This is a genomic window from Neorhizobium tomejilense, from assembly GCF_964254135.1.
Lineage (GTDB): Bacteria > Pseudomonadota > Alphaproteobacteria > Rhizobiales > Rhizobiaceae > Neorhizobium > Neorhizobium tomejilense.
Window position 1 is genome coordinate 845366 of sequence record NZ_CAXUSO020000002.1, and the last position, 55472, is coordinate 900837.

The window sequence follows — 55472 nt, forward strand, 5'->3', positions numbered from 1 at the left end:
TCGGGAAGAGCACCATGTAATCGACGCCGAGCGCGCTCATCGCCCGGCGAGACAGCGTCACGTCGCGATGTACGCCGTCATCGACCTGTTCGCGAATGCCGGCCTGGTGCGGAATACGACCGCCGACATCCTGGTATTTCAGGCCCATGTCGCCGTTCAAACCGTAGGAGGCGGTGCCCATCTTCTCGTCGTGGAAGAGCATCGCCTGGTGGCGGATGACCGGGTCCTCGATATATTGCACCAGTTCATGCCAGGAAATCGTCTCGGTGTGGTGGGCGTCCACGTCGCAGATCAGCCAGTCCTCGAAACCGCGCTTCCTGGCCGCCTTATTGGCATGCGCGAGGATGTCGCGCGTATCGGTGAAGACATCGATCTGCTGCACCGGCAATTCGCGGGCGCGATCCTTGTTGGAAATATCCATGTTCGCTCTCCTCAGGCGAAAGAGTGGATTTATGCCTCAAAGTTCATCCGGCCTGCGCCGGTACCAGAGTGCCAGTTCCATCGGCCCGAGATGCAGGGCGCGCAGGACTTCCGAGACCGCGGAGAGCGCCTCGGTGGCGGTCACCGTCTCGTCGCGGGTGCCGGTCAGCGGTCGGAACGTGCGTTCCTCGCCATCGCTCTTGGCGACGTAGAGCCGGATCGCCGCCGTCATCATCCGCGCCACCGCCTCGTCGGAGACGCGCGATGCTTCGCCGTTTTCCAGCAGTTCGGCCGTCGCCTTCTCGATCTCGGCAGTTGCGTCCTCGATCCAGCCATAGGGGTCGTTGCGTAATGTGGGTTCAGAGGACGACATAGACCTGCCCCTCCCGGATCGCCAGTTCGGCACGGTGAAGGCGGTATTTGGCCGGCCCGGCGTTGCGGCCTGTCTCCAGGTTGAATTCCCAGCCATGCCACGGACAGGCGACGTGCATGTTCTCTTCATTGTATTGAAGCGTCCGCACCTCCTGCCTTTCATCGACGGGTTCGATGACTTGAGGATAGATGCGTCCCTGACAGATCGGGCCCTGACGATGCGGGCACATGTTGTGCCAGGCATGCAGAGCGCCTTTTACCCGAAAAATGCCGATTTCCCGCTCCCCGCAGGCGACGACCTTGCGGCCGCCATCGGCGATCTCATCCTCCGAACAAACCAGATATTCCGCCAAGGTCTCCTCCCTATCCTTCGCGTCGATTTCAATATTCTTGAAATCATTCAGTTATATTGTATAAAGATGAATGAGGACGTCAAGCGGAGAGGTCATGGACGCGTCGGTAAAACAGAAAACGGCAGGCAAGGGCCCGGAAACCAAGGGCGCTGGCATCCAGTCGCTTGAAAAGGGACTGAAGGTGCTGACGGCAATCCAGCATGCCGGCCGCGCGTTGCGGCTGAACGATATCGCCGCTGCTGCCGGGATGACGCCCAGCATGGCGCATGGTTATCTGGTCAGCCTAGTGCGCACTGGTTTTGCCGCACAGGACCGGCTGTCCGGCCTTTACGATCTCGGCGATTCGGCGCTGCAGCTCGGGCTTGCCTCGCTTTCGCGCACCGATTTTCTTAGCCTTGCGCGTGCGTCAATCTCGCAGCTTGCCGCCGAACTCGGCGAGACGGTGACCCTGGCGGTGTGGAACGGCGATGCGCCTGTCGTGGTCGACAAGATCGAGGGCCGCTCCGACAGCGTCTACGAGATCAAGGTCGGATCGCTTGTACGCCTCTGGCCGACCGCGACCGGCCGGGTCTTCATGGCCAACCTGCCGAACGTCGAATGGGAACACCACCTGCGCGCCATGATGCAACAGGATGGCGAAGCGGAGGCCTCGGCCGCGCGTTTCATAACCGAACTCACGGATGTCCGCCGCGAAGGTTATGCCGCAACGCTACCGTCCACGGTTCCGAATTTTTCTGCCGTTGCCGCTCCCGTCTTCGATCACCGGGCGCACCTGAAAGCGGTCATCACCGTACTCGGCCGCCAGGATGGCTTCGATATTACGCCTTCGGGCCTGCCGCTGACCGCCACGCTGCACGCTGCCAGATCCCTGTCGATGCGGCTTGGCGCCTCAGTAAGTTGAGGGTTTCGTGCAACCCGGCTTGTGCGGCTGCATTTTCTCCGCTACCCCGCTCATATAACCGTTTTGTAGAAGGTCGCCGCATCGTGATGGCTGAAGACATGAAGCCCGAAGAAGCAAGCACCAGCGACTGGGTGATGCAGCAGCCCCGGGCAATCTACTTCCTGAACCAGGCAAATCATGCCGTGCGCAGCCGGCTGGAGGCCGCACTGTCGGCGCTGCAGATGACTGGAATCCAGTATACGGTGCTGAGCGTGATCGGCAGCCGCGAAGGCCTCTCCTCGGCCGAACTGTCGCGCCGTTTCTTCGTGACGCCGCAGACGATGAACGAGCTGATCGGCGGGCTGCAGCGCCGCAATCTCATCACCCGCAAGGAGGATCCGGCCAACCGCCGTATCCTGCGCATGAGCCTGACGACCGAAGGCAAGCGGATGATCAAGGCCTGCGATGCAGCCGCCGACGCCATCGAGCGCGAAGTGTTTTCGTTCCTGCCGCAGGAAAGCTACCAGCAGCTCCGCGACCTCTGTCGCCTCGTCGCCCGCAATCTTCGCGAACGCGACGAACCCTCCAAGGGTGAGTGACAAAAGCCTCGCCCCCGGCGAAGCCTCGTCCGGAAAATCGCGCAAGCTCAAAACACGGCGAGACCCGCAGCGGTGCATCGATAGGCTCGACGCCCGCTGCAGGCTGGTCAACGCCGCCTTGCCGTGAAATCAGAGCGCGCGGCCGACGGCTCGGTCGTTTTCGAGGCGGGCGATGCAGCCGGCGAGCTTTGCCAGCAGAAGATCGAAATCGATCGGCTTGGTCAGATAGTCCGCCGCCCCTGCCCGCAGGCCCGTCAACACATTGTCCTTGTCGGTCAAGGCCGACAGCAGGATGAAGGGGATGTTGAAGAGCTCGGCGTGGTTCATCTGGATTTCCGCCAGGAGCTGATGACCGTCCATGACGGGCATCGAAATGTCGCAGATGACGATGTCCGGCCAATACGCCAGGATGGCTTCGAGACCCTCCTGCCCGTTGGCCGCCTCCAGAGTTGCAAATCCGGCGTCCGCCAGTTCCTCGACGATGAGCTGGCGGATATCCGCTTCGTCGTCGATGCATAGTACGGTAATCATCCTGCTATTCCCTAAGCTGCACGTTTGATGAGATTTGCGAGCGGTCCCTTGTTCGGGAGCGCCACCGTGAATGTTGTTCCCCGGCCGAGCACGCTTTCGACGGAGATCGAACCGCCATGCAGATCGACGATCTGCTTGACGAGATTGAGGCCGATGCCCGTGCCGGCGATGCCGGTCGCGCTGCGGGCCCGGTAATAGGGCTGGAAAAGCTTCGGCAGGTCTTCGGCATCCATGCCGATGCCGGCATCCTGGATCGACACATAGGACATGCCGTTCTTCGTCGAGGTCCGGATATGGATGTCCGGCGCGTGGGGGGCATATTTGACGGCATTCGAAAGCAGGTTGGTGAAGACCTGTTCGATCGTGGTGCGGTCGGCAAGGATCGCCTGCGGCAGATGCGAAAGGTCCCGGTGAATCGTGTGGGATTTGCGAACATCCATCTGTCGGGCACAGCAGGCTTCGATGATTTCCGCCAGCGAGAGGCGCTCCGGCTTCAGCGTCGTCTTGCCGGTCTCCAGCCGGCCCGCCGACAGGATGCTCTCCATCAGGTCCACCATGCGCAGCACGGCGGAGCGGATCTGGGCCGACTTTTCTTCCACATATTCGGGCTTCTGGTTGGTTTTGGTGCGCGACAGGCGCTGCGCTGCGGCATCGATGATGGCAAGCGGCGTGCGGAACTCATGGGAAGCCATGGTGACGAACTGACGTTGCAGGGCGTTCACATGCCGCTCCTGCGCCAGGAGCCTGTCGAGTTCCTCCCGCTGGCGCTCGATCTCCGCCGTCCGGAGCCTGACGCTCTCTTCGAGCTGGTCGCGGTGGCGCATCAGCGCCAGACGGCTCTCGGACAGGTCGAGGGTTGTCTTGCGCAGGCCGAGGCCCAGGAAGATCACCACGCCCATCGCCACGATGATGCCGGCAATGCCGACCGGAGCGATCTGCTCGATGAGCATCAGGCCCGGCCGGATGGGCTTCCATGCCATATATCCGAGCGTCTGGCCGGCAGTGGCCATGACCGGAATGGCCGCAGTCGATTCGGCCGCGTCGGTGGTAAAATGCAGCGTTTCGAGCCGCGCGTAACGAGCGATTTTTTCGACCGCGCTGGCGTCCAGGAATCTGACGGCAACCGCGATGAACTCCTTGCCGGCCTCAAGTGAAATCTCGTCGCTGCTCGGGACGATCGGTCTTGCGCTGACGACCGCGGGCCGGCCGGCGATCGAGAGGATCTTCTCCGCGAAAATCTCGGCAAGCACCGGAGGAGTGGAACCGCCGGGTGCGATCCGTTTGTGGAGCACCGCACGGACATTTTCCCGCACGGCAGCCGCAGCCTTTTCATCGTCGAGAAAGGTCAGGGCCGCAATATCCTCGCCGTTCCGCATGGCGAAGACCAGTTCGTCCCGCTCGTTGAACACGTAGGTGCGGTCATGGCTGAAATATTTGTGCATCCATGTACCGATATTCTCGGCAATCCAGGGGTGATCGTCCTTGGCAACAAGCAGGACCGCGTCGTTCCACACCGTAACGCTTTCCAGTTCATGCTGTACGGCTTTCACCTGCTCGTCGAGGCCCTGCTCGACGTAACCCTTCTGGCGGATCAAGGCGAGATCGTCCACCTTGGCCGAGGCAAGCCACATGAAGCCGGCGAGAAGCAGCGCTGTCAGGGCTGTCAGCAATGTCAGCACGATCGTGACGTGCGATGTGATACGGATGTTTTGCTGCATTGTGCACCGCTTTCTCTCGGCCCATCATGCATCCAAAACATTACATTCCGCTAAATTTTAAATGCCAAGGTTGAACGGAGCATTTTCCATACAGCTGTGGGTGTGACATTGAGCGGTTGTGGATTTCCTGCGGCGTCGGATCGATTCCATTCGCGGAAAGAAACTACGTCGTCGACTATAGCCAGGAAGCCGGGCTTTTCGGCAGCCGACCGTCGGGGTCCGTGATCGTGAGCTTCGGTTGGTCCTTGCCGTTCCAGTGCCAGAGGGCGACACAGGTTCCGCCCGGCGACATGAAGGATGGATAGACGACACCGTCGTGGCCCTCCTGCCGCAGCCTCTCTCTGAGGAGATGCGTTGGCGGCACCCGCCCGGCGTCGAGATCATCGCGCCATTCGCAGCGGTGGATCGCCTCGCCGATGCCAAGACCGGCCAGAACTTCGGGGTTGGTCAGATCCGCGAGCCGCGCGCCGTCGAGCCGAAGCTGGGCGATCAGGGCCGGATGCTGGACGAAGCCCTGATTGTACTCCGCCCAGGCGGTGGAAAGCTCGCGCGCGGCATAGACGGTCGCTGCGCCGACCGGGTTCCAGCGTCCGCCGAAACGGGCAGCGCCGTCGCCGGAAAGCGGCGCATGCGCCCAGCGCGGCACATAGGCACGCCAGAGGATTATCGGTTCAGGCATAAACGCCGGAGCGCACCGCCTCCAGATAGGCGAGCACCTTGTCTGCCTTGCCCTCGCCGACGAGGTCGTAAGCCGTCTTGCCGGCCCAGCCGGGGATCGGCTGGTGCTTGAACCAGATCGCCGCCCGGTTTTCGTCGCCGGCCATCTCGCTCGCCATCGCCAGAATGCGCACGACCGGGGAGAGCGCCATATCGACCTTGCGGGCGCCGCTTTTGGCCGTCAGCGTATTGCGGGCGACGCCGATCAGTTTCGCCAGTTCCGCATGCGTCAGGCCGAGAAGGTCGGACACCCGCCGCGCCGACAGAAGCGCGGACTGGGGTTCACGGAAAGCGGCTGCGCCGATTTCAAAAACATGAGCCATGAGAAAGTCCTGATCCGGTTTTGATCATCAAATGCTCAACATGAGCTCAATATCCACACATTTCAAGCGCCGTTGTCAGTCGTCGTCGTCTTCGAGCTCCGGCTCGACGAAATCATCGACCGGCAGCGTGCGGCTCAGCAGTCCGGCGTCCTCCAGCATTTCCGTATCCGGCAGGTCGCGCAGCGTGTCGAAACCGAAGGCGGTGAGGAAGGCCGGCGTGGTGATGTAGGTATAGGGCGCGCCGGGCGTCGGACTGCGCGGGCCGGAGGCGAGGAAGCCGAGCTGCCGGAGCGTCGCGATCGTATCGCGGCTCACTTCGCGCCCGAAAATCTTCGAAATTTCGGCGCGCGTCACCGGCTGGAAGTAACCGATCGTCATCAGCACCAAGGCCTGGTGATCGGTCAGATCTGCCGGAGGCGCGTTTGCGGCGCCGGAAGCATGGATGACATCGGCAAATTCCGGCCGGGTGCGATGCTGCCAGCCGCCGGCGACCGCGACGAGTTCATAAGGCCGGCCGCCGAGTGACTCGCGGATCTCCTCGATGATCGCTTCGATATCGCATTCCTCGCCGACGACGCGCTCCAGCGCTTTCCGCGTGACGGGCTCGGAAGAGGCAAAGATCACCGCCTCCACCCGCGCCGCCCATTGGCGATGCCGCTCCTCCTGCGTCAGCTGGAGAAGTTCCTTGTCGATGACGATCTGCCGTGCACGCTTCGCCATGCTCAGAGCCCGTAGATGCGGAAGGTGGGGCGGCCGGAAAGCTCGCGCACCGCTTCCAGCTGCTGCAGCCGCTCGAACAGCCGGCGCGACGCGAAACGGGAAAGGTTCGGCGTTTGCAGCGAGCCCGACACGGCGTCATCGGAGAGCAGCAGGCGTAGCCCGTCCTCCGCTCCTTTCGCACGCAGCTTTGGCGTGACGAGGGCAAGCCGCTCGGCGCGCCGGGCAATCTCCGCCGCCAGCCGGCCGGCTTCGGTCGCGGCATACACCAGGGCAAGGCAGATCGCCCGGTCGAACCCTTCTTCGCCAGGCCGGACGCGGCCGCGCCCACCCTCGGCGCGGAACACCGAAGAAAAGCGCTGGCTCATCAACAGCGGCACGGGCACGGGCCAGCGCAGCTTCTGCGCCAGAAGGAGATCGGCCAGCCACCAGCCGAGCGCTTCGGCGTCGGGACGGATGGCGTGCGTCTCGCGGATGATCGCCGCAGCCGCGAACGGTGCGGCTGATCCGCTGAGGCCGAGGTCGTCAAAAACCTGCGCGAGCGATGCCAGCGGCTCGTCCCATTTGATGCCAAGCATGCCGGCTGTCGCCTGCAGCACCTCTGCATCGAGCGCGGCCGAACGCGAGCCAAGCCGCTTCCAGGCGGAAAGAATCTGTCCGGCCGGACCGGGATCATCTCCCGGCTTGCGCAACAGCCAGGCATCGCGCAGCCCCGCCTCGTCTTCCGAACGCCCCGCAAGCCGAACGGCCGCTGCCGCGCATTTCAGCGCCAGCCGCTGCCGCCAGGCGCCGGCCCAGTCCGGTTCGGCCCGGACGATCTGGTCGAGCGGATAAAGTGCCCCACCCGCCATGAATGCCGCATCCGCGGTGTCTGCGGCAAAGGTCTGGGGACCTGCCCAGCGAGCTGCCGGCATGGGCTGAAACGACGTCTTCGGTGATACGGCCTTGGGAATCATGGGCGCGAGCGTAAATTTTATGTGCGCTTGTCGCCATCGTTCGCGTAGAAATCCGCACCGCCGGCCGCGGATTTGCACCGTTATTTGCAGGGCACCGCTGCGAAAACATTGAAAATTGGCGAGCCGAGGGCCCCTGCCCCCGTCGATCAATAGGAGTTGAGTTTTGCGGATCGGCGCGCCGCCCTACATAGGGTGCGGCTGGCCAAGGAGGATTTCAGTTTTGACGTTTCATCGATTGATTGCATCTCTCGCCGTAGTCCTTGCCCTCTCAGCGCCAGTTCTAGCGCAGCAGCCGCGCGGCGGTGACGAGAACCGCGAGCGCGGCCGTCAGACGGAGCAAGGCGCCGGCGGCGGCATATTCAGTCTGATCCCGGCCGATTCCACCACCGAACACGTCTTCAAGGCGCCTTCCGGCGACCTTCCCTATACCGCGACGGCCGGCACGCTCGATCTGTTCGGTCAGGACGGCAACCGCTCGGCGAAGATTTTCTACACCGCCTATATCGCCAAAAACCGCGAACCCGGCCGGCCGCTCACCTTCGCCTTCAACGGCGGTCCGGGCGCTGCCTCCGCCTATCTGCATCTTGGCCTCGTCGGCCCGAAGATCCTGGAATTCGGCGCGACCGGCGACAACGGCACAACGCCCCGGCTGAAGGACAATCCCGAAAGCTGGCTCGCTTTCACCGATCTCGTGCTGATCGATCCCATCGGTACCGGCTGGAGCCGCGCCGCCAGCAATGACGCGGCCGGTGCCTATTACGGCGTGCGGCAGGATGCCGACAGCCTGTCCAAGGCGATCGCGCTCTATGTCCAGAAGAACAACCGGCTCGATGCGCCGAAATACCTGCTCGGTGAGAGTTACGGCGGTTTTCGCGCCGCCAAGGTCGCCGTGTCTCTGAAGAACAGTCAGGGGATGCTGGCTTCGGGCATCGTCATGCTGTCGCCGCTGGTCGAAGGCCGGTTCCTCGCCAATTCCGACGATCCCTTGAGTGCGGCGCTACAGCTTCCCTCGCTCGCCGCAGCCGAGCTGGAGCGCCGCAACCAGTTCACGCCGGAAAAGCTTGCCGATGCCGAGCGTTTCGCGAGCGGCGACTATCTCGTTCGACTAGCCGGTGCCTTCCCCACCGGCCAGGAGGCCGAGGTGTTCTACGGTCGGGTGTCCGAACTCACCGGCATTCCAAGGGACGTCGTCGCCCGAACCCGCGGTTTCGTCGGCGATGTCTATGCCAAGCAGATGGGAGGACCGGGAAAAATCGTCAGCCCCTACGACGCCTCCTATGGGGTGCCGGATGCCTATCCGGAAGAATCCTCGACCCGCAACGACGATCCGATCCTCGAAGGTTACACGCGCGCTTATGGCGCCACCTTTGCCGCCTATGCCCGCAACGAACTCGGCTTTGCGACCGAAATGACCTATTCGCTGCTGAACGAGGAAGTGAACCGCCGCTGGGAGTGGAACGGCAGCCATGGCGGAGATTCGCGCTCGCTCGCCAGCGCCAGCACCGATATCCGCGACCTGCTTTCGGTCATCCCGTCCTTCAAGCTGATGATCGCCCACGGCTACAGCGACGCGCTGACGCCTTACGGCGCCAGCCGCTACGTCATCGACCACCTGCCGCCCGAACTCGCCGCCGGCCGCGCCGACCTCAAGGTCTATCGCGGCGGGCACATGTTCTACACCAAGCCGGATTCGCGCAGGAGTTTTGCTGGTGACGTCAGGGCGTTTTACGAGGCCAGGGCAACGGATTGAATTTGCCAGCCTTCGATGACGGCAAGGTTACCGTGATGTGATGCGTGGCGCCTTGCTGGTCTGGGCTGGAAACCGCTACTAGCTCACATACGTTGATTTTCAGAAAGATCTTTCGGTCCATGACCAGCGAATACCAGATGTCGCGGCGCGCCTTCGTTATAGGCTCCGTCTCGATGACCGCGACGCTTGCCGGCTGCGCCACCACCGCTGAACGGGCTCCGGTCCCGGAAATGGCCCGCCGTCCGATCGAGCCCCCGAGCGAAGCGGAGCTGCAGGCCCGATACGCCGCCGTCGAGGACAGCGGCCACTTGTTGCCGGCAATCCCCTACAAGCAGATCGACCCGAAATATTATCGCCAGCGCGTGGTCGATCCGACCGGCGAACTGCCGGGCACGGTGGTCGTCGATACGCCTGGCCGTTTCCTCTACGTGGTGGAGCCCGGCGGCACGGCGATGCGTTACGGCGTCGGCATCGGCAAGGACGGTTTTGCCTGGCAGGGCGAAGGCGTCATCCACTGGCGCCAGCCCTGGCCGCGCTGGAAACCGCCGAACGAGATGGTCGCGCGCCAGCCGAGCCTCAAGAAGTTCTCCATCGAGAACGGCGGCATGGATCCGGGTATCAAGAACCCGCTTGGTGCACGCGCCCTCTACATCTTTCAGAATGGCCAGGATACGCTCTACCGCCTGCATGGCTCGCCGGAATGGGCCTCGATCGGCAAGGCGACGTCGTCGGGCTGCGTGCGCTTGGTCAACCAGGACGTCATGGACCTCTATACGCGCGTCCCCTATCACGCCCGGATCGTCGTGCATCAGGATGTGCTGAAGGCCGTTCCTGCCGTATGACGCAGCAGCCGCTGATGATGTTGTTTCGCCGCGGCGACATGATGTAAGAAGTCCAGCGCCGCATCGCAGGAAGCGGCGGTAAAAGCGGTCGGAGGCTTAAACTGAATCTGGACGACGAGACGCCGCAATCCGACGCGCCGACGCCGCGCATGCTCTCCTGGGCGCGCAATTCGACGATCTATCGCATAAACCGGCGCATGCACACGGAAAAGCAGCTCTTCGACGCCATAGCGCGCAAGGCACGTGAGAAATTCGAGGATATCGGCGAGACCCAGGTCAGGGCGCTTGCCGAATTCGCCGTGAAATTCGCCTATGACAACAAGGCGCTGGATGATGCCGCCTTTGCCGAAATGAGCACTCGCTCGGGCATGCGCGGCGGCAGGTCCAGACGGGCCATTGCCCAGAAACTGTCGCAGAAGGGCGTGGCGAGCAGCACCGTCGCGGCCGCGATTGCCGAGGCGGATGATTTCCACGCGGCCCTCATCCTGGCCCGCAAACGCGCCTTCGGGCCGTTCCGCAAGAACGAGCTCGACGAAAAACGCAAGGCCAAGGAGTTTTCCGCCTTCGCCAGGGCAGGTTTCAGCTTCGATATCGGCAAGAGGATCTTCGAGATGTCGATCGATGAGGCCGAGGAAGCACTGGATGCGGGCCGCGACCTCTAGACATCAGGTCGCCGCCAGCCGTCAGGCCTGCTTGAGCGCCGGGTCGTCGAGCGCCGGATTGTAGAAGAGCGATAGCGTCAGGCTTTTTGCGATGCGCTCAGCCGTTGTCATGAACCAGGCTTTCGCCTCCGGGCTCGGAGCAATGTCGTCCAGCGTCGCGGCAAACAGCTCCAGCCATTTCGGGAAAAGCTCGGGGCTCATGTTGGCGACGCCTGCATGCGCCTGGACCGGCTTTCCGCCATAGGCACCGTTGCGGAAGGCGACGGAGGACCAGAAGCTTTTCATTTTCGCCATATGCTCCGGCCAGCGTCCGGAAAGCCGTGCGTCGAACACAGGCCCCAGTTCCGGATGCTCCAGTATGCGGCCGTAAAACGTATCGACCAACGTGCCGATGAAGGCGTCGTCGATGCCGATCGCCTTCATTTCCGCTTCCGCGCGTTCCCGGATCGCCGCGATATGTGCCGCGCGTCCCTGCAATTCGTCGCTCATCTCAAAACCTTGGGTTCCGCCGCATTTGCGGCCGGCCTTATATAGGCCCTGCGGATGCGGGACCCAAGGCCTGACGCCCGGTTGCGACGATGTGTCAGGTGAAAATGGGCGGCAATGTCAAATTTACGCGAGCCGTGCCACTACGACCGTGCCGCGGTTGCGATTGTTTCGGCAAGCCATTCGTTGAGGCTTTGATCGTTGGCGGTAGCGGCGATGACGGCCGCTTCATGGGTGCGCGGATCGAGCCGGACGTTGAATCTTCCCGAAAACGAGCGAAAAGGCTCAATCCCCTTTTCCTTGCAGATTTCAAGGAAGGTCTGGAGCGACTTTTGACCCTCCGCCATCAGGCCATCGAGACTGTCGGAGTAGAAGTCGGCGCCGCCATTCAGGCCGAGGAACTCCCCGCGAAACATGCCGATCTCCGGATCAAGCGAGACAACCGCTTTGTGGCCTTCGATTGAGATGACGTTCTTCATGGTTTCACTCCATGGCTTTCAAGCCATTTTCGAATGCTGGCGACGGCGCCCTTGTCCGTATCGGGCGATGGATGTGGGCGATGAAATACCCTGACCTCGCCGAACAGTACGACGCCGACCCTGGATCCCTCCCGCTCGGTCACGTCCGCACCAAGCGCTACGAACATGGCCTCGATATCCACCCATCGGATCGAACCGCTGGCGGGCCTTGCATAGATCAGCTCAAGCGTGGCGCGATGGCGTTTCTTCATGCTGATTGGTACCACTACATAGTACCACAATAAAGAGGCCGGCAACAGTGCCGGTCTCGATCCATAATAGCGAGTGGGAAACGGGTGTTAAACGCGTTCCAGCGCCACCGCGATCCCCTGCCCGACGCCGATGCACATCGTGGCGAGTGCGTATCTGCCCTTGCGGAGCGACAGTTCGAGTGCTGCCGTGCCGGAGATGCGGGCGCCGGACATGCCGAGCGGGTGGCCGAGCGCGATCGCGCCGCCGTTCGGGTTGATGTATTCGGCGTCCTCCTGGAGGCCGAGTTCACGCAGGACGGCGATGCCCTGGCTTGCAAAGGCTTCGTTGAGCTCGATCACGTCGAAATCCTTCGGCGAGATGCCGAGACGGGCGCAAAGCTTCTGCGTGGCAGGGGCCGGGCCGATGCCCATGATGCGCGGCGGAACGCCAGCGGTGGCACCGCCCATGATGCGGGCGATCGGGGTCAATCCATACTTCTTCGCCGCCGCCTCCGAAGCGATGATCAGGGCTGCGGCGCCGTCGTTGACGCCCGACGCGTTGCCGGCGGTCACCGTCGCGCCCTCGATCTTGTTCAGTACCCTGAGCTTGGCGAGCGCCTCCATGTTGGTCGCGCGCGGATGTTCGTCCTTCGAAACGACCACCGGATCGCCCTTCCGCTGCGGGATGGTCACCGAGGTGATTTCCTTGGAGAGACGGCCGTTCTCTTGAACCGCCGAGGCTTTTGCCTGGCTGCGGACTGCAAACGCATCCTGGTCCTCGCGGGAAACCTTGTAGTCGATCGCCACGTTGTCGCCGGTTTCCGGCATGGAATCGACGCCATACTGCTTCTTCATCAGCGGGTTGACGAAACGCCAGCCGATCGTGGTGTCGTAGATCTCGGCATTGCGCGAGAACGCGATGTCGGCCTTCGGCATCACGAAGGGCGCTCTGGACATGCTTTCGACGCCGCCGGCGATCATCAGTTCGGCTTCGCCGGCCTTGATGGCGCGGGCGGCGGTGATGACCGCATCCATGCCCGAACCGCAGAGGCGGTTCATGGTGGTGCCGCCGACACTGACCGGCAGGCCGGCAAGCAGCGCCGACATGCGCGCGACGTTGCGGTTGTCTTCGCCCGCCTGGTTGGCGCAGCCGTAGATGACGTCGGCAACCGCTTCCCAATCAACGGACGCATTCCGTTCCATCAACGCTTTCAAGGGAATGGCGCCAAGATCGTCGGCACGGACGGCGGAGAGCGAACCGCCGAAACGGCCGATCGGAGTGCGGATATAATCGCAGATATAGGCTTCGGTCATGATCTTCTCTCTCACAGTTTCGGCACGACGAGATCGGCGACCGGTCCATCGATATGGAGGCGGGCGCCGGTCATGGCCTGCAGTTCCTCGACTGTCATGCCGGCCAGCTTTTCGCGCAGGACGAAATGCTTCTCGACGATGTCGATGACGGCATGGCTCGTATAGACCCGAGTGATACAGGCAACGCCGGTCAGCGGAAAGGTACAAGCTTCAACTAATTTCGGGTCGCCATTCTTGGTGACGTGTTCGGTGATGACGCAGACCTGCTTGGCGCCGTGCACGAGGTCCATGGCGCCACCGACGGCAGGCACGCCCTTGGAGCCGACACGCCAGTTGGCGAGGTCGCCGTTCTGGGCCACCTGCAGCGCGCCCAATATGGCGACGTCGAGATGGCCGCCGCGCACCATGGCAAAGCTGTCGGCATGGTGGAAGAAGGCAGCGCCCGGCTTCAGCGTCACGGCCTTCTTGCCGGCGTTGATCAGGTCCCAGTCCTCCTCGCCTTCGGCCGGCGCTTCGCCGAAGTTGAGGATGCCATTTTCGGTGTGGAAGATCGCCTCGCGGCCGGGCGGCTGGTAGCGGGCGACCATTTCCGGAAAACCGATGCCGAGGTTCACATAGGCGCCGTCCTTTATGTCCTGGGCGGCGCGCCAGGCGATCTGGGCGTTGGAAAGCTTGATGTCTTCGCGCGTATCGATGGTCATGCCTGGGCTCCTGGGACGTAGGCCACTCCGGCGCGGATGAGCTCTTCTTCCTGCTGCGGGTTGGCGACCTCGACGACGCGGTCGATGAAGATGCCGGGTGTTACGACATGTTCGGGATCGATGCCGCCAGGCGGCACGATCTTCGAGACCTGCACGATCGTCTTGGCCGCGGCCATGCACATCAGCGGGTTAAAGTTGCGGCCGGCCTTGTTGTAGGTGAGGTTGCCCAACGGATCGCCGAGCTGCGCCTTGACGATGGCGAAATCCGCCTTCAGCCAGCGCTCCTGCACGTAGTGGCGGCCGTCGAACTCGGCGATCACCTTGCCGTTGGCAAGTTCGGTGCCGTAGGCGGTCGGTGTGTAGAAGGCCGGAATGCCGGCGCCGCCGGCGCGGATGCGCTCGGCAAGCGTGCCCTGCGGCACGAGTTCAAGCTCGATCAGGCCTGCGAGATAACGGTCGGTAAAGGCGCGCGGATCCGACGACTTCGGAAACGAGCAGATCATCTTCCTGACCATGCCCGCGTCGATCATCGCGGCAATGCCGATGCGGCCGTTGCCGGCATTGTTGTTGATGACGGTTAAGTCCTTGATCCCCTTGTCGATCAGGGCATGGATCAGCTCGATCGGGGCGCCTGATCCGCCAAAACCGCCGATCATGATGGTCGCGCCATCACTGATCTCGGAGACGGCTTCCGCCGTGCTCCCGATTGTCTTGTCCATACGGGATATCTCCTTCGCTATACCCGGCGAACGTGCCCGCCGTGCCTCCTGGAAAACAGATAGATCAGCACGGCAGGGACAGCAAGAAATATGTGCGGTAATTGACCTTTGTTCATATATCGCACATATTATGCAAACTGGCGATGCGGAGCGTGCACATCCTCATGGCCTTACATTGCATCGACACCGGGCACAGGGAAGACCATGCAGGAAACGGATTTCGTCAGCGGCTTCGCGAGAGGCCTGAAGGTGATCGAGGCTTTTGGCGAAACCACGCCGCGGCTGGCGATCGCGGACGTGGCAAAGGCGACCGGGCTCGACCGGGCAACAGCCCGCCGCTGCCTGCTGACCTTGGCCGAACTCGGTTATGCCGATTATGATGGAAAATTCTTCGTGCTGACGCCGAAGATTCTGCGGCTCGGCCATGCCTATCTCTCCGCCACCCCCCTGCCCCACATCGTCCAGCCTTTTCTCGACAAGCTCGCCGAGGAGGTTCACCAGAGCGCATCCGCAAGCGTGCTCGACGGTACCGAGGTCGTTTATATCGCCCGCGCTTCGCAAAAGCGGGTGATGTCGATCAACCTGATGCCCGGCAGCCGCCTCCCCGCCTATTGCGCCTCGATGGGCCGCGTCCTGCTGGCGGCCATGCCCGATAGCGAGAGCCTGGCGCTCCTGAAACAGAGCAACCTGAAACCCTTCACGCCCCGAACGCTGACCGACCCCATCCGGCTGATGGAGGAGCTCGCCCGCGTTCGCGAACAGGGTTTCGCGGTCATCGACCAGGAACTGGAGCTCGGTCTCTGCTCGATCGCGGTGCCGCTGGAAAACGACCGTGGCCGGGTGGTCGCCGCGATCAACATCGGCGCACCGGCGGCAAGCGTCCCTGCGGTTGAAATGGCGGAGCGTTATCTGGAACCGCTGAGGGGCGTCGCAAGGCTCCTGAAATCCCTGCTACGCTGAACCCATCAGCGCCGTGAATCGTTGAGGCCGGATCGATTCAATCATGTCGTTGGACGGCGGAATCCGGACTTGCGATTCTGCCGGCATGACCAACGAACCACTTCTCCTCACCCGCCGCGACCCCGCCCGAAACATGGCCCGCTTCTACGTGCTCACCGTCGAGCCCGATCTTTTCGAGGGCGCGGCGCTCACCCGCAACTGGGGTCGCATCGGCACCAAGGGGCGTTTCCGCATCGATCTGTTCGGCTCGCGGCAGGAAGCGGAGCGCCGGTGTTTGGCACTTGTCCTCAGCAAGGTGAAGCGGGGTTATCAGCAGAAAGCGGAGACCGGCTGACAGCTCTCAATTTCGGGCAGCCGCGTAGCATTGCCGATCTACGCCCGATCGATACCGCGTCAGAGGGGCAAGCCCACATAGTTTTCCGCAAGCGCCGTCGAAGCTGCCCGCGAATGAGTCAGATAGTCCAGCTCAGCTTCCTGGATTCTCTGGTCGAATTCGCCCGTGTCGGGAAAACGATGCATCATCGTCGTCATCCACCAGGAGAAGCGCACCGCTTTCCATACGCGCGCTAGCGCCTTCTCGGAATAGGCGTTGATACCGGCGTCGGAGCCGTCCCGATAGTGCTCCCGCAGCCCATTAAAAAGGTAGTGCACGTCGCTTGCAGCCAGGTTCAACCCCTTGGCTCCCGTCGGTGGCACGATATGGGCTGCATCCCCGACGAGGAACATGCTGCCGAACCGCATCGGCTCGGCAACGAACGAGCGCAACGGTGCGATCGACTTCTCGAACGACGGTGCGGTGATCAGCGCTTCCGCATGATGCGCAGGCAGGCGGCGGCGAAGTTCGTCCCAGAACCGGTCGTCGCTCCAGTCCTCGATCTTCTCGTCGAGGGCGCATTGGATATAGTAGCGGCTGCGGGTCGCCGATCGCATCGAACAAAGCGCGAAACCCCGAGGATGGTTTGCATAGATCAACTCATGATTGACGGGCGCGACCTCCGCCAGGATACCGAGCCAACCGAACGGATAGATCTTTTCGAAAACACGGATTGCGCTTTTCGGCACGGCGTTGCGGCTCGGGCCGTGAAAACCATCGCAACCGGCTATGAAATCGCAGTCGATGCGATGGGTGCTGCCGTCCATTTCGTAGGTGACGAAGGGGGAGCCGGTGTCAAAATCATGGGGCATGACATTGGCGGCTTCGTAGATCGTCCGGGCTCCGCTTGCCTCGCGACGTTCCATCAGGTCGCGGGTCACTTCCGTCTGGCCATAGACCATGACGCGCTTGCCGCCGGTCAACCCGTGGAGATCGATCCGGTGATCGCGGCCGTCGAAGGCGAGCGAGAAGCCCTCGTGCGGCAGGCCTTCGGCGTGCAGCCGCGCGCCGGCTCCGGCCTGCTCGATCAGCCCGACCGTGCCTTCCTCCAGCACGCCGGCACGGACCCGCCCGAGGATGTAATCCTTGCCGACACGATCAAGGATGATGTTGTCGATACCGGCTTCCGTCAGAAGCTGGCCAAGCAAGAGGCCCGACGGCCCGGAGCCGATAATGGCGACCTGCGTTCTCATGGATCTCCTCCCGAGTGTTTTTTCGTTTTGGCGAATTGTGCTCGGCTTCCCCATTGCCGGCAATGGACATTCGAGCCAAAAAATTGGACAAACCGAACATCGCGGCCGGAGATACCCGATGAACAGGCACATACCGATCTACCAGCTATACGGAGAGGATCCGGGCAAACGGCATGATTTCTGGCTGCATTGCGAAACCATCAGGTCGAGAAGCAGCCGCCACCAGTGGGAAATCCGCCTTCATCGGCATGAGGCATTCTTTCAGATCCTGTACATCGAAGCGGGGTCAGGCGACGCGACCTTCGGCAGCGAAACGCATCCCATCCGGCCACCGGCGATAGTCGCCGTCCCTCCCGGCCTCACTCACGGCTTCCGGTTCTCCCGCGATATCGAGGGCCTGGTCATCACCATCCTGAGCTCCCATCTCGGCCACCAGCCGGGGGAGCGCAGCCGCTTCGGCGAATGGCTCGCGACACCGCACCTCACCCCGCTCGATCCGCTGAATGCGGATGCTGCCTACGTGGTGCAAACGCTGAAACGAATTGGCGAGGAGTTTGATCACCGCAACAACGGACGCAACGACCTTCTGGCTTCCTATGTAAAGCTCGCCCTGAGGCTGACCGCGCGCATCTCCCACGCCGACAACCTCAACCAGCTCCCCGCGAACGAAGGCGAACGGCGGATGGACATGCTGAACGGCCTCATTCAGCAGCATTTCCGCTCGCACAGGCCGATATCCTTCTATGCGGGCGAACTTGGCATCTCGCTGACGCATCTCAACCGCATTGTCCGGTCGATGGCGGGCTGCACGGCGCACGACCTGCTCACCGCCAAGCTGATCGAAGAATCCAAGCGCGAGCTCGTTTTCTCGCTCGCCTCCGTGCAGGAGGTCGGCCATCGCCTCGGCTTTGCCGATCCTGCCTATTTCTCGCGTTTCTTCGTGAAGCAGACGGGGGAAACACCGCGCGCCTGGCGCCTGCGAGAAATCCAGTCGCTGGACAAGGCATCTTTCTAAGAGCGGCGAGCCGGTCTCTTCAATGCCAACGACGAGCTGCAGTTATCCGTCCTCGCAAATGCCGCCGGAACGCCGCCCAACGTCAGGTCACCAGAAGAAGCAGGACGTATGCGATTACGGTAAACAGCATTCCGCGGAAGGCATAGGAGACGCAGCGGTATTTCTGCCGGGCGATCAGGGACAGCACGTCGGCATTGTCCAGGTATTCCTTGAAGAGATAGCCAACATCGCTGCGCTGGGCGGCGTGCTCGAATATTGCTCTGTGCTGCGGCCATGTGCCCCAAAACAGCGAGGTGGATTTCTCCACCCGCCGCGGCAGCACGACAAGGATGGCCGAAAGAATTGACGAGACCGAAGCGACGGCGAGCAAAGCCGAAACAACCACTGCGGCCCACGTGCCTTCGGTATAACGCGTCAAGGTGAACACGCCTCGCCCCTCGCTCGACGAGATCAGAAAAGCAAGCATGAAGGTAAAGATATAGGCGGCCTTCTGATCCGATATTTTGATCTGATCGTAGAATACGTCGTTTATCTTTCGAACATGGTTGAAGTATTCCTCGGTGATCTCGCCGGACGCCATCGGCATTTCGAGCATCTCGGTCGGCGCGCTTTCGAAGTCGCTCAACTTGCGTTTCCCCTGTTCCGAACTGTTTCCCTGTTAATACAGTCCACCCGAAAAGCAATGCCATTGCTAAAGGTCGTCTTGACACTTGCCATGTTTCTAAGCAGTTGTGAGGTATGTCGGGGGCGTTCAATCGGTTTTATGTTGCAGCAATCGCGCTGCCTATACTTGCTGGCGGGCTGATGTCCCCTGCAGCGGCAGAGCCCGTCCAACGGTCAGGGCGGGCCGCCGGCGCAGTCATTGCCCGCAAGGTGGGCGAGGAAGTCCGCTTTATCGACGTGTCCAACTGGCAGTTCGTCGACCTGAAGCAGGACCTTCTTAGCGGTGACGTGCTGCGCACCAATGCGACCGGCCAGCTTGCAATCCTGTTTTCAGACCGGACGCAGGTCCGGCTCGGCCGCAATTCCTCGCTCGTCGTCAAGCAGATCACCGCCAGCACCAGTGCCGACACTGTGCTGGAGCTCCAGTCCGGTACTATCTGGGCGCGCGCGGAACGCGGCGGGCCTGGCGTACGGGTTGAAACGCCGGCGGCGGCAGCGGCGATCCGCGGCACCGATTGGACGATGACGGTCAAGGGCGACCAAACCTCGCTCAACGTTCTCGAGGGCGTCGTCCAGCTGAGCAATCCGCAGGGCAGCGTCGAAGTGCGACAGGGCGAAGGTGCGGTCGCCTCGATCGGCCAGGCGCCGCGCAAGATCGTCATTGTCGACTCCGACGACCGCGAACAGATGCTGTTCTTCCTGCCGCCACGCGAGGCATTCGAACGGATGCCGCCGTCTGCACAGCCAGTCGCCGAGATGCGCCGCAATGCTGATCGTATCGCAGCCATTCCCATCGGGCGCCGTAGCGCAGAGGATTGGGTCGCACTTGCCGAAGCCCAGCTTTCGCTCGAAGGCCGGCAGCGGGCGCGGCAGACGCTGGCAAATCTCAAGGGCCGGCCGCTTTCCGCCTCGCAGCAGGCCCGCGTGACGCTGATCGAGGCGGTCCTTGCCGCAAGCGAGACCCGCTATGCCGAGGCCGCCAAACTATTCGAGAAGGCGCAGCGCGGGCTCGACCCGAAACGACGGGGCATCGCACTCTATGGCGGCTATTACGCCCGCGCGCTTGCCGACCCCAACCGGGCCGAGGCACTTCCGCCACAGGTGGGGGGATCGGACGGCGCATTTCTGCGCGCCTATGCGCTTGGCTTCCTGCAGGATCTGGGGGCGGCCATAAAGGTTCTCCAGGAGGCGGAGCGCCAGTATCGGGACGATCCGGAACTGCCGGCATATCGCGGCTGGCTTGCCATTCTGCTGAACGACCGCGCCCAGGCGGAAGAGGCGCTCAACCGGTCCCTCTCGATTGATCCCGCCGAGCCGACGGCGCTCGAGGCTCGCTCGCATTTCCGCGCCGGCTTCAAGGGTGATTACCAGGGCGCGCTCGCCGATCTCGAAGCGGCCATCAAGGTCGCGCCCGGGGGCTCGACGACCTGGAACGCGATCGGCAACATCCAGGCGGCGCGGAGCGCCAATCGCGAGGCCGAAGCGGCCTTCAAGAAGTCGATAGAGCTCGATCCGCAGGATCCTCTCAGCCATTCGAACCTGGCGCTCTTTTATCTCGATATCGGCCGCATCGAGGATGCGAAGCGGGAAATCGACATGGCGTTCGCCATCGATCCTGGCTTCGACACTGCGCTTGTCGCGCGCGGTCGGTACTATCTGCAGACCGGCGAGCTGGACAAGGCGGTCGACGATCTGCTCGCAGCAAGCGTTGCCAATCCCGGATATTCGCAGGCGCAGCTGCTGCTGGCGGCTGCGAACTACGAGAAGGGCGACCGGATACCGGCCGAGCAGGCAACGGAAAATGCCGAGCGGCTTGATGACAATGATCCGGTGATTTCCGCCCTGCGCACCGCGGTCGCGATCGACAATTACGATTCGGAAGGCGCCATTCGCAACGCGCAGGAATATCTGCGGCGCTCCAAGGCCCGCGGCGGCGATTTCACCTCGCTCGGCGCCAACCAGCAGGCGGGGTCGACGCTGAACGATGCATTCCGACTACAGGGCATGAATGCCTGGGGCGAATATTACAGCGACGCCGCCTTCGATCCGTTCGCCGGCACCGCCTATATCGACCAGAGCATCCGCGGCAGCGCAAATCCGTTCGTCAACAACTACTTCTACGGCGACAACGTCATCACCAACGCGCCGAACGGGCAAGCGTTCTCGTCCTTCCTGCAGGGCCTGATGCTCGAACCGCATATCATCTCCGGCCGCTCGCGCTCCGCCAACATCATGAGACGGCCGTTCTTCGAAGGTTCGATCGGCGGGGGGATCAATACCGCAGGCGGCGAACTGGACTATATTGGGGAGGGAGAGGTCCAGGGGTATAGCAACCTACCGTTCCCGATCAGCTTCTATGGGAATTTGCAGTGGCAGCAGGTGCCGGACAGCCGTGATATTGGCGCGCTGACTGATCTCGATACGGAGAACAAGATCATCGGAGGCAACGGTTATCTGACCGCCAGTCCAACTCCATATGACCGATTTGTCCTCTACTATAACGACGCCAAGAGCGAACTGAACCGCGATGTTGTAGTTGACGCGGATCCGTCAACGCTTTTTGGGTTCCCACCACTGACTTTTACCCTTCCCCAGATCAATCAGCAGAATGTTTCGGCGAGAGCCACCAGCGGGGGGCTAGGCTGGAGCCACACATTTGGCTATCAACATGTGCTCAATGCCGCTTTGCTCTATAGCGGTATCGAGGCAAAAGACCGGCGGTATGCTGAGTTTGATCTTCTTCGCGTTCCTATCCCTTTGGGAATTCAAACTGACACATATGGCCAAGATACTTATGTCGCGGCATTAAATCATGCCATCGGATCCGGCAAGTTGACGTGGCGGTACGGGATCGAAGGGGGTTGGATTGATTCCCGTCAATCTCAAACCTACGAAAACCTGGTTCCGTTTCCTTTGATCCCGCCGGCGCTCGATTCATCCTTCAGCACTTCGGATCGCGGCGCCGTTGGCAGGATCTATGTCGATCTGCTGCATGAAATCACGCCCGACCTCAAGGCGGAATATGCACTTTTCGGCACCTATGTAGATAGTGCTGCGACGAGTACGAAGATCGAACCACGCTTCGGAATAGCCTGGTCACCAGCTGAGAAGCAGTGGCTCCGTGCCGGCTTCATGCGAAGCAGCCTGGACGTCTCGACGCCCACCCTTTCTCCTATCGGTATTGTTGGTCTTCAGCCTAATCCTGTTTCCGTGGGAACCGATGGCTATATCGACACCTATGCTTTCCGTTGGGATGCGGAATGGACGCCAGACTTTTTCACGGCGGTCGAGTTCCAGCATCAGGATCTGGACGATCTGCGTATTGCGGTTCCCTTGTCGTCCATCCCTTTCACCACCTCAGAAGGTCGTATCGATCGCGGCAGCGTCAGTGCCAATCTTTTGCTCGGCCATGGCTTCGGCCTGTCGTCCATAGTCGCCTATACGGACTCGAAGGACGAGGATCCCGCATCCGCGACCTTTGGTGGCCCCTTGCCTTTCGTACCGGAATGGGGAGGACAGGTGGCGCTCACCTGGGTCAACGAAGCGAATGTGAAGGCGACACTTGCCGCCAATTATGTGGGCGATCGTGTCGATGAAGGCGGTATCGAACTTGACGACTACTGGACACTGGACGCCAGCCTGACCTGGGAACCCTTCGACAAGCGTTTCGAACTGGATCTCACCGCCTACAATCTCCTGGACGAAGACATCGAAGTGAGTGCCGGTACGCCCGGCTGGGGCCGGTCCTTCCGAGGCACGCTCAAAGTTCGGTTCTGATGGACGGCGGGCGCGGCTTCTCCTTTTCGGCCCGGCGCTTTTTCTCGTCGCGCGGCATTCAGGTAGCCGTTCTCGCCGCATTCTTCTTCGGGGCGGCGGCACTCATCGCTCGTCTGCCCGGCTGGCCGCTGATTGACTATCGAGCTTTCGATTATCTCTCGACCGTCTGGGCGGAGCCGCTTGCCGAGGACGGGCCGATCATCGTGGCGATCGATGAGCCGTCGCTGGCGGAGATCAACATGCAGTGGCCGTGGCCGCGCAGCCTGCATGCGAGATTGATCACCCAGCTTCGCGCAGCGGGCGCCAAAGTGATCGCCCTCGACATCATCTTTTCCGAACCGTCGGCACCGTCCGAGGACGAGGCGCTTGCCTCCACGCTGGGACCGGATGTCGTGCTGGCGGGCGACGAGACGCTTGTGACCTCGGATCAGGCCGACCAGTTCATCCGGGTCATGCCGCTGCAGATGTTTTCCGACCGGCAGGCGCCGACGGGAATTGCCTCGGTCGCCCTGCATCGCGATGGCGTGCTGCGCGAGATGCCCGACTATGACGACGGCTTTGCCGCAATGGTCGCAACGGCTGCGGGCATCGAGGCGGGTTTGCCTGAGCCGGGAAGCCTCATCCAGATGTTCGGCGGCCCCCGCACCTATCCGACGGTGTCCTACTACCAGGCCCTCGATCCCGAAAACTTCCTGCCGCCGGGGATATTCAAGGGTCGGATCGCCATAGTCGGGTTAAGCCTGCAAAATGCGCCGTCGATCGACAACGGCGGGGCCGACGCGTTTCCGACCTCCTATACGGTTCACAACGGCAAGCTGACGGCCGGCGCCGAGATCCAGGCGACCGTTCTCGACAACCTGCGGCTCAAGAGGTCCATCGCCGAAGCCAGTGGCCCGATGAAACAACTGCTGCTGCTGGCGGCAGTCGTTGCGGCCTCCGTGCTTGTCTGGAAAGGTACTGGCTGGCGCACGGTGGCACTTGGCGCGGTGGCGATTGTCGTGCTGTTCTTCGGCAGCTATGTCAGCTTGCGCTTCGGTCGCGTCTTCCTGTCCCCTATGGCGTCGTCGCTCGCCTTTGCCGGCATGGCCGCGGCGCAGGCGACGCTCGATTATGCCCAGGAGCGGAAGAACCGCCGGCAGATCACGCGGGCTTTCTCGCAATATCTGGCACCCGCACTGGTCGATCAACTCGCCCGCGATCCATCCAAACTGAAGCTCGGCGGCGAGACCCGCGAGCTCTCGATCCTGTTCTGCGATGTGCGGGGCTTCACCACCATCGCCGAACAGCTCAAGGATGATCCCCAACAATTGACGATGTTGATCAACCGGCTGCTGACACCGCTGTCGGACATCGTGCTTTCACATGGGGGCACGATCGACAAGTATATCGGCGACTGCCTGATGGCCTTCTGGAATGCACCGCTCGACGACCCGTCGCACGCGGTCCATGCGGTATCAGCAGCGCTTGATATGCTCGACTCGATGCAGGCGCTGAACGACGATCTGAGGGCCGAAGCGGAGGCGACGGGACGGACTTTTTATCCGCTGGCGATCGGGATCGGCATCAATACCGGCGAATGCGTGGTCGGCAACATGGGCTCGACGAGCCGTTTCGACTATTCTGCACTCGGGGACGCTGTCAATCTGGCAGCGAGACTTGAAGGCGCTTCGAAGGCTTACGGGGTGCCGCTACTGCTGGGCGAACGGACCGCGCAGGCCGTGGGCGATACGTTCGCGGTCTTCGAGCTCGACCGCATTAGGGTCAAGGGCAAGATGGAAGAGGTTCCCGTCGCCACGGCGCTTCGGGAAAGTCCCAACGCAGCGCGTGAGGTCCATGGGCAATTTCTTCAGGCACGCTACCGCGGAGACATCGCTCTCCAGCGGGCTCTGGCCCAGAGGCTGATGTGCGATGTGCCGGCGCTTTCGGCGTACCATCGGCAGGCGCTGTAGCTCTAGAGCAAGAAATCGGGTTGCCGCATCAAGGTCGTCAGTTCTCATGTCGACGATCGACATGTTGGGACGATATTTCACTATCCGGCGCATTCTTAAATTAAATAGTCTATTTCTTTTATAGAAAATATCTCACCCTTCCGTGCATCGACTTTCGCGTCCTGCAACGACAAGGGGAAAATCAACGATGACATTGGTGAAAACAGTGAGAACCGTGCTGTTCGGCCTGCTGGCCTTCGGCACCATGGGCGGGGTGGTCGCGGCCCAGACGAACGCGCCCCTTCTTCCGAAAGTGCCGCCGGGGACGGTCCTGACGGTCGGGGATCCGGTGACGCAGAAGGCGCTGGAAGTCTCAGGTTTGATCAAGGAACTGTCGTTCGAAGTCAAATGGGCCAATATCAGTGGCGGCCCGCAGACCTCGGAAGCGTTCCGCGCCAAGGCGCTCGACGTCGGGTCGGTGGCCGAAATCCCTTCGATCTTCGCCAACTGGAACAACCTGCCGGTTCGCAACATCGCCTATCGCGAACGCCGCGACCCGATTGCCAATCCCATCTACCGTTTCGGCGTGGCGCCAGGCGCCGGCATCAAGACGCTGGCCGATTTCCGCGGCAAACGCATCGCATTCAGCCCCGGCCAGGCCCAGGGAGCCCTCGTACTTCGCGCACTCCACGCCGCAGGCCTCAAGAAAAGCGACGTCACGCTGGTCGAACTGCCAAGCACCGGCGACGTCTATCCGAAGGCGCTGGCCAGCAAACAGGTCGATGTCGCACCGCTCGGGGGCGTCTATATAAGGCGCTACATCGCCCAGTACGGCTCCGATGGCGCCACGCTCGTGCAACACGGGCTGCGCGATGATCCAGGCCATCTCTATGCACCGCAATGGGTGCTGGACGATCCGGCAAAGGCGGCGGCTCTCGCCGAATATGTCGGGCTTTGGGCACGTGCGACCGAGTGGGTGAACAAGAACCCGGAAACCTGGATCAAGACATATTACGTCGGCCAGCAGGGCCTGAGCCAGGATGACGGCGAATATCTCGTCAAGCTGACCGGAGAGCAGGTTGTTTCCGGAGGCTGGAGCGAGGTCAAAAAGCGCCACCAGGAGACGATTAACCTGCTGGCGGCGGAGCTCGGCTACAAGCCCTTCGACGTCGAAAAGATCTTCGACAACCGGTTCGAAAAGACCGCCTCCGCCGCCTTGGCGAAGAGCCAGTAATCCCCCGCATCATCCAAGAGGAGATCTAAAGCATGGCAACCATTTGGGATGCTGATGAGGCGAAATCATCCCGGGCGTCCAGCCGTGAAAGTGCATATACCGTTCCAGCCGTGGCGAGACCCGCCACGTCCCGGAGCCGCCGGAGACTGGGACCGGGACCGGCGATACCCTTCGGGCTGCAGATCGGGCCTGCATTGCTGGTGCTGCTCTGGGTGGCAGGCTCGGCGCTCGGGTGGATCGACCCGCGCATACTCTCTGCGCCGTGGACGGTCATCGAGGCCTTTGGAAGGCTCATCGAACAGGGGCGGCTGCAGGACAATTTTGTGACGTCGGCGACACGCGCCCTGCTTGGGCTCAGCATCGGCCTCGTCATCGGCACGATCCTCGCCGTCACCGCCGGCCTTTCGCGGATCGGCGAGGCGCTGATCGACGGCCCTGTCCAGATCAAGCGCGCCATCCCGACGCTGGCTCTGATCCCCCTGCTGATCCTGTGGTTCGGCATCGGCGAAGGCATGAAGGTCACGACGATCGCCCTGGCCGTGATCATACCCATCTACATCCACACCCATAATGCCCTGCGCAGCATCGACAGCCGCTATGTCGAGCTGGCCGAAACCCTGCGCATGAGCCAGAAGGACTTCATCTTCCAGGTAGTGCTGCCCGGCGCGTTGCCCGGCTTTCTCCTGGGCCTGCGGTTTGCCGTCACTCTCTGCTGGGTTTCCCTTGTCGTGGTCGAGCAGATCAACGCCACCAGCGGGCTCGGCTACATGATCGAACTCGCCCGCAACTATGGGCAAACCGATGTCATTCTCGTCGGCCTGGTCGTCTACGTGATGCTCGGCCTCGTCTCGGACGGTCTCGTCCGCCTGCTCGAACGGAGGGTCCTCTCATGGCGCCGCACTCTAGCCAACTGAAGTCCGCATCCAGAACCGTGCATGTCCGCAACCTCATGCGCCGGTTCGCCACCAAGACGATCCTGGATCGCGTCGATCTCGATATCGCCGAAGGGGAATTCGTTGCCCTGCTCGGCAGGAGCGGTTCCGGGAAAAGCACTTTCCTCAAGGCGCTCGCCGGCCTCGATCACGATGTCGAGGGAACCGGGACGCTGGAAACACCGGACAATCTCTCGGTGGTTTTCCAGGATGCCCGTCTTCTGCCCTGGCGCACGGTGATCCAGAACGTCACGCTCGGTCTGCCGGGGGCTGCCGGGCAGGAGGCCGGCAGAAAGGCATTGGCCGAGGTAGGGCTCGAGGGGCGCGAGGCGGCCTGGCCAAACCAGCTCTCGGGCGGCGAGCAGCAGAGGGTCGCCCTTGCACGCTCGCTGGTCCGCCAGCCGTCCCTGCTTCTGGCCGACGAGCCGTTCGGCGCCCTCGACGCACTGACGCGGCTGAAGATGCACGACCTGCTGCGGGAATTGTGCGCAAGGCATCGGCCTGCCGTGCTGCTCGTCACCCACGATGTCGACGAGGCAATCTCGCTCGCCGACCGGATACTGGTTCTCGACGAGGGTCATCTGATCGAGGACCTGCGGATCGATCTGCCGACGCCTCGTGATCATGGCGATCCGCGCTTTGCAAAAATCCGCACCCAGCTTTTGAGCCGGCTCGGGGTGGAAACTCCCGGACGGCGCGCCGCCTGAAATCCAACGGAACTTGTCATCGTGACCAGCAAGATTCAGTTCAATCTCAACGCCTCGAACGGGGGACACGTCAATGAGTAATGAGAAGAGACAAATGCGGCTTGGGGCCTTCATCATGGCGACCGGCCATCATGTGGCGGCCTGGCGCCATCCGGCTTCGCAGGCCGACGCTGGCCTGAATATCGATCACTACCGCGAGCTGGCGCAGACGGCGGAACGGGGCAAGTTCGATCTGGTCTTCGTGGCCGACAGCCCGGCCGGCTGGGAGCGCGCCAAGGATCCGGAGGCGCTTCGCCGTTCCTCGCAGGGCGCCCATTTCGAACCCGTGACCCTGTGGGCCGCCCTGTCGCAGGCCACCAGCCATATCGGCTTCGTCGCCACCGCATCCACCACCTATGAAGACCCCTATCTTCTGGCGCGCAAATTCGCCTCGCTCGACTATATCTCCAAGGGTCGGGCGGCCTGGAATGTGGTGACGACGGGCGCGGACGTTTCCAAGAACTTCTCCATCCCGGGCCATCCCGCCCATGCCGACCGCTACGCGCGCGCCGAGGAATTCGTCGATCTGGTGAAAGGGCTGTGGGATAGCTACGAGGACGATGCCTTCATCCGCGACAAGGAAAGCGGCGTCTATCTCGACCCGGACAAGGTGCATCTGGTCGACCACAAGGGCCAGTTCTTCTCGGTCACCGGTCCGCTCAATGTCGGCCGTCCCGTGCAGGGCTATCCCGTCATCGTCCAGGCCGGCGCATCGGAACCCGGCCGAGAACTGGCCGCCCGAACCGCCGAGATGATCTTCACCGCCAACCAGACGCTCGAGGATGCCCAGGAATTTTATTCCGACGTCAAGGGACGGCTTGCCCGCTATGGACGCAGCCAGGACGACCTGTTGATCAGTCCCGGCATATTCCCCGTTCTCGGGGGCACCGAAAGGCAAGCACAGGAGAACTACGACTATATCCAGTCGCTCGTTCATCCCTCCATCGCGTGGAACATCCTTGCCCGCCACTACAAGGGCGTCGATCTTTCCGGTTATTCGCTGGACGATCCCGCTCCGCCTCTGCCGCAGGATACGGAACTCAACAAGAGCCGCCTTAAGCTGGTCACCGATCTGGTATCGCGAAACAATCTGACGCTGCGCCAGTTCTATCTGGCCGTTGCGACCGCCCGCGGCCATCGCACGGTGATCGGCACGCCGGAGCAGATTGCCGACGCGATGCAGCAATGGTTCGAGAATGGCGCTGCCGACGCCTTCAATATCATGCCGCCGATCCTGCCCGCCGGATTGACGGATTTCGTCGATCAGGTCGTGCCGATCCTGCGCAAGCGTGGCCTTTTCCGGCATGAATATGAAGGAACGACCCTGCGGGAGAACCTCGGTCTCAAGCGCCCGCAGAACGGATTCGTGCTTCGGTCGCAGCTTGAGCCGGAGGCACGGGCAGCCGTATAGTTCCCGCGCCACATTAAATCCCTGGGCCCTGAAGATGGCGACACCGCCAATGCTTCTCGGCCAGGGCCTTTCGTTGGTCTCTTCTAGACAGGCTTCGCTCAGGCGCTCAGTGCCCGCTTGCGGTCGTTGACGAAGCCGATTACCTCCGATTGCGGCATTGCCTTGCCGAAGATATAGCCCTGGCCGATATCGCAGCCCTGGCCAAGGAAATAGGCGAGCTGGGCATTCTCCTCGATCCCTTCGACGGTGGTCTTGAGGTTGAGACTGCGGCTTAGGCCAAGCACGGCGTCGATGATTTTGGCGTTCTTGTCGTTATGGGTGAAGCTCGACACAAAACTCTTGTCGATCTTGATCTTGTCGAACTTGAAGCGCGCCAACTGCGCCAGGCTTGAATATCCGGTTCCGAAATCGTCGAGCGCCACCTGGATGCCGGCGGCGTGGAACTGCTCGATCGTCGCGGCGGCAAGGTCCGGGTCGTCGATCAGAGCGTTTTCGGTAATCTCGATTTCCAGCCTGGACGACTGCAGGCCGGTCTGCTGCAGGATGTGGAGAACACGGCTTGCGAGCAGCCTGTCTTCCATCTGGACAGGCGAGACGTTGAACGAGAGCGACAATGTTCCCGGCCAAAGCTGCGCGTCGCGGCAGGCTTTCGACAGAAGCTGCTCGAAGAGCGTGGTAATCAGGCCGGTCTCTTCGGCCACGGCAATGAAGTGTTGCGGTGAGACGAACACGCCGTCCTTGTTCCACCGGGCAAGCGCTTCGAAACCGCAGATTTCACCTGTCCTGAGATTGATCAGCGGCTGGTAGAACGGGTCGATCCTGCCCTCGTCGATGGCGCGGCGAAGGTCGCCTTCGAGCTTGGCCCGCTCAGAGACTTTCTCCTGCATCTCGGGCTGGAACAGAGAATATTGATTGTGACCCCGGCTCTTCGCCTCGTACAGCGCGACGTCCGACCGGTGGCAGACTTCCTCAAGCGAGCCACCATGGTCCGGCAGGCGCGCATAACCGACACTCGCGCCGACCTCCGTCAGCAGGGTACCGATGCGGACCGGCCGGGAAACCGAATGGATGAGCAGCTGCGCGAAGAGCTCCTCCTTTTCCGGCGAGAGATTGCGAGCCACGGCGACGAACTCGTCGCCGCCGAAACGGAAGACGCATTCGTATTCAGCCAATGCGCAGATGCGCCGCGACACCTCCTTCAACAGGATATCGCCTCCCTGATGGCCAAGAAGGTCATTGACCTTCTTGAAGCCGTCAAGATCTATCGAAAACACCGTTGCGGTCTGCGGCCCAATATCCTCACCCGTATCCTGAAGCTTTTCATCCGGGTGCGAAAGGACGAACCTGTCGAAGGCATAGCGGTTGGGAAGTTTCGTCAGATGATCGTGCGTGGCGATATGGTCAGCCGCATCGAAGGCCTTTCGGCGGCTCATCATTTCATTGCGCATATCGAGAATGCGCAGCACCGAATAGGCAAAGCTCGCAAGACCGGCAACGATCAGTACGATGATGATGAGGTGGGCTTTTCCCGCACTGATCGACTGAACCAGCCTCAGCAGCAGATCGTCATAGGCTATACAACCAACGAGCAACAGCATCGCGACTGCTGCCACCTCCGCCAGCTGTCTGCCAGCCTTGCTTTCCAGAAAATCCTTCATTTACCCCTCCAACCCGGCGATCCTAGGATAAAATAATTAAAGGATTTGTTATTCAGAGTTGTGTGAGAGCGCTTTACAGCCGAAACGACGGCCGAAAAAATACGGGTCCGGCGGCATCAATTGAGGTCGTGCCGAGCAATTGCACCTCTGAGCGCCTCTGACAGTTCGGCCAGTTGATAGGGCTTGCGCAGGATCTTGATGCCTTGCGACTCTGCCGCCTGCTTGGCGGCTTCGGAGTATCCGCTTGTCAACAGGATCGGCAGGTCCATGCGGCGCGATCGGATTTCCTTTGCCAGTTCCACGCCGTTCATTCCTCCGGGCATCATGATGTCCGAGAAGACCAAGTCGATCCGCCGCCCGTTTGCCAGAGCGCCTAGAGCGGCGGCGGCTGTTGCAGCCCGCAAGACCTGAAAACCGAGATCTTCCAGCATCTCGCTGACAAGAGCCGCGACTTCGTCGTCGTCTTCAACCAGCAGAACGCTGCCTGCCGACGCCGGACGGCGGCGCGCGACGTGCAGATCGACCAAGTGGTGCTGGTCCGGGCCTGGTTCCTTCGAGGAACGGGGCAACATGAGGGTTATTTTCGTCCCTCGCCCGACCTCGCTATCGATCTCTATCCTGCCGCCGGATTGCTGGACGAAACCATGTACCTGCGCAAGGCCAAGGCCAGACCCCTTGCCGATATCCTTCGTGGTAAAGAACGGCTCGAACACACGCGCCTGCACCTCGCGGGTCATTCCGGAGCCGTTGTCGCTGACGGAAATGCGGACGAAGTCTTTCGTGGAGCCGCTTTGATCCAGGAGCGGAACATTTTCCGCGCGGATTTCGATCGTGCCCCCTCTCGGCATCGCGTCGCGGGCGTTGACCGCAAGATTGAGAACAACAAGTTCCAGCTCGCTTGCGTCAACCTCGATCGGCCACAGGTCGGGCGAGAACTCGAGCGTGACATGGACATCGCCCCTCAGGCTGCGGTCGAGCAGTTCGCGCATCCCACCGATCTGGCGAGCCAGATCGATCGTCTGCGGTTGCAGTTCCTGACGCCGGGAAAAGGCCAGAAGCTGGCGTGTCAGGCCCGATCCGCGTTCGGCGGCCTGACGCATCCCGTCCATCAACCGTTTGCGCCGGGCGGGGTCCGTCTGGCGGTCGAGCATTTCCAGTCCTCCCGAAATGACCATCAGCAGATTGTTGAAATCGTGAGCGACGCCCCCGGTCAACTGACCGATCGCTTCGATCTTTTGAGCCTGTCGGAGCTTCTCCTCAACATGCGCACGCACCGTCATCTGGTCGCGCAGGGCCTCGTTGGCGGCCTTGAGCTCCTGGGTACGCAAAACGACCTGCTTCTCCAGTTCCTGCGCGGCCTGCTCGCGCTCCGCCAGGAGCCCACGCAACTCCAACTGCCGGGCTCTCGCGCGAAGCGCCGATTGTATCGTGCTGACGAGGGTCTGGGCATGGACCGGCCGTTCCAGGAGAGCCACGTTGCGCAAAGAGTTGATCAGTCTTTGCCGCCACGCCTCGATGCCGGTCTGCTCCTGACGGCTGGTCAGCAGGATGAAGGGAAGATCCGACCACGGCGGCTGGTCCGCAACCCATTTGAACAGGACGCCTGCGTCTTTTCCAAACAGGGCTTCTTCAGCAATAAACGCGGCTGCGGAACCGGCCTGCAGCGCTGCCACAAGGCTGTGAAGATCGCCGCAGGTCTTTGCCGCGATGCCGCTCCGGCTGAGCAAGCCGACTGAGGCGGCCGCATCTCTGCCGACCGGAGCAAAGACAATAACCGGTTCCAGTTGGTCTTCACCTTGCGCCATTATTTCCGTCTGCTGAACTCGTTACAGGAGCGGCTGAAAAGTACGGCGAGCCGGCTAGCACGCCGGTGAACTCGAGCGTCGGCGGCCCGAGTTTGATGCCATTGTCGGACAGCCTGAACTCGCGCACGCTGTGCTCGTGCCTGCCGCTTCGCTTTTTCACGACGGATATCGCTCGGCGCACGGTGCCCTGCACTTCGAAATACCGCAGCATGATGACGGAATCGCTGAGATAGCTCAGGTCGAGCGGAGCCTCGAGCGGGCCTACGAGCCCATGCTGGGCAAGCACCAGGATGGTCAGCACGCCACGCTGGCCAAGGTAGGTCAGCAATTCGTGCATCTGCAGGACCAGAAAACGCTCGTCCGGCATCGCATTCATATAGCCGTTCAAACTGTCGATGACGACGACACGCGCGCCGTCGACCTCCACGCTTTTCTGGACGTTGGCGGTGAACTCCCCCGGGGAAAGTTCCGCAGGATCGATCTGCTGCAACCGGATCAACCCGCTGTCCAGGTGGGTTTGGAGATCGAAACCCAAATTCTTGGCTCTGGCCTGCAGCGTTCCACGCCCCTCGTCGAAGGCATAAATGACGGCGTGTTCGCCGCGGTTCGCCGCCGCCAAGGCATAGGTCAGGGCAAGTGACGATTTTCCCACCCCGGCGGCACCCAGGAACAGCACGTTCGTACCCCGCTCGAGCCCGCCGCCCAGCATGTCGTCGATTTCCTTGTTCCCACTGGAGGTGAACTCGTCGTCGAAGGCCTGATGATGATCCGCTGCGATGAGGCGGGGGAAAATGTGGAGACCACCCTTCTCGATCGTAAAATCATGGTAGCCGCCGCGAAACTTGATGCCGCGCATCTTGACGACCCGCATGCGGCGCCGTTCTGCGCCGAAGTCGATGGCAAGCTGCTCCAGCAGCACGACCCCATGGGAAATAGAATGGAGTTGCAGGTCATTCTGTTGAGACGACAGATCATCAAGAAGAATGACGGTGCACTGCCGGCTGGCGAAGAAGTGCTTCAGCGCCAGGACCTGGCGCCGGTAACGCAGCGGGCTGTGAGCGAGGAGGCGCAATTCAGAAAGGCTGTCGACGACCACGCGCCTTGGGTTGAGTTCAGAGACGCGATCGAGAATGAGCTTCGTGGTCTCGTTGAGCTCCATTTCCGCCGGATGGAAGACCGTCAGTTCACGGTCGGGATCGAGCGTGGTTTCCGGAGGGACGAGTTCGAATACCTCGATGCCTTTGAGCGACCAACCGTGACGGGAGGCGACGAGCTGCAGCTCGCGTTCCGTCTCGGAAAGGGTGATGTAAAGCACCTGCTCTCCCTGGCGGACACCTTCGAGCAGAAATTGCAGGGCGATCGTGGTCTTGCCCGTGCCAGGCCGGCCCTCGTAGAGATAAAGCCGGTTTTCATCGAGGCCCCCGTCGAGGATCGTATCGAGACCGGGCACGCCGCTCGAGATACGTGGAGGGTCGATAAACTCCGCCTCTTCGAACCGTTCTGCCATGTTCAACCTTTGCAGTGGAAACCCTTGAAGAAGATCATATAGATTGCGGCGGACAAGCCTCAAGAGGCCACCGACGGTATGCCGGACGGCTTGCGAAAGGCTCGCCCGCCCAACAAAGCATCAGGCGGAATGTTGTTCCCAGTACCAGGCCACATACATCATCTTTTTGTCGTGCCTGCGGCTTTTCAGGAAGGCGCGGATGGCGCGCACGTCCTCCTTTTCGCAGGCGACCCAGACGAAGGTATCGTCCTTGATGGAGGCGACCGCTTTCTTGGCTTCCTCGGCGAGGATGCCTTTCGCTCCGGCCGGATAGCTCCGCCGATGCAGCCAGCGGACATCCAATGAACCGGCCGACGGAAGCGGCTGTTCCTCCGCCTGGTCCAGCACTTCGATGATAGCCTGCATCCGGGTGCCCGGCGCCACTTCGGCCGCGATCCGGGCGATCGCGGGAAGTGCACTTTCGTCGCCGACCAGAAGAATGGACTGTGCTGCCGGCAGACTGCCGCCGCCAGGGCCGAGAAGCGCTACCTTTTCTCCAGGCTGCACGTCACGGGCGAAGTCGGCTCCCGGCGTGGCGAGAGGGGACGATGGATGTTGCAGGAAGTCGATCGACAATTCGCGGCGTTCGATATCGACGGCGCGGATCGTGTATATGCGAACCAGAATCTCGTCTTCTCCCTCGGGCCAGGCGACGCGGCCGTCTTGGCGGATCCCCGGCCATACCGGCGGCCTGCCCTTCGGGGGAACCAGAAGGCGAACGTGCATGTCGCCGCCGACGAACGGCGCGACATCGGCGCAGGCAAACTTCACTCGCCGCATGTGAGGGGTCACATCCTCCGCCGAAACGACCGTCACCTCGTGGATATTCGGCAGCACCGCGAGGGACGAATGCTCCGACCACGTCAATTCAAACGGATCCTCTCCTGCAAAGTAGAACAGGTGCTCCGCAATCATCGTCTGATTCAGCTGCAACGCCGCTTGCGACTCGCATGCCAGTTCGATCAGGAGCTTGCTGCCTGCCAGCCGGATGCTCGTCGTGCTGTTCTTGCTCTTCAGCAGGGCGTGGCCCTTGCTCCGCTGCACGTCGGCATGCTCGATGAAATGCTCGCAGATTTCGTCGAGCATGCGTTCGGCATCCCTTGGCAGTGCGACGCCGGACAATTTGAGCGGATGAACTGCATTCATGACCGATTCTCCTTTAAATCCTGCCCCTCCGCCATCCGATGACGACCGATCGGCAACATGATCGGCCGGCCCGATGTCGGGTCGGTAATGACGCGGCTGTCGAGCCCGAAGACTTGCCGCACGTTCTCTTCCGTCAGCACGTCCTCGGGACTGCCTGCGACATGCACACGTCCCTCGGCTATCGCGACGAGGTAGTCCGCGTAGCGCGCCGCCAGATTGAGGTCGTGCAACACCATCACGACGGTGGTTCCCCGCGCGTGGTTGAGATCGGTCAGCAGATCGAGAACTTCGACCTGGTGATTGATGTCGAGAAATGTCGTCGGCTCGTCCAGGAGCAGAACATCCGTCTGTTGCGCCAGAGCCATGGCGATCCAGACGCGCTGGCGCTGCCCGCCCGAAAGCTCGTCCACCGGGCGTTCGGCAAGCTCGACGGTCTTGGTCGCCGCGAGCGCGCTCTCGACGGCTTCGTCGTCCTTGCGGGTCCAGCGCGAAAACAGGCTTTGATGCGGATGCCGTCCGCGGCTGACGAGGTCTGCAACGGTGATTCCCTCCGGCGCGATCGGCGATTGAGGAAGCAGACCCAATGTTCGAGCCAACTCCCGGGACGGGATGCGGTGGATCGATTTGCCGTCCAGCAGAACATGCCCCTGGCTGGGCGAGATGAGCCGTGACATGGTGCGCAACAGCGTGGACTTGCCGCAGGCATTGGCGCCGACGACTGCGGTAATCCTGCCGGGCGGGATGGCAAGATCGAGCCCATGCAGAATTTCGGCATGGTCATATCCGGCCGAAAGCCCGCTGGCGGTAAGAGAGTGAGTGGAGCGAACGGTCATAGCGAGCCCCCTATCCGGTTGGCGCGCACAATCTGGTAGATCAGATAGGGCGCGCCCAGTGCTCCGGTCACCACGCCCACCGGATAACGGCCCGGCAGAAGGAATTGACCGACATAATCGCCGCCCAGCACAAGTATCGCTCCGATCAACGCCGCCGGTATCAGCAACGATCCGTTGCGTCCGACAACCTTGGAGGCGATCGGCCCTGACAGGAAAGCCACAAAGGCAATCGGCCCCGTCACCGCCGTTGCGGACGCAATCATGCCGACGGCCGCAACGATCACCAGCATGCGGGTGCTTGCCACCTTGACCCCCAGGGCCGCAGCCATGTCGTCACCCAGGCGAGGCGCCTCCAGGTCGCGTGCCCGGCCGAGCAGCAGCCCGCCGAACGTCGCCAGCGCCAGAAGAAGCGGAAGCGCCTGGCCGAGCTGCGCGCCGTTGACGCTGCCGGTCAGCCAGCGCATGGCCTCCTGCAGGTTCCAGGCAGGAGCGCTGGAGAGGATATAGGCGACCACGCTTTCCAGCATGGCCGAGATACCGATGCCGACAAGGATGAGCCGCGTTCCCGCCACTCCGCTGCGGAATGACAGGGCGTAGACCAGCAGCGCCACGCCGAGGCCTGCGCCAACCGCGAGGACCGAAACGATCGGACCGTTCAAGGACAGGACGACGATGGCGAACACGGCCGCAGCACTTGCGCCCGACGTGATCCCGATGATATCCGGGCTGGCAAGGGGGTTGCGCAGCATGAGCTGGAACGTGACGCCGCCGAGCCCAAAGGCCAGTCCGGCGAGAACGGAAAGGACCGAGCGCGGCAGCCGCAGCTTGCCGACCGTAAAGGTGGCGCCTGCGACATCTTCCCCGAGCAAGACGCGCATGACGTCACCGGGCGGCGTGAAGGACTGGCCGAACGACAAGGTCACCGCAAAGAGGGCGACCATGATAGCCAGCAGAATGGCGGTCACGAGACCGTGCCGGCGCGCCCGGCGGCGGCGATTTTCAGCGATGAGATCAATGGTTGGGGAAAGCACTGTCACAGTTCTCGAACCCGCTGCCGCCTGACGATCCAGATGAAGAACGGCGCCCCGACGAGGGCCGTGATGATTCCGACCTCGATCTCGGCCGGCCTGGTGACGATACGGCCGACGACATCCGCCGCCAGCAGCAAGCAAGCGCCGCCAAGCGCGGAAAACGGCAGCAACCACCGGTGATCGATCCCGACCAGCAGACGGCAGGCATGCGGCACGACCAATCCAAGAAAGCCGATTGGCCCGCAAACCGCCGTTGTCGCCCCGCACAGCAAGATGGCGCCGAATGCGGCGACGGCGCGGGCCACGGCGACACGCTCTCCGAGCCCTGCCGCGACATCGTCGCCCAAAGCCAGCGAGTTCAGCTTTCGCGCCGACAGAAGGCTGACCACGAAACCGACGGCAAGAAACGGCAGCACCGGGCCAATGCGCTCAAAGGTCGCTCCGCTCACCCCGCCGATCTGCCAGGAGCGGATACCGCCCGCGATATCGGCGCGCGGCAGCACCACGGCGATCACCATCGAGGAGAAGGCAACCGACGTTGCGGCTCCGGCCAGCGCCAGCTTCAACGGGGTTGCTCCACCACGCCCGAGCGATCCTATCGTATAAACGAAAACTGCCGAACATCCCGCTCCGAGGATCGCGGCCCAGATATAGGCGTGCGCAGAGGACATATCGAACAGGGCGACGCCGGTCACGACGGCCAGCGACGCACCCATATTGACGCCGAGAATGCCCGGATCGGCGAGAGGATTGCGGGTCACGCCCTGCATGATCGCCCCGGCAAGTCCGAGCGCGGCTCCGGCAAGTACGGCAAGTACCGTCCTCGGGATACGCACGCTCACCGCCGTCTGGCCGATGCTGTCGATCTGCCCCGCGAGCGCCGCCACGACATCGCTCCAGGCCACTTCGCGGGTGCCGACCGTTACAGAGAGCGCACAGAGGGCGGAAAGGGCCACAACCAATCCGGCCAGCCAAAGGCCGCGGGTCCGGTTCGAGCGTCGAGAGACGAGCGGCCGAGAGAACGAACGTATGCTGCCGGCCGTCATTTGGACTTTCTGGCCGCTTCCGCAAGCAGATCCACATAGTCCTTCAAGACCCATGAGATCGAAAGCGGTGTCGGATTTGCCGCGGTGCCGATCGGATTGCGGCCCAGCATGACGAGAGCGCCCTTGTCCACGGCCGGCATTCTGGACATCAAGGGGTTGGCCGCCAGCGCATCGAGCAGTTTCTGGTTTCCATAGGTGACGACGATATCGACGTCGTCGAAGACATCGATACGCTCGGCGCTGACAGAGCCTGCGAATTTCCCGGACTTCGAAGCCTCGACGACGCTTTTCGGGGATCTCAGACCAAGATCCTCGAAGAACCTCACCCGGGTATCGTTCGTCGTATAGAAGTTGACGGTGCTCAGGTCAGTCGCATCGAGATGAGTAATGAACATCGCGGATTTACCCCGGAGTTCAGGATGCCTGCCAACCACCTTGGCGATGTCCGCTTCGATCCTGGCGATCAACGCGTCGCCTTGCGGGCCCATGCCCATCCCGGCGCTGTTCAAGCGGATCATGTCACGCCAGTCGGTCGACCAGGGCGCTTCGGGATAGGCGACGACCGGGGCGATCTGGCTCAGCGTGTCGTAATCCGATTGGCTCAAGCCGGAATAGGAGGCCAGGATCACATCGGGCCTGGTAGCGGCGACCGCCTCGAAATCGATGCCGTCCCCTTCGTCGAAAAGCACCGGCTTGGCGGCATGGAGCGCTGCCAGCCTCTCAGCGACCCAAGGCAATACCCCATCGCCGTCGTCGTCGCCGAAATTGGCCCTGGCAAAGCCGACGGGCACGACACCGAGCGCCAGCGGTACTTCATGGTTCGCCCAGGCGACGGTCGCTACCCGCGCAGGCTTTTGGGGAATGATCGTCGTGCCGAACGCATGCTTGATGGTGACGGGATAGGCCGTTCCTTCGGCCGCCCGGGCGCCTGGCCCGGCAATGCCGAACGCAACAATCCAAATGCATATCGCCGCCATTTTCACGGCCGAACGCAATAACCGCAGCATCGTCAAACTCCGCAGACTTTAAGTGGACTTCCACTTTCAGGTTAAGGCAGCCCCGTCAACCACCCTCAAGGCCTGCACCGACAAGACCACTGAGATTTCCGTGGGATCCTACAAAGCGCGGAGAATTTACAATACTGGACAAACATGCTCAAGTTAATAGCCGTCTCGGGGCATGTCAGACCAAGCCATTGCGGCCGCGTGACCGGGAGGAAATCCCTCGCGGGCGGGTTGCGAGGATGTCATTCGGGATGGTTCCCCCAGACCTGGCATCAGTCTCGGCGATCTCTCGTCGAATCAACTTCTGGAACGTGAATATGGACAACAAAAGAACAGGCGCTCGCTCGAGACCGGCCCTTATCCGCTATCGGAATGCGGCCCTTCTGGCTTGCACGGCGCTTGTCGCCTTCACGCCGACCGTCGTGCTTGGCCAGGAAAATTTAAACGCCGATACGACACTCGCACCGATCGTCATTCAGGGCAGCGGCGCCGGCCTCGACACCGACAACGATTCGAAGTCGATCGTCGCGACAAAGACGACCGGGGGCGGCAAGATGGTGACTGATATTCTGGATACGCCCGCCTCCGTCTCCGTCATCACATCCAAGGAAATCCAAGAGCGTGGTGCAAGCAGCGTCGAAGAGGTCTTGCAATACACGGCAGGTGTCACTGCCGACTTCTATGGCTCCGACGACCGTTTCGACTATTTCAAGATCCGCGGCTTCGACGCCTACATGTACCGTGATGGCCTACTCATCGGCCGGCCGTTCGGGGGACTTCGGGAGGAAGCCTACGCCTTTGAGCGCGTCGAAGTCCTCAAAGGCGCCAATTCCACTGGCTTTGGCGTCTCCGACCCCGGCGGTTCGGTGAATTTTGTCACCAAACGGCCGAAGAGCGAGCGTTTCGGCGAAGCCTACGTCACCGGCGGCTCCTTCGGCCACGCCGAAACGGGCTTCGATTTCGGTGACAACATTACCGAGGACGACACGTTGTCTTATCGCCTGACCGGCAAATTCAAACGAGCCGAGGAAGAATACGACTATTCTCAGGACGACGAAAACTTCATTATGGGTGGACTGACCTGGCGCCCGAGTGGCGACACCAGCCTGTCCGTCGTTTATGATCATCTGGACCGCCAGGGAATACCCGGTAGCGGCGGGCACCCTGTGGGCTCGAATTTCGACCGAAGCCTGTTCCTGGGCGAACCGGACTACAATTATCGCGATGTGAACCGCAATACGCTCAGCGTCATGTTCGACCATGACTTCGGCTCCGGCCTGACGTTCAACTCGAGCGCGCGATACAGCAACACCAGGAGTAATTTCGGCTATGCTTACGTAGCGGCAGCACCGGCGGCTGGCACGACAATCGTGGACCGAGACTTCTTCGCAAACGACTCGACGTCCGAAAACTTCGTTATCGACGCCCACCTGCAATATGACGCCAGCTTTGAGAATGTGGACAGTCGCAGCCTGTTTGGCGTCGAATATAACAACTATCAGGGCACAACCAACAACTACTACGGCGATGCACCGGACATCGATTATACAAATCCGGTCTATACCGGGCGACCTGCCTCAGTCCCACTCTATCAGAGCCTGGTCAACGACCAGAAGACCAAGGCAATCTATTTTCAACAAGAGCTAACCTTCTGGGAAAAACTGACCGCGACAGTAGGACTGCGAAACGACTGGCTTGATCTCGAACAGACGAACAACCTTGCTGTTGCTCCAACCAATCCCCTCACCCGGGCCGATGTCAGCGAGTTTACGAAACGGGCGGCGCTCAGCTACAAGGTAACTGACGAGATCGCCACCTATATAAGCTATGCCGAGTCGGCGGTCCCGGCCACGATTGGTCTGGAGCCTGAGCGTGGCGAACAGTGGGAGGTTGGCGTAAAATATCGGCCATCCGAGATTCCAGCGTTATTCAGCATCGCGGTCTACGATCTGACCAAGGAAAACATCACACTCAACATCGGCGCCCCGCCCGTGGCAACGCCGGTTGGCAAGGTCAAGTCGCGCGGGGTGGACTTCGAAGCCAAGGCCGAGGTGACGGACAACCTCAGCCTGACCGCCGCCTATTCCTATATTGATACCGAGATCGTCGAAAACGCGGGTGCCAACGAAGGCAACCGTCTTGCCATGGTGCCGGAACACACCGCTTCAGCCTGGGTCAACTACACGCTGGAGGGGAATGGGCCACGCGGCGACATGACGTTTGGGCTCGGCGCGCGCTACATGAGTTCGTATTTCGTCAACAACGCCAACACGGTGAAGTCGGACCCGAACGTCGTTTTCGATGCGGCATTCACCTACAAGATCCAGGAAAACACGACGTTCCAGCTCAACGTCAGCAATCTGTTCGACGAAAAGCACGTGGCCAATGGTGGTTTCGGCGCCGACTGGTACAATCCCGGCCGCGCAATCTATGCAACGCTGCGCCAGACCTGGTAGCGACCCGTCACGCCCGGAAACCACACCGGGCATGACAATTTCCTGGCTTAGTGAGTTTGCCGCATCCGGCGCCAGGCGGCAGGCGTATCGCCGGCAATCTGCCTGAACGCCTTGGTCAAATGGGCCTGGTCGGTGAAGCCCAGCTGGGCCGCTATCTCCGCGACGGCCAGATCGCTTTCGACGAGCAGCCTTTTCGCCAGGTCGATGCGCCTGGCGAGTTGCCATTGCAGCGGCGTTTTACCGGTGGTCTGTTTGAATACATTGGCAAACCAGCTTTCCGAAAGGCCGACGGTTGAAGCCATTTCGGCAACCGTCAGGCGGCAGTCGCTCAAGCCGTCGATGCGTGACACCAGCTTGTTCATCTGTGCCTGGGTCAACCTGCCATTGGCTTTTTCGGTTTCATGGTCGGGTATGTCGAGAAGACCGGCAACGATGCTGCCCACGAGGCTTTCGCCATAAACCGCATGCTTTGACGGACTGGATATCTCGTCGACCAGCAAACCCGCCAGCGTCTCGATGGCACCGACATCCTGAAGCTCCACCGGCCGGCGCACGGCGGCCAGTGCGGCGGAGGCCCCAACCGAGGGCGACAGGAACCGGAGCAACCGATCCCTGTGCATATGCAGGTTGAGGTGGGAAAAGCGGTGCTTGGTTTCGCTGCTGGTCCACATGGGAACGCCGGCGGGAACATAAACGGCGCGGGTCATCGGACGGGAGTGCTGCGAACCGTCTCGGTTCGACACGCGAATTCGAGACGATACGTCGTTGAAGAAAATCATGATGCGCGGGTCGTCCGCCAAATAATAGCCCGTGGCGCCAGACTGGCTTTCCGCTTCCCAGAAGACACTGACCAAGCCGTCGAAACGACGCCACTTGGCCGGCGCGACAACCCTTATCCCCTCCGTATGCCAAGCCATGGAATGCCAAAAACTCAACGCCGGAATCCTTCACCATCTGCCATTGGAAACATCATACCCGCCACCAAGGCGTCGCGACCAGCTTGCTCGGGCAGCCTAATATGACAATCGGCGTCAGGTATATAAAGGCTCCGGGCAGATAGTAAAGGTCCGCATCGCAAAGCACGCTGCCCGCCACGGCGGCACCTTCCGTCTTGACAAAGGATATCATCCGGCCTCCACCTCGCCCGGTTATAGGGGATAGACCTTCACGATCGTGGTCAGCCGGCATCGCCGCGATCTGATCCAGCGTCTTGATCCCCGTCACGATTGTCTTATGGATGCCCTTCCCGGTATTCAGGCCATGCGGGAGAAATTTCGATGAACGTCCAACATCCACTTTTCGATCTGAGCGGTCGCCATGCCGTCCTCACCGGTTCGAGCCGGGGCCTCGGTCTTGCCATGGCACGCGGACTCGCGTCCGCCGGAGCTCGGGTCACGCTGAACGGGCGCGACGAGGCGACGCTTTCCGCAGCGGTGAACCAGTTGAAGACGGAGGGGTACGAGGCCTCCGGGCTGGTCTGCGACATCACCAAAGCCGACGAGACCGAGGCCGCGTTCGCCGGCCTCGACGGGGTCGATATCCTCGTCAACAATGCCGGCATTCAGATCCGCGCGCCGTTCCTCGAGCAGAGCGCCGAAACCTGGCGTCGGATGTTCGACACCCACGTGATGGGCGCGGTGCTTCCCTCGCAAGCGGTTCTGCCTGGGATGATCGAGCGCGGTGGCGGCAAGATCATCAACATCTGCTCGCTGATGAGCGAGGTCGGCCGCAAGACCGTTGTGCCCTACACGACAATGAAAGGCGCGCTGAAGATGCTGACCCGCGGCATGGCGACGGAGCTGGCCCGCCACAACATTCAGGTCAATGGCATCGGCCCGGGCTATTTCGCGACCGAGATGAACCGCGCGCTGATGGAGGATCCGGTATTCGACGCCTTCGTGAAGAACCGCACGCCCGCCGCTCGCTGGGGCCGGCCGGAGGAACTTTCCGGTGCGGCGATCTTTCTGGCCTCTCCGGCATCGGATTTCGTCAACGGCCAGGTGCTCTATGTCGATGGTGGCATCCTGGCGGCTCTTTGAGCCGCTTCGCTTTCGCAATGTCCGGTCGGCGTTGAAGCCGCCAGGCGTTAGTTCTTTGCGGGCTGGTAGCCGAGCCCGGCGGAAGCGGTGAGCCCTGCCGTGCGCAGGAGATCGACATATTCGGATTTCCGGCTTTCATCGAAGCGGAACATCGGAAAGGAAATCGACAGCGCAGCAATCGGTTTTCCGAGGTAATTGAAGATCGGCGCCGCCATGCATCGCACGCCCGCCTCGCTCTCTTCCACCTCTTCGGCAAAACCACGGCTGCGGGCCATCTGCAACTGGGCAAACAATTCCTGCGGATCGGTGATGGTGCGCGGCGCGAGCTTCGTCAGCTCCATCTTGTTGATCCGCTCCCGGATCTCGTCGTCGTCCCGCCATGCAAGAAGCGCCTTCCCAAGCGACGTGCTGTGCAGCGGATTACGCAGACCGAGCGTCGATTTCATCGAGAGACTGTAGGCGGAATCGTATTTGTGAATGTAGACGACCTTCTGGTCGCGATCATCGAGAATGCCCAGATTGACGGACTCGCCGGTCACCCTGGAAAGCTTTCCCATCGCCTGGTCCGCCACACGCAGCAGATCCGTCTGCTCGGTCAGCGAGCGCGCGCCGAGGCTGAACAGTTTCAGCGTCAGTCCGTATTTTTCCGTCTCCGCATCCTGCTCCACGTAGCCGAGTTCAACCATGGTCTGCAGCAGCCGATGCGCCGTGGTCTTCGACGTCATGGCTCGTTGAGCGAGATCGGCCAGGCTCACCTTCTTTCCCTCGACCAACGCCTCCATCACGGCGAAGACCTTGAGAACGGCGGCGACATTTTCGGTTTTTGGGCTCAGTTCTGACATAGCATGTTCTATTTTTTTCGAAATCTCATTCTGGAATTTGCAGAAACCTGTGTCAAGATAAAGGATGGGCGTGGGTAGACCCACGCCTCAGCGGAAGAATGCACAAAAAAACACAGTTGAAAAGCCGCAAGGAGTGTGATTTCCTAAAATCCGGAATAGCGTTCCGAATATTTTTTTTGGGAGGACGGCGGCATGCATCCGCTGCTGCGGCAAAAGCAACACCTGATTGAGCGCGGTGACGTGTGCGGTCTCATCGATCGGCTGATCGACAACCTTGTCCATATCGAGGATCGCACCGGTGAATTCCTCCTGCGCCTCGACGACGGCCGGGTTATCGATACCAAAGGCTGGGCGGGCTGGGAATGGACCCATGGCGTCGCGCTTTTCGGCCTTCTCAAATATTGGCAGCTGACCGGCAATCAGAAGGTGATGGACATCATCGTCGACTGGTTCGAAGCCCGGCTCGCTGAAGGTACCCCCACAAAGAACATCAACACGGTCGCACCGTTCCTGACGCTTGCCCATCTCTATGAACTTACGGGGGATCCTCGGTGGCGGCCCTACCTGGAAACATGGGCCGAATGGGTGATGCACGAGATGCCGCGGACCCGCGAAGGTGGGCTCCAGCATATCGTCTATAACAGCGTCAACGATCAGCAGATGTGGGACGACACGCTGATGATGAGCGTGCTGCCGCTTGCCAAGATCGGCCTCGTGCTCAAACGGCCGGAGTTCGTGGAAGAGGCAAAATACCAGTTCCTCGTCCACGCCCAATATCTCTGCGACACGCAGACCGGCCTCTGGTTCCACGGCTGGACGTTCGACGACAATCATAATTTTGCCCGTGCCAGATGGGCACGCGGCAATAGCTGGATCACGATCGCCATTCCGGAATTCATCGAACTCCTGGACCTTGCCGAAAACGATCCCCTCCGGCGCCATCTCGTGTCCCTGCTCGGCCGGCAGGCCGCGGCGCTGAGACTCCACCAGCACCCATCGGGCCTGTGGCACACGCTGATCGATGATAGGTCGAGCTACCTGGAAGCCTCGGCGACCGCCGGCTTCGCCTATGGTTTGATGAAGGGCGTACGCAAGCGGTATCTGGGCATCGAGTATCTGGAAACCGCCGAGCGAGCCATGAAAGGCGTGATCGACAACATCAGCCCCGAGGGAGAGCTCCAGCAGGTCTCTTTCGGCACGGCGATGGGCGGCGACCTCGATTTCTACCGGCAGATCAAGCTGACATCCATGCCTTACGGGCAGGCGATGGCGATGCTCTGCCTGACCGAGCTTTTGCGCAGCTTCATCTAGCAAGCTGCGCCGAGGAAAGAATGGGCGTGTCCGGCAGGAGGAGCCGGCATGCAACAAGCCATGAACAACCGCATCCGGCGCCCATGAGGCGCTTCGGGTCAGAAGGAGGAGGACGAAATGACCAAACTGACGAGACGAGCATTGTTGGGCACCATGGGAGCGGCTGCAGCCGCTTGCGCACTTCCGGCCATGCCGGCGTTTGCTGCCGATCGCTCGATCCGGCACTATTGGTGGGGCAATCCGGAGCGCGACAAGCGCACCTTTGCCGTCATCGACACATTCCAGAAGAAAAACGCCGGCATCGCAGTTTCCGGCGAAACGATCGGTTGGGGCGACTACTGGACCAAAATGGCGACCCAGACCGCCGGCCGGAACATGGCCGACCTCGTGCAGATGGACTACCGGTTCCTGTTCGAATACGTCAATCGCGGGGCGCTGAAGCCCCTCGACGAATTCGTCGGCAAGAGCCTGATGATCGCCGACTTCGACAAGGGACCTCTTGATGGCGGCAAGGTCGATGGAAAGCTTTATGCTCTCAACATCGGCTCGAACAGCCAGGTCATGGTCCACAACAAGCGCGCCTTCCAGGAAGCGGGCATCGATGCAGACCTGATCAACTGGACCTGGGACGACTTTGCCAAGGCATGCGAAAAGATTACCGCCAAGTCCGGCGGCAAGATGAAGGGGTCGGACGATCTGTCCCTGATGATCGAGACCTTCGAATCCTGGGTTCGCCAGAACGGTCGGGAATTCTACAGCCCCGACGGCAAGGTCACGGCGACAGCCGGCGACGTCACCAGCTGGTGGCAGATGTGGGCCGATCTGCGCAAGGCCGGGGTTGTTCGCGACAAGAACAAGACCGTCATTCTCGATCCGCCGATTGCCGAGTCGGGCATTGCCGTCGGCGACACCGCCATGTCCCACTACTGGTCCAATCAGCTGGTCGGCATCCAGGCTGTGGCGAAAGACAAGATCGGCGCCGCCATGGTGCCCCACAAGGCGGGCGGCAAGCCTGGCCAGTTCATCAAGCCCTCGATGTTCCTGTCCCTCAGCCGCGACGCCAAGGATACCGGGGCCGCAATTGCCTATATGAATGCCTGGGTCAACGATCCTGATATTACCGGTATTCTCGGCCTCGAGCGCGGCATTCCTTGCTCGCCGAAAATCCGCGCAGCGCTGGCCCCGAAGCTCACGGAAGTCGAGAAGCTCTCCGTCGACTATTTCACGGCGATTCAGAGCAAGGTCGGCCCGCTGCCGGTGCCCGCCCCCAAGGGAGCTGGAGAGGTACGAGACGCCTTCATGCGTATCGGCACCGATGTCGTGCTTGGCAAGGTTGAAGTCGCGAAAGCCGCCAGCACCTTCATCGAGGATGCCCAGGCAATCATCGAGCGCGCCCAGTAATCGGCGCGGGAATATCAAGGCCCCGGCGGCGCCTGCCGCCGGGGCCTCTCTTCCGACAATAAGGTCGTTTCGATGAAACGTTTTTTTGCCCGCAATGCACCGGCCTATGTGTTTCTTCTTCCATGGCTGATCGGATTTTTCCTGCTGGCGCTTGGGCCAATCCTTGCGTCGCTTTATCTTTCCTTCACCCGCTATGACATGGTGAGCGCACCCCGATGGATCGGCTGGGGCAATTACGAATACATGTTCACGCGGGACCGGCGCTTCTGGAAAGCGCTGGAAGTGACGTTTACCTATGTTGCACTGGCTGTGCCCGCGCGCCTGATCATGGCTCTCGGTGTCGCCATGCTGCTCGACAAGGGCCTGCGCACGATCGGCCTTTACCGAGCCATCTTCTACCTGCCGTCCCTGCTGGGCGCGTCCATTGCCATCGCCATCCTGTGGCGCCAGCTTTTCGCTGCCGACGGCGTCGTCAATCAGGTTCTGGCGATGGTGGGAATTCAAGGAGCCTCGTGGATCACCGATCCCGATACCTCGCTTTATACGCTGGTGGTGCTGGCCATGTGGCAGTTCGGTTCGCCGATGCTGATCTTCCTGGCGGGCCTGCGCGGCATACCGCGCGATCTTTACGAGGCGGCGGAAATCGACGGGACGCCCGGCTGGCGGCAATTTACCCGCATCACCTTGCCGCTTCTTGCCCCGGTGATCTTCTTCAATCTGGTGCTGCAGACGATCGATTCCTTCAAGACCTTTTCCAGCGCCTTCATCATCTCCAACGGCACCGGCGCTCCGGCGGACAGCCTGCTGTTTTATACGGTCTACCTGTTCAACGAAGCCTTCAAATTCTTCCGCATGGGTTATGCATCGGCGCTTGCCTGGTTCCTGTTGGTCATCATAGCGACCTTCACCGCGATCGCTTTCTTCACTTCCAAATATTGGGTGCACTATGAAAACGAGCGCGACTGATCTGGAGCTCGCCATCCAGATGGACGAGGCCGCGCGCGTGGCTCACGAGCTGCGGCTGAAGCGCGACAGACAAAACCGCAACGGCCGGATCCTGAAGCATATCTTCCTGATCACCGTGTCGTGCGTCATGCTCTATCCGCTGTTCTGGCTGCTCGCGTCCTCCTTCAAGCCGGAAAACGAGATCTTCGGCAGCCTGACGCTCTGGCCTTCCGAGTTTCGGTTCGAGAACTATACCAAGGGCTGGTACGCCCTGCCGATCTCCTTCACCGTCTTTTATGTGAATTCGGCGATCGTCACGGGCCTGTCGGTGATCGGAAACCTGGTTTCCTGCTCGTTCGCGGCCTATGCCTTTGCGCGATTGAGTTTCACCGGGCGCAGCTTCTTCTTCGCGCTGATGATGATGACCCTGATGATCCCCTATCATGTGGTCCTCATCCCTCAATATGTTCAGTTCCTGAACCTCGGCTGGGTCGACACATACCTGCCCCTGGTGGTGCCGCGTTTCCTCGCCTCCGATGCCTTCTTCATCTTCCTGATGGTGCAGTTCTTTCGGCAATTGCCGCGCGAACTGGATGAAGCGGCGATGATCGACGGCTGCTCGCCCTTCAAGATCTATTGGGCAATCATATTGCCGCTTTCGCTGCCGGCCATGGGCACGGCCGCGATCTTTTCGCTGATCTGGGTTTGGGAGGATTTCCTCGCCCCGCTCATCTACCTCAACGACATCAAGAGCTACACCGTGCCCCTGGCGCTTCGCCTCTTCCTCGATCAGGAGGGCCAGTCCGCCTACGGCCAGATGTTCGCGATGTCGGTTCTTTCACTGGTCCCGGTCGTCATCTTCTTCGTCCTGTTCCAGAAACTCATCGTGCGCGGCATCGCCACCTCCGGAATGAAATAGGGAACAAGACGCATGGCAGGATTGACGCTTCGAAACGTCGGCAAGCGCTACGGGGCGCTCTCCATCATCCAGGGGCTGAATCTGGACATCCACGACGGCGAGTTTCTTGTCCTCGTTGGTCCATCGGGTTGCGGAAAGTCGACGCTCCTGCGGATGATCGCGGGCCTCGAAGACATCAGCGAAGGAACGATCTCGATCGGCGGAAAGGTCGTCAACGATCTGCCCGCCTCGAAGCGCGAGCTTTCCATGGTCTTTCAAAGCTACGCTCTTTATCCTCATATGAGCGTTCGCAAGAACCTGGCCTTCGGTCTGCAGAACTTCAAGGTCTCGCGCACCGAGGTGGAGCGGCGGGTGGCAGAGGTCGCGCGCATTCTGCAAATCGAGCAGCTCATGGACCGCAAGCCTCGACAGCTTTCCGGCGGCCAGAAGCAGCGGGTGGCCATCGGCAGGTCGATCGTGCGCGAGCCGCAGCTTTTCCTGTTCGACGAGCCGCTTTCCAATCTGGACGCGGAACTGCGCGTGCAGATGCGGGCGGAACTGGCCTCGCTCTACGCCCGCCTCGGCACCACCATGATCTATGTGACCCATGACCAGGTGGAAGCGATGACCATGGCAAGCCGCATCGTGGTTCTCCGGGGTGGCAAGATCGAGCAGCTCGGCACGCCCCAGGAACTCTATACCCGGCCGCAAAACCTCTTCGTAGCGGGCTTCATCGGCTCTCCGAAGATCAACATGCTGCAGGCGAAAGCGACGCGCCACGCGGGCAGGACCGTGGTGTCGGTGGCCGGCATGCCCGATTTTGCGATTGCCGAGCTTCCGACCGCCGATCAGGCGCTGACTTTGTGCGTGCGGCCTTCGTCTCTGCGCATCGGCAATGGCGATGTCACGGGCGAAGGCACGATCCGGCTGGTGGAATACCTTGGCAGCGAGACCTTGCTGCATATCACCCTGTCTTCAGGCCAGGTCCTGCTGGCCAGCGACAATGGGCGAGTGCCCTATCGAATGGGTGATCCGGTCACCATCGGTTTCGACCTCTCCGACCTCCACTATTTCGATGGCGCAGGCAAACGCCTCGAACCCACTCATAACGAAAGCCAGACACAGTGAAGATCGCCATTGTTGGATGCGGTTCACGGCATCAGATGTTCCGCAATTCCGTTGTTGAAGATTATGCCGATAAACATGAGATTGTTGCACTTTGCGACAGCAACGCGCATCGCCTCAGCGAAGCGGCGCGAGCGGCTTCAAAGCCCGGGACGAACGGTGTCGCGACCTATCTCGCCGCCGATTTCGACCGGCTGATTGCGGAGCAGAAGCCGGATACGATTGTCGTCGCGACGCCGGATTTCCTGCATGCCGATTATATCGTCCGTGCCTTCGAGGCCGGCTGCGACGTCATTTGCGAAAAGCCGCTGACGATCGATCTCAGCCGTCTCAAGCAGATCGTCGATGCCCAGGCGCGCACCGGCCGGAAGGTCACCGTGACCTTCAACTACCGCTATTCGCCGGCGCGCACCCAGATCAAGGAGCTGATTTCGTCCGGCGCGATCGGCACGGTGACGACGGTCGATTTCCGCTGGCACCTCGATCGGGTTCACGGCGCCGATTATTTCCGCCGCTGGCATCGCCAGAAGGAGAATTCCGGCGGGCTCCTGGTCCATAAATCAACCCACCATTTCGATCTTCTCAATTGGTGGTTGGGGACCGCGCCGGCAGAAGTCCTCGCCTCCGGCCGTCGGGTGTTTTATCGACCGGAAACGGCGGTGGAACTTGGCCTCGCGGGCCGCGGGCCACGCTGCAGCGACTGTCCCGTGGCCCACAAGTGCGATTTCCGGCTCGACCTTGCCGCCGACGAAAACCTGCGCAATCTCTATGTCGAGGCTGAGCACGAAGACGGCTATTTCCGCGACCTTTGCGTGTTCGACGAAGAGATCGGCATCGAAGATACGATGCAGGCGCATATCCGCTACGCTTCGGGCGTCACCGCCAATTACACCCTGACGGCCTATTCACCCTGGGAAGGGTTGGAGATCAAGTTCCAGGGCACCAAGGGCGACATCACCCATCGCCATGTCGAAGTCCATGGGGTATTCGGCGGCAAACGCGCCCATGCGGATGAAGATGCGATCACCACGGAACTTCACCTGGCCGGCGAGCCTCCGCGCCGGCTTGCCGTTCCGAAGGCTGCGGGGGATCACGGCGGCGCGGATCCGGTCATGCTGGGTTATATCTTCGATCCGGAGAGCATGCAGCCCGATCCCTATGGCCGTGCCTCAGATCATGTTGCCGGCGCCTGGTCCATCCTCACCGGCATCGCCGCCAACGCTTCCATCGAGACGGGTTCGCTCGTCAACATCCAATCCATGCTTCGCGCTCGCGGCATCCACCTGAACAGGTAGTTCCCATGGCTTTTAACCTTCGCATCGGCGTCATCGGCATAGACCACGGACATATCTACGGCATGATCAACGGCATGCTGGACGCCGGCGCCACGCTCGTTGCATGGACGACCGGCGAGGAGACGCCGGAGGCGGTCCGCAAGACATTCCAGGAAACCTATCCGGATCTGCCGGCCCGGCCGATGCAGGCCATCCTCGACGACGAGAGCATTGGCCTTGTCCTGTCGGCGGCGATCAACAGCGAACGCGCCGATATCGCAGTGGCGGCGATGGGGCACGGCAAGGACGTTCTGGTCGATAAACCCGGCTGCACCAGTCTGGAACAGCTGGCAGACATCCAGCGCTCTGTCTCGGACACCGGGCGGCGCTGGGTCGTATCCTTTTCCGAACGCGTCTCCGTCGAGAGCGCCACCCTGGCGGATCAGCTGGTCGCCGAAGGCCGGATCGGCAAGGTCGTTCAGACAGTTGGTCTTGGACCGCATCGCTTGAATGCGCATCTCAGGCCGGATTGGTTCTGGGACAGGACCCGCTGCGGCGGAATCCTCGCCGATATCTGTGCCCATCAGTTCGACCAGTTCCTGCATTATACTGGATCGACCGAGGCACGCGTTGTTTCCGCCCATGTGACCAATGTCGCAAATCCGGATCGGCCTGGATTTCAGGATTTCGGCGAAGTTCTGCTGGAGGGCAATGGCGGCCGGGGTTATGCCCGGGTCGATTGGCTGACGCCCGACGGTCTTCCCGTCTGGGGCGACGGCCGGATGACCATTCTGGGGACGGAAGGTTATATCGAGCTGCGCAAATACATCGATATTGCCGGTCGCGACGGTCAGGACCACGTTTTTCTGGTCGACAAGTCGGGCGTCCAGCGTTTCGAGGCGAAAGGCGCCGGAAAGCCATTCTTCGCCCGCCTGGTTGCCGATGTGGAAAGGCGCACCGATACGGCCATGACCCAGTCCCATGCGTTTCTCGCGACCCGATTGGGACTGCAGGCGCAACTCCTCGCCGAAGAGAAAACAGACCGATGACGAAGCGCATCCGTGTCGCCGTCATCGGCGCGGGTATAGGCAAGGCCCATATCTCCGCCTATGCGCAATTGGCCGATCTTTTCGACGTCCATTACGTCTGTGACCTCAACCTGCCTCGCGCCGAGGATGCGGCGCAACAGGCTCCGGGTAGCCGGGTCGTTGCCGACATCAGCGAGGTCTTCGCCGACCCCTCCGTGGATCTGGTCGACATCTGCCTGCCGCCACAGCTGCACGCGCCGATGACGCTTGCCGCACTGGAAGCAGGAAAGCACGTGGTCTGCGAAAAGCCCCTTGCCGGTTCAATAACCGAGGTGCGCCGGATCGCCGACCTTGCCGCACGAACGGGGCGGCAGGTCTTTCCCGTATTCCAGTATCGTTATGGCGCCGGCTACCGGGCTGCGCACGAATTGAAGATCCGGGGCCTGCTGGGCAGGCCTTACGTGGTGGCCCTGGAGACACACTGGCAACGCGGCTCCGATTATTACGCAGAGCGCTGGCGGGGCACCTGGAAAGGCGAGCTCGGCGGCGTGCTCGTCAGTCATGCGTGCCATATCCACAACCTGACGACTCATCTCGCGGGAGATGTCGTGGAGGTTGCCGCCTTCCTCGATACCCGCGTCAATCCCATCGAGACCGAAGATTGCGCCGTGCTTTCGATGCGCACGGCAGCGGGCGCGCTGATCACCTCCTCGGTCACCTTGGGTGCCGCCGGAAACAGTTCGCGGCTGAGGATGTGTTTCGAGCATGTCACGGTCACGTCGGGCACGGAGCCCTATCAGATAGGGGCAGGACCGTGGAAGTTCGAAGCAACCGACCCCTCGCGGCAGCCCGAGGTCGATGCGGCAACGCGAGACATACCCGATGTCCTTCCGCGATTTCCGGGACTCTTCGCAGATGTCCATGCACGTCTCACCGGCGAACCTGACCTCTATCTGCCGTCGCTTCAGGAAAGTTATCACTCGATCGAGCTTGTGACGGCGATCTACGCGTCGGCAAGGGAAGGCCAGGTCGTACGCCTGCCGCTTTCCGCAGATCACCCCCTCGCCGCGGGCTGGCTACCGGTCTGAACAGGACAGACAGTCGCGGAGCCCGAAAGGATCGCTCAGGCGGCCGTCGCCCGCTCAGCCACCGCGCGATGCACTGCCGTCTGAAGTTGCTCTTGAGTGAACGGCTTCATCATCCGCGGGAGATCTGAAAGCCCTTGATCTTCGTGCAGTTCAACATATCCAGAGGCGAGGATCACCGGCAAGCCCGGATAGGAGGCGAGGATCCGGCGTGCCAGTTCCGCGCCGGTCATGCCCGGCATGGCGTGGTCCGTGATGACAAGGTCGAACGTCTGGTCGGAGCCAAGGATCTCGAGTGCGGCGGCGGCCGAGGATGCCTCCGTGGCGACATGGCCAAGATCCTCCAGCATTGCCGACGTCCCCATGCTGACGAGCGTATCGTCGTCGACCACAAGCACCGTCAGCGCATGCGGCACATTGGGAGCAGCGTCTGGCGATGTAGCCTCCGGTGACGACGCCGCCACCGCAATATTTTCGGCGACCGGCAACCACAAAGACACCGTCGTTCCTTCTCCCTTCACGCTGGACAGGTCCAGGATGCCGCCCGATTGAGCCGCAAGACCGTGCACCATGGAAAGGCCGAGACCCGTCCCCTTTCCAGGCCCTTTCGTCGTGAAAAACGGCTCGGTCGCGCGGGTCACCGTCGCTTCGTCCATGCCTTCTCCGGTGTCGGACACCGAAATCCGCACGTATCGACCCGTGGCCAGGCTGCCGTGCCTCGAGACATCTTTCTCTTCCGCGGACACCATGATCGTGCCGCCCCCGATCATCGCGTCCCGGGCGTTGACGAACAGATTGAGCAGAGCAAGCTCGAGCTGATTGCTATCAACCAACAACTGCGGAAGCCGTGGCGGAATATCTTTTCTGATATCGACCCCAGGTCCCAGCGCCTTGCTCAGCAGGTCCTGAATGTTTTCGAAGAGTTCGGCGAAATCGACCGCGTGCGGCTTCAATTCCTGGCGGCGCGCGAATGCCAGCAGCCGTTGGGTCAAAGCCGCGCCGCGCTCGGCCGCCTGTATCGCATTGGCGATCAGCCGCTCGCTCTTCTCGTCGATTGGAAGCCGCTTCTTCAGGAGGTTCAAGCTACCCAGCACCGCCATCAGCAGGTTGTTGAAATCGTGGGCGACGCCACCGGTCAGCTGACCGATCGTGTCCAGCTTTTGCGCCTCGAACAATTGAGCAAGCGCTTCTTCGCGCTCGCGCGTCCTCTGGTCGATCCGTTCCTCAAGGTCTTCATTGAGCTGACGGAGCTGGTTCGAGGACGCTTCGAGTTCGGCGGTGCGTTCCCGAACCCTGTCCTCGAGGTCGGCATTCAACCGCTCCAGTTCCCTCGTCTTCCGGTACAGGTCGGCGAATACCCGGACCTTGGCCCGCAGAACTTCCGGAACGATGGGTACGGAGACATAGTCTACGGCACCCGCCGCATAGCCGCGCAGCCGGTCCGGTTCCGCCATCATGACGGCCGACACAAAAATGATCGCCGTATGCTGGTATCGGGGGTGCTCCCTGATCATGCTGACGAGCTCGAAGCCGTCCTGCTCCGGCATGCAGACATCCACGAGAATGACCGCGATATCGTTGCGCAGGAGATGTTCCAGGGCCTCCCTGCCCGACTGGGCCTTGATCAGATTTTCGCCAAGCTCCTGCAGCACGACCTCATAGCTCAGGAGCTTTGCCGGCTGATCGTCCACGAGAAGGATATTGACGGGGTTCATGGCCATGTCCCTAGCGATGCAACCACATGCGGAGCGCGGAAAGCAATTGCTCCGTATTGACCGGCTTTGCCAGATAGTCCGACGCACCCGCCTCCAGGCACTTTTCGCGGTCTCCCTTCATCGCCTTTGCGGTCAGCGCAAGAATGGGCAGGCGCCGGAACCTGGGGTCCGAGCGGATCACCTGCATTGTTTCGTAGCCGTCCATTCCCGGCATCATGATGTCCATCAGGACGATCGCAACAGCCCGCTCCTTGTGAATGACGTCGATGGCTTCGCTGCCGGT

Annotated in this window: 54 protein-coding genes and 1 pseudogene (2 of these 55 running past the window's edge); 24 read left to right on the forward strand and 31 right to left on the reverse strand. The window is 61.5% G+C overall.

Going from position 1 to position 55472, the window contains the following annotated elements:
- The 3 genes in view from ACSQ3G_RS26750 to ACSQ3G_RS26760 are tightly spaced (at most 36 nt apart) and all read right to left on the reverse strand, a layout consistent with a single transcriptional unit that may run on beyond the window.
- A protein-coding gene (locus ACSQ3G_RS26750) for an amidohydrolase family protein (protein ID WP_105435057.1) crosses the window boundary here: on the reverse strand, positions 1-421 show its 5' end (the start). It extends 809 nt beyond the left edge of the window; the window shows 421 of its 1230 coding nt (coding positions 1-421); its start codon is at positions 419-421; its stop codon lies off the left edge, out of view.
- Between the two features lie 36 nt (positions 422-457).
- Positions 458-793, reverse strand: coding sequence for a hypothetical protein (locus ACSQ3G_RS26755; protein WP_436112400.1), 336 nt, complete (start codon positions 791-793; stop codon positions 458-460).
- Entirely contained in the window at positions 780-1145 is a 366-nt protein-coding gene (locus ACSQ3G_RS26760; RefSeq protein ID WP_046668926.1) for a Rieske (2Fe-2S) protein, read from the reverse strand. Before ACSQ3G_RS26760 ends, ACSQ3G_RS26755 begins: the two co-directional genes overlap by 14 nt.
- 94 nt (positions 1146-1239) lie before the next feature.
- Here ACSQ3G_RS26760 and ACSQ3G_RS26765 point away from each other — a divergent pair, with 94 nt between their 5' ends.
- Positions 1240-2046 carry an IclR family transcriptional regulator gene (locus tag ACSQ3G_RS26765; protein WP_436112401.1) on the forward strand — a complete coding sequence of 269 codons (807 nt, stop codon included), beginning with the start codon at positions 1240-1242 and terminating at the stop codon, positions 2044-2046.
- A gap of 98 nt (positions 2047-2144) precedes the next feature.
- Complete coding sequence (locus ACSQ3G_RS26770) at positions 2145-2624, forward strand: MarR family winged helix-turn-helix transcriptional regulator (protein WP_436112402.1); 480 nt, start codon at positions 2145-2147, stop codon at positions 2622-2624.
- Between the two features lie 129 nt (positions 2625-2753).
- Here the strand turns inward: ACSQ3G_RS26770 and ACSQ3G_RS26775 are convergent, their stop codons facing one another.
- The 6 genes from ACSQ3G_RS26775 to ACSQ3G_RS26800 form a co-directional block, all read right to left on the reverse strand.
- Positions 2754-3155, reverse strand: coding sequence for a response regulator transcription factor (locus ACSQ3G_RS26775; RefSeq protein ID WP_037084919.1), 402 nt, complete (start codon positions 3153-3155; stop codon positions 2754-2756).
- Positions 3156-3166: 11 nt separating this feature from the next.
- Positions 3167-4873: a sensor histidine kinase gene (locus tag ACSQ3G_RS26780; RefSeq protein WP_436112403.1), complete on the reverse strand. Its 1707-nt coding sequence runs from the start codon at positions 4871-4873 to the stop codon at positions 3167-3169.
- Between the two features lie 175 nt (positions 4874-5048).
- Positions 5049-5552: an RES family NAD+ phosphorylase gene (locus ACSQ3G_RS26785; RefSeq protein WP_436112404.1), complete on the reverse strand. Its 504-nt coding sequence runs from the start codon at positions 5550-5552 to the stop codon at positions 5049-5051.
- On the reverse strand, positions 5545-5913 hold the full coding sequence (locus ACSQ3G_RS26790; protein WP_436112405.1) for an antitoxin Xre/MbcA/ParS toxin-binding domain-containing protein: 369 nt from the start codon (positions 5911-5913) through the stop codon (positions 5545-5547). Before ACSQ3G_RS26790 ends, ACSQ3G_RS26785 begins: the two co-directional genes overlap by 8 nt.
- Before the next feature lie 75 nt (positions 5914-5988).
- Positions 5989-6633 (reverse strand): SMC-Scp complex subunit ScpB, encoded by a 645-nt coding sequence (gene scpB, locus ACSQ3G_RS26795; protein ID WP_436112406.1) that lies wholly within the window; start codon positions 6631-6633, stop codon positions 5989-5991.
- Positions 6634-6635: 2 nt separating this feature from the next.
- Positions 6636-7544, reverse strand: coding sequence for a DUF1403 family protein (locus ACSQ3G_RS26800; RefSeq protein ID WP_436112407.1), 909 nt, complete (start codon positions 7542-7544; stop codon positions 6636-6638).
- A 262-nt stretch (positions 7545-7806) separates the two neighbouring features.
- Here ACSQ3G_RS26800 and ACSQ3G_RS26805 point away from each other — a divergent pair, with 262 nt between their 5' ends.
- The 3 genes from ACSQ3G_RS26805 to recX all read left to right on the forward strand — a co-directional run bounded on the left by ACSQ3G_RS26805 (position 7807) and on the right by recX (position 10840).
- The gene (locus ACSQ3G_RS26805; RefSeq protein WP_436112408.1) at positions 7807-9336 is read left to right on the forward strand and encodes a S10 family peptidase; all 1530 of its coding nucleotides are present in this window, start codon (positions 7807-7809) and stop codon (positions 9334-9336) included.
- A gap of 119 nt (positions 9337-9455) precedes the next feature.
- Positions 9456-10178 carry a L,D-transpeptidase gene (locus ACSQ3G_RS26810; RefSeq protein ID WP_345926605.1) on the forward strand — a complete coding sequence of 241 codons (723 nt, stop codon included), beginning with the start codon at positions 9456-9458 and terminating at the stop codon, positions 10176-10178.
- Positions 10179-10285: 107 nt separating this feature from the next.
- Positions 10286-10840 (forward strand): recombination regulator RecX, encoded by a 555-nt coding sequence (recX, locus tag ACSQ3G_RS26815; RefSeq protein WP_436113198.1) that lies wholly within the window; start codon positions 10286-10288, stop codon positions 10838-10840.
- Between the two features lie 21 nt (positions 10841-10861).
- Here recX and ACSQ3G_RS26820 read toward each other — a convergent pair whose 3' ends face one another.
- From ACSQ3G_RS26820 to ACSQ3G_RS26845, 6 genes are all read right to left on the reverse strand, one after another.
- Entirely contained in the window at positions 10862-11329 is a 468-nt protein-coding gene (locus tag ACSQ3G_RS26820) for a group III truncated hemoglobin (protein WP_436112409.1), read from the reverse strand.
- Between the two features lie 140 nt (positions 11330-11469).
- Positions 11470-11805 (reverse strand): type II toxin-antitoxin system HicB family antitoxin, encoded by a 336-nt coding sequence (locus ACSQ3G_RS26825; protein WP_436112410.1) that lies wholly within the window; start codon positions 11803-11805, stop codon positions 11470-11472.
- Positions 11802-12056, reverse strand: coding sequence for a type II toxin-antitoxin system HicA family toxin (locus ACSQ3G_RS26830; protein WP_436112411.1), 255 nt, complete (start codon positions 12054-12056; stop codon positions 11802-11804). Before ACSQ3G_RS26830 ends, ACSQ3G_RS26825 begins: the two co-directional genes overlap by 4 nt.
- A gap of 87 nt (positions 12057-12143) precedes the next feature.
- Positions 12144-13349, reverse strand: coding sequence for a 3-oxoadipyl-CoA thiolase (pcaF, locus tag ACSQ3G_RS26835; RefSeq protein ID WP_436112412.1), 1206 nt, complete (start codon positions 13347-13349; stop codon positions 12144-12146).
- Between the two features lie 11 nt (positions 13350-13360).
- Positions 13361-14050 carry a CoA transferase subunit B gene (locus ACSQ3G_RS26840; protein WP_436112413.1) on the reverse strand — a complete coding sequence of 230 codons (690 nt, stop codon included), beginning with the start codon at positions 14048-14050 and terminating at the stop codon, positions 13361-13363.
- Positions 14047-14769 carry a 3-oxoacid CoA-transferase subunit A gene (locus tag ACSQ3G_RS26845; RefSeq protein ID WP_436112414.1) on the reverse strand — a complete coding sequence of 241 codons (723 nt, stop codon included), beginning with the start codon at positions 14767-14769 and terminating at the stop codon, positions 14047-14049. Before ACSQ3G_RS26845 ends, ACSQ3G_RS26840 begins: the two co-directional genes overlap by 4 nt.
- Before the next feature lie 204 nt (positions 14770-14973).
- On the opposite strand from ACSQ3G_RS26845, the gene ACSQ3G_RS26850 reads away from it, so the two are divergent.
- Together ACSQ3G_RS26850 and ACSQ3G_RS26855 are read left to right on the forward strand one after the other, a co-directional pair.
- Complete coding sequence (locus ACSQ3G_RS26850) at positions 14974-15729, forward strand: IclR family transcriptional regulator (RefSeq protein WP_436112415.1); 756 nt, start codon at positions 14974-14976, stop codon at positions 15727-15729.
- 85 nt (positions 15730-15814) lie between these two features.
- The gene (locus ACSQ3G_RS26855) at positions 15815-16063 is read left to right on the forward strand and encodes a WGR domain-containing protein (RefSeq protein ID WP_436112416.1); all 249 of its coding nucleotides are present in this window, start codon (positions 15815-15817) and stop codon (positions 16061-16063) included.
- Positions 16064-16122: 59 nt separating this feature from the next.
- On the opposite strand, the gene pobA is transcribed toward ACSQ3G_RS26855, so the two are convergent.
- Positions 16123-17295, reverse strand: coding sequence for a 4-hydroxybenzoate 3-monooxygenase (gene pobA / locus ACSQ3G_RS26860; protein ID WP_436112417.1), 1173 nt, complete (start codon positions 17293-17295; stop codon positions 16123-16125).
- Between the two features lie 118 nt (positions 17296-17413).
- Between pobA and ACSQ3G_RS26865 the strand changes: the two genes are divergently transcribed.
- Entirely contained in the window at positions 17414-18310 is an 897-nt protein-coding gene (locus ACSQ3G_RS26865) for a helix-turn-helix domain-containing protein (RefSeq protein WP_436112418.1), read from the forward strand.
- An 82-nt stretch (positions 18311-18392) separates the two neighbouring features.
- Here ACSQ3G_RS26865 and ACSQ3G_RS26870 read toward each other — a convergent pair whose 3' ends face one another.
- Complete coding sequence (locus ACSQ3G_RS26870; RefSeq protein WP_436112419.1) at positions 18393-18935, reverse strand: Pycsar system effector family protein; 543 nt, start codon at positions 18933-18935, stop codon at positions 18393-18395.
- A 113-nt stretch (positions 18936-19048) separates the two neighbouring features.
- Between ACSQ3G_RS26870 and ACSQ3G_RS26875 the strand changes: the two genes are divergently transcribed.
- From ACSQ3G_RS26875 to ACSQ3G_RS26900, 6 genes are all read left to right on the forward strand, one after another.
- Positions 19049-22750, forward strand: coding sequence for a FecR domain-containing protein (locus tag ACSQ3G_RS26875; RefSeq protein WP_436112420.1), 3702 nt, complete (start codon positions 19049-19051; stop codon positions 22748-22750).
- Positions 22750-24699, forward strand: a complete 1950-nt coding sequence (locus ACSQ3G_RS26880; RefSeq protein WP_436112421.1) for a CHASE2 domain-containing protein — start codon at positions 22750-22752, stop codon at positions 24697-24699. The genes ACSQ3G_RS26875 and ACSQ3G_RS26880 overlap by 1 nt, the downstream gene beginning before the upstream one ends.
- Positions 24700-24886: 187 nt before the next feature.
- A complete protein-coding gene (locus tag ACSQ3G_RS26885; RefSeq protein WP_436112422.1) occupies positions 24887-25912 on the forward strand; it encodes an ABC transporter substrate-binding protein in 1026 nt (341 codons plus the stop codon).
- Between the two features lie 32 nt (positions 25913-25944).
- Entirely contained in the window at positions 25945-26826 is an 882-nt protein-coding gene (locus tag ACSQ3G_RS26890; RefSeq protein ID WP_436112423.1) for an ABC transporter permease, read from the forward strand.
- Positions 26802-27551 (forward strand): ABC transporter ATP-binding protein, encoded by a 750-nt coding sequence (locus ACSQ3G_RS26895; protein ID WP_046632400.1) that lies wholly within the window; start codon positions 26802-26804, stop codon positions 27549-27551. Before ACSQ3G_RS26890 ends, ACSQ3G_RS26895 begins: the two co-directional genes overlap by 25 nt.
- 73 nt (positions 27552-27624) lie before the next feature.
- Positions 27625-29001, forward strand: a complete 1377-nt coding sequence (locus ACSQ3G_RS26900; RefSeq protein ID WP_436112424.1) for an LLM class flavin-dependent oxidoreductase — start codon at positions 27625-27627, stop codon at positions 28999-29001.
- A 98-nt stretch (positions 29002-29099) separates the two neighbouring features.
- On the opposite strand, the gene ACSQ3G_RS26905 is transcribed toward ACSQ3G_RS26900, so the two are convergent.
- The 9 genes and pseudogenes from ACSQ3G_RS26905 to ACSQ3G_RS26945 all read right to left on the reverse strand — a co-directional run bounded on the left by ACSQ3G_RS26905 (position 29100) and on the right by ACSQ3G_RS26945 (position 39070).
- On the reverse strand, positions 29100-30659 hold the full coding sequence (locus tag ACSQ3G_RS26905; RefSeq protein ID WP_436112425.1) for a putative bifunctional diguanylate cyclase/phosphodiesterase: 1560 nt from the start codon (positions 30657-30659) through the stop codon (positions 29100-29102).
- 116 nt (positions 30660-30775) lie between these two features.
- Positions 30776-31648 (reverse strand): ATP-binding protein, encoded by an 873-nt coding sequence (locus ACSQ3G_RS26910; protein ID WP_436113199.1) that lies wholly within the window; start codon positions 31646-31648, stop codon positions 30776-30778.
- 102 nt (positions 31649-31750) lie between these two features.
- Positions 31751-32464, reverse strand: a pseudogene (locus ACSQ3G_RS26915) (sensor histidine kinase); the annotation flags it as partial.
- Positions 32451-33971 carry an ATPase domain-containing protein gene (locus tag ACSQ3G_RS26920; protein ID WP_046669125.1) on the reverse strand — a complete coding sequence of 507 codons (1521 nt, stop codon included), beginning with the start codon at positions 33969-33971 and terminating at the stop codon, positions 32451-32453. The gene ACSQ3G_RS26920 and the pseudogene ACSQ3G_RS26915, both read right to left, overlap by 14 nt.
- 120 nt (positions 33972-34091) lie before the next feature.
- Positions 34092-35156, reverse strand: coding sequence for a DUF2218 domain-containing protein (locus tag ACSQ3G_RS26925; RefSeq protein WP_436112426.1), 1065 nt, complete (start codon positions 35154-35156; stop codon positions 34092-34094).
- Entirely contained in the window at positions 35153-35989 is an 837-nt protein-coding gene (locus ACSQ3G_RS26930) for an ABC transporter ATP-binding protein (RefSeq protein WP_436112427.1), read from the reverse strand. Before ACSQ3G_RS26930 ends, ACSQ3G_RS26925 begins: the two co-directional genes overlap by 4 nt.
- The gene (locus ACSQ3G_RS26935) at positions 35986-37026 is read right to left on the reverse strand and encodes a FecCD family ABC transporter permease (protein WP_436112428.1); all 1041 of its coding nucleotides are present in this window, start codon (positions 37024-37026) and stop codon (positions 35986-35988) included. The genes ACSQ3G_RS26930 and ACSQ3G_RS26935 overlap by 4 nt, the downstream gene beginning before the upstream one ends.
- The gene (locus tag ACSQ3G_RS26940; RefSeq protein ID WP_436112429.1) at positions 37023-38066 is read right to left on the reverse strand and encodes a FecCD family ABC transporter permease; all 1044 of its coding nucleotides are present in this window, start codon (positions 38064-38066) and stop codon (positions 37023-37025) included. The genes ACSQ3G_RS26935 and ACSQ3G_RS26940 overlap by 4 nt, the downstream gene beginning before the upstream one ends.
- Positions 38063-39070 carry an iron-siderophore ABC transporter substrate-binding protein gene (locus ACSQ3G_RS26945; RefSeq protein WP_436113200.1) on the reverse strand — a complete coding sequence of 336 codons (1008 nt, stop codon included), beginning with the start codon at positions 39068-39070 and terminating at the stop codon, positions 38063-38065. The genes ACSQ3G_RS26940 and ACSQ3G_RS26945 overlap by 4 nt, the downstream gene beginning before the upstream one ends.
- Before the next feature lie 317 nt (positions 39071-39387).
- Here ACSQ3G_RS26945 and ACSQ3G_RS26950 point away from each other — a divergent pair, with 317 nt between their 5' ends.
- On the forward strand, positions 39388-41526 hold the full coding sequence (locus tag ACSQ3G_RS26950) for a TonB-dependent siderophore receptor (protein ID WP_436113201.1): 2139 nt from the start codon (positions 39388-39390) through the stop codon (positions 41524-41526).
- A 47-nt stretch (positions 41527-41573) separates the two neighbouring features.
- On the opposite strand, the gene ACSQ3G_RS26955 is transcribed toward ACSQ3G_RS26950, so the two are convergent.
- Both ACSQ3G_RS26955 and ACSQ3G_RS26960 read right to left on the reverse strand, forming a co-directional pair.
- The gene (locus ACSQ3G_RS26955; RefSeq protein WP_436112430.1) at positions 41574-42461 is read right to left on the reverse strand and encodes a helix-turn-helix domain-containing protein; all 888 of its coding nucleotides are present in this window, start codon (positions 42459-42461) and stop codon (positions 41574-41576) included.
- A gap of 34 nt (positions 42462-42495) precedes the next feature.
- Complete coding sequence (locus ACSQ3G_RS26960) at positions 42496-42654, reverse strand: hypothetical protein (protein WP_436112431.1); 159 nt, start codon at positions 42652-42654, stop codon at positions 42496-42498.
- A gap of 149 nt (positions 42655-42803) precedes the next feature.
- Between ACSQ3G_RS26960 and ACSQ3G_RS26965 the strand changes: the two genes are divergently transcribed.
- On the forward strand, positions 42804-43565 hold the full coding sequence (locus ACSQ3G_RS26965) for an SDR family oxidoreductase (protein WP_436112432.1): 762 nt from the start codon (positions 42804-42806) through the stop codon (positions 43563-43565).
- Positions 43566-43612: 47 nt separating this feature from the next.
- Here the strand turns inward: ACSQ3G_RS26965 and kdgR are convergent, their stop codons facing one another.
- Entirely contained in the window at positions 43613-44407 is a 795-nt protein-coding gene (gene kdgR / locus ACSQ3G_RS26970; protein ID WP_046632374.1) for a DNA-binding transcriptional regulator KdgR, read from the reverse strand.
- 192 nt (positions 44408-44599) lie between these two features.
- Between kdgR and bglB the strand changes: the two genes are divergently transcribed.
- The 8 genes from bglB to ACSQ3G_RS27010 all read left to right on the forward strand — a co-directional run bounded on the left by bglB (position 44600) and on the right by ACSQ3G_RS27010 (position 53477).
- The gene (gene bglB / locus ACSQ3G_RS26975; protein ID WP_436112433.1) at positions 44600-45718 is read left to right on the forward strand and encodes a beta-galactosidase BglB; all 1119 of its coding nucleotides are present in this window, start codon (positions 44600-44602) and stop codon (positions 45716-45718) included.
- A 117-nt stretch (positions 45719-45835) separates the two neighbouring features.
- On the forward strand, positions 45836-47119 hold the full coding sequence (locus tag ACSQ3G_RS26980; RefSeq protein ID WP_436112434.1) for an ABC transporter substrate-binding protein: 1284 nt from the start codon (positions 45836-45838) through the stop codon (positions 47117-47119).
- A 72-nt stretch (positions 47120-47191) separates the two neighbouring features.
- Complete coding sequence (locus tag ACSQ3G_RS26985; RefSeq protein ID WP_037084987.1) at positions 47192-48085, forward strand: carbohydrate ABC transporter permease; 894 nt, start codon at positions 47192-47194, stop codon at positions 48083-48085.
- A 127-nt stretch (positions 48086-48212) separates the two neighbouring features.
- The gene (locus ACSQ3G_RS26990; protein ID WP_245289935.1) at positions 48213-48983 is read left to right on the forward strand and encodes a carbohydrate ABC transporter permease; all 771 of its coding nucleotides are present in this window, start codon (positions 48213-48215) and stop codon (positions 48981-48983) included.
- 12 nt (positions 48984-48995) lie between these two features.
- Entirely contained in the window at positions 48996-50090 is a 1095-nt protein-coding gene (locus ACSQ3G_RS26995; RefSeq protein WP_436112435.1) for an ABC transporter ATP-binding protein, read from the forward strand.
- A 35-nt stretch (positions 50091-50125) separates the two neighbouring features.
- A complete protein-coding gene (locus ACSQ3G_RS27000; protein ID WP_436112436.1) occupies positions 50126-51382 on the forward strand; it encodes a Gfo/Idh/MocA family protein in 1257 nt (418 codons plus the stop codon).
- 5 nt (positions 51383-51387) lie between these two features.
- Complete coding sequence (locus ACSQ3G_RS27005; RefSeq protein ID WP_436112437.1) at positions 51388-52410, forward strand: Gfo/Idh/MocA family protein; 1023 nt, start codon at positions 51388-51390, stop codon at positions 52408-52410.
- A complete protein-coding gene (locus ACSQ3G_RS27010) occupies positions 52407-53477 on the forward strand; it encodes a Gfo/Idh/MocA family protein (RefSeq protein ID WP_436112438.1) in 1071 nt (356 codons plus the stop codon). The genes ACSQ3G_RS27005 and ACSQ3G_RS27010 overlap by 4 nt, the downstream gene beginning before the upstream one ends.
- Before the next feature lie 35 nt (positions 53478-53512).
- Here the strand turns inward: ACSQ3G_RS27010 and ACSQ3G_RS27015 are convergent, their stop codons facing one another.
- Complete coding sequence (locus ACSQ3G_RS27015) at positions 53513-55189, reverse strand: response regulator (RefSeq protein WP_436112439.1); 1677 nt, start codon at positions 55187-55189, stop codon at positions 53513-53515.
- Positions 55190-55199: 10 nt separating this feature from the next.
- On the reverse strand, positions 55200-55472 hold the end of the coding sequence (locus ACSQ3G_RS27020) for a HAMP domain-containing protein (RefSeq protein WP_436113202.1). Its footprint extends 5991 nt past the window's final position; only the last 273 of its 6264 coding nucleotides appear in the window; its start codon lies off the right edge, out of view — the gene reads right to left on this strand; the stop codon is at positions 55200-55202.

What these genes read in the sequence shown, in the direction of transcription:
- ACSQ3G_RS26765 (WP_436112401.1), top strand. Translation starts at nt 1,240, where the DNA reads ATGGACGCGTCGGTAAAACAGAAAACGGCAGGCAAGGGCCCGGAAACC.
- bglB (WP_436112433.1), top strand. Translation starts at nt 44,600, where the DNA reads ATGCATCCGCTGCTGCGGCAAAAGCAACACCTGATTGAGCGCGGTGAC.
- ACSQ3G_RS26875 (WP_436112420.1), top strand. Translation starts at nt 19,049, where the DNA reads ATGTCGGGGGCGTTCAATCGGTTTTATGTTGCAGCAATCGCGCTGCCT.
- ACSQ3G_RS26775 (WP_037084919.1), bottom strand. Translation starts at nt 3,155, where the DNA reads ATGATTACCGTACTATGCATCGACGACGAAGCGGATATCCGCCAGCTC.
- ACSQ3G_RS26960 (WP_436112431.1), bottom strand. Translation starts at nt 42,654, where the DNA reads ATGATATCCTTTGTCAAGACGGAAGGTGCCGCCGTGGCGGGCAGCGTG.
- ACSQ3G_RS27005 (WP_436112437.1), top strand. Translation starts at nt 51,388, where the DNA reads ATGGCTTTTAACCTTCGCATCGGCGTCATCGGCATAGACCACGGACAT.
- ACSQ3G_RS26865 (WP_436112418.1), top strand. Translation starts at nt 17,414, where the DNA reads ATGAACAGGCACATACCGATCTACCAGCTATACGGAGAGGATCCGGGC.
- ACSQ3G_RS26940 (WP_436112429.1), bottom strand. Translation starts at nt 38,066, where the DNA reads ATGACGGCCGGCAGCATACGTTCGTTCTCTCGGCCGCTCGTCTCTCGA.
- ACSQ3G_RS27010 (WP_436112438.1), top strand. Translation starts at nt 52,407, where the DNA reads ATGACGAAGCGCATCCGTGTCGCCGTCATCGGCGCGGGTATAGGCAAG.
- ACSQ3G_RS26995 (WP_436112435.1), top strand. Translation starts at nt 48,996, where the DNA reads ATGGCAGGATTGACGCTTCGAAACGTCGGCAAGCGCTACGGGGCGCTC.
- ACSQ3G_RS26930 (WP_436112427.1), bottom strand. Translation starts at nt 35,989, where the DNA reads ATGACCGTTCGCTCCACTCACTCTCTTACCGCCAGCGGGCTTTCGGCC.
- ACSQ3G_RS26850 (WP_436112415.1), top strand. Translation starts at nt 14,974, where the DNA reads ATGCAGGAAACGGATTTCGTCAGCGGCTTCGCGAGAGGCCTGAAGGTG.
- ACSQ3G_RS26905 (WP_436112425.1), bottom strand. Translation starts at nt 30,659, where the DNA reads ATGAAGGATTTTCTGGAAAGCAAGGCTGGCAGACAGCTGGCGGAGGTG.
- ACSQ3G_RS27015 (WP_436112439.1), bottom strand. Translation starts at nt 55,189, where the DNA reads ATGAACCCCGTCAATATCCTTCTCGTGGACGATCAGCCGGCAAAGCTC.
- pcaF (WP_436112412.1), bottom strand. Translation starts at nt 13,349, where the DNA reads ATGACCGAAGCCTATATCTGCGATTATATCCGCACTCCGATCGGCCGT.
- ACSQ3G_RS26890 (WP_436112423.1), top strand. Translation starts at nt 25,945, where the DNA reads ATGGCAACCATTTGGGATGCTGATGAGGCGAAATCATCCCGGGCGTCC.
- ACSQ3G_RS26840 (WP_436112413.1), bottom strand. Translation starts at nt 14,050, where the DNA reads ATGACCATCGATACGCGCGAAGACATCAAGCTTTCCAACGCCCAGATC.
- scpB (WP_436112406.1), bottom strand. Translation starts at nt 6,633, where the DNA reads ATGGCGAAGCGTGCACGGCAGATCGTCATCGACAAGGAACTTCTCCAG.
- ACSQ3G_RS26790 (WP_436112405.1), bottom strand. Translation starts at nt 5,913, where the DNA reads ATGGCTCATGTTTTTGAAATCGGCGCAGCCGCTTTCCGTGAACCCCAG.
- ACSQ3G_RS26785 (WP_436112404.1), bottom strand. Translation starts at nt 5,552, where the DNA reads ATGCCTGAACCGATAATCCTCTGGCGTGCCTATGTGCCGCGCTGGGCG.
- ACSQ3G_RS26895 (WP_046632400.1), top strand. Translation starts at nt 26,802, where the DNA reads ATGGCGCCGCACTCTAGCCAACTGAAGTCCGCATCCAGAACCGTGCAT.
- ACSQ3G_RS26880 (WP_436112421.1), top strand. Translation starts at nt 22,750, where the DNA reads ATGGACGGCGGGCGCGGCTTCTCCTTTTCGGCCCGGCGCTTTTTCTCG.
- ACSQ3G_RS26985 (WP_037084987.1), top strand. Translation starts at nt 47,192, where the DNA reads ATGAAACGTTTTTTTGCCCGCAATGCACCGGCCTATGTGTTTCTTCTT.
- ACSQ3G_RS27000 (WP_436112436.1), top strand. Translation starts at nt 50,126, where the DNA reads ATGTTCCGCAATTCCGTTGTTGAAGATTATGCCGATAAACATGAGATT.
- ACSQ3G_RS26885 (WP_436112422.1), top strand. Translation starts at nt 24,887, where the DNA reads ATGACATTGGTGAAAACAGTGAGAACCGTGCTGTTCGGCCTGCTGGCC.
- ACSQ3G_RS26980 (WP_436112434.1), top strand. Translation starts at nt 45,836, where the DNA reads ATGACCAAACTGACGAGACGAGCATTGTTGGGCACCATGGGAGCGGCT.
- pobA (WP_436112417.1), bottom strand. Translation starts at nt 17,295, where the DNA reads ATGAGAACGCAGGTCGCCATTATCGGCTCCGGGCCGTCGGGCCTCTTG.
- ACSQ3G_RS26990 (WP_245289935.1), top strand. Translation starts at nt 48,213, where the DNA reads ATGCTCTATCCGCTGTTCTGGCTGCTCGCGTCCTCCTTCAAGCCGGAA.
- ACSQ3G_RS26845 (WP_436112414.1), bottom strand. Translation starts at nt 14,769, where the DNA reads ATGGACAAGACAATCGGGAGCACGGCGGAAGCCGTCTCCGAGATCAGT.
- ACSQ3G_RS26820 (WP_436112409.1), bottom strand. Translation starts at nt 11,329, where the DNA reads ATGAGCGACGAATTGCAGGGACGCGCGGCACATATCGCGGCGATCCGG.
- ACSQ3G_RS26755 (WP_436112400.1), bottom strand. Translation starts at nt 793, where the DNA reads ATGTCGTCCTCTGAACCCACATTACGCAACGACCCCTATGGCTGGATC.
- ACSQ3G_RS26780 (WP_436112403.1), bottom strand. Translation starts at nt 4,873, where the DNA reads ATGCAGCAAAACATCCGTATCACATCGCACGTCACGATCGTGCTGACA.
- ACSQ3G_RS26910 (WP_436113199.1), bottom strand. Translation starts at nt 31,648, where the DNA reads ATGCGCGAACTGCTCGACCGCAGCCTGAGGGGCGATGTCCATGTCACG.
- ACSQ3G_RS26965 (WP_436112432.1), top strand. Translation starts at nt 42,804, where the DNA reads ATGAACGTCCAACATCCACTTTTCGATCTGAGCGGTCGCCATGCCGTC.
- ACSQ3G_RS26830 (WP_436112411.1), bottom strand. Translation starts at nt 12,056, where the DNA reads ATGAAGAAACGCCATCGCGCCACGCTTGAGCTGATCTATGCAAGGCCC.
- ACSQ3G_RS26920 (WP_046669125.1), bottom strand. Translation starts at nt 33,971, where the DNA reads ATGGCAGAACGGTTCGAAGAGGCGGAGTTTATCGACCCTCCACGTATC.
- ACSQ3G_RS26925 (WP_436112426.1), bottom strand. Translation starts at nt 35,156, where the DNA reads ATGAATGCAGTTCATCCGCTCAAATTGTCCGGCGTCGCACTGCCAAGG.
- kdgR (WP_046632374.1), bottom strand. Translation starts at nt 44,407, where the DNA reads ATGTCAGAACTGAGCCCAAAAACCGAAAATGTCGCCGCCGTTCTCAAG.
- ACSQ3G_RS26855 (WP_436112416.1), top strand. Translation starts at nt 15,815, where the DNA reads ATGACCAACGAACCACTTCTCCTCACCCGCCGCGACCCCGCCCGAAAC.
- ACSQ3G_RS26950 (WP_436113201.1), top strand. Translation starts at nt 39,388, where the DNA reads ATGGACAACAAAAGAACAGGCGCTCGCTCGAGACCGGCCCTTATCCGC.
- ACSQ3G_RS26800 (WP_436112407.1), bottom strand. Translation starts at nt 7,544, where the DNA reads ATGCCGGCAGCTCGCTGGGCAGGTCCCCAGACCTTTGCCGCAGACACC.
- ACSQ3G_RS26900 (WP_436112424.1), top strand. Translation starts at nt 27,625, where the DNA reads ATGAGTAATGAGAAGAGACAAATGCGGCTTGGGGCCTTCATCATGGCG.
- ACSQ3G_RS26770 (WP_436112402.1), top strand. Translation starts at nt 2,145, where the DNA reads ATGAAGCCCGAAGAAGCAAGCACCAGCGACTGGGTGATGCAGCAGCCC.
- ACSQ3G_RS26825 (WP_436112410.1), bottom strand. Translation starts at nt 11,805, where the DNA reads ATGAAGAACGTCATCTCAATCGAAGGCCACAAAGCGGTTGTCTCGCTT.
- ACSQ3G_RS26810 (WP_345926605.1), top strand. Translation starts at nt 9,456, where the DNA reads ATGACCAGCGAATACCAGATGTCGCGGCGCGCCTTCGTTATAGGCTCC.